Source organism: Pseudomonas sp. PDM25 (assembly GCF_019219045.1).
Lineage (GTDB): Bacteria > Pseudomonadota > Gammaproteobacteria > Pseudomonadales > Pseudomonadaceae > Aquipseudomonas.
In genome coordinates this window covers 1-55,437 of the sequence record NZ_JAHUWL010000023.1, presented here as the reverse complement: position 1 = coordinate 55,437, position 55,437 = coordinate 1, and the positions used below count along the sequence as shown (strand labels likewise).

57 protein-coding genes and 2 pseudogenes (1 of these 59 only partly in view) are annotated in these 55,437 nt (G+C 58.4%); 25 read left to right on the top strand and 34 right to left on the bottom strand.

Annotated features, from left to right (window positions below; genetic code table 11):
* The 4 genes in view from KW848_RS29345 to KW848_RS29330 are tightly spaced (at most 33 nt apart) and all read left to right on the top strand, a layout consistent with a single transcriptional unit that may run on beyond the window.
* Positions 1-140, top strand: the end of a protein-coding gene (locus KW848_RS29345; protein WP_218538894.1) for an ATP-NAD kinase family protein. 919 nt of this gene lie to the left of the window's left edge; 140 of the gene's 1,059 nt are visible here — the last part of the coding sequence; the start codon falls outside the window, past its left edge; it ends in the stop codon at positions 138-140.
* A 33-nt stretch (positions 141-173) separates the two neighbouring features.
* Complete coding sequence (locus KW848_RS29340; RefSeq protein ID WP_218538893.1) at positions 174-1,151, top strand: thiamine pyrophosphate-dependent dehydrogenase E1 component subunit alpha; 978 nt, start codon at positions 174-176, stop codon at positions 1,149-1,151.
* Positions 1,152-1,183: 32 nt separating this feature from the next.
* Positions 1,184-2,203 carry an alpha-ketoacid dehydrogenase subunit beta gene (locus KW848_RS29335; RefSeq protein WP_054597393.1) on the top strand — a complete coding sequence of 340 codons (1,020 nt, stop codon included), beginning with the start codon at positions 1,184-1,186 and terminating at the stop codon, positions 2,201-2,203.
* Positions 2,200-3,312: an acetoin dehydrogenase dihydrolipoyllysine-residue acetyltransferase subunit gene (locus tag KW848_RS29330; RefSeq protein WP_218538892.1), complete on the top strand. Its 1,113-nt coding sequence runs from the start codon at positions 2,200-2,202 to the stop codon at positions 3,310-3,312. Before KW848_RS29335 ends, KW848_RS29330 begins: the two co-directional genes overlap by 4 nt.
* Positions 3,313-3,448: 136 nt before the next feature.
* On the opposite strand, the gene KW848_RS29325 is transcribed toward KW848_RS29330, so the two are convergent.
* A complete protein-coding gene (locus KW848_RS29325) occupies positions 3,449-3,658 on the bottom strand; it encodes a hypothetical protein (RefSeq protein WP_218538891.1) in 210 nt (69 codons plus the stop codon).
* A gap of 166 nt (positions 3,659-3,824) precedes the next feature.
* Between KW848_RS29325 and KW848_RS29320 the strand changes: the two are divergent.
* Positions 3,825-4,046, top strand: a pseudogene (locus KW848_RS29320) (TetR/AcrR family transcriptional regulator); the annotation flags it as partial.
* Here KW848_RS29320 and KW848_RS29315 read toward each other — a convergent pair.
* The 8 genes from KW848_RS29315 to KW848_RS29280 all read right to left on the bottom strand — a co-directional run bounded on the left by KW848_RS29315 (position 4,043) and on the right by KW848_RS29280 (position 10,267).
* On the bottom strand, positions 4,043-4,327 hold the full coding sequence (locus tag KW848_RS29315; protein WP_218538890.1) for a hypothetical protein: 285 nt from the start codon (positions 4,325-4,327) through the stop codon (positions 4,043-4,045). The pseudogene KW848_RS29320 and the gene KW848_RS29315 overlap by 4 nt on opposite strands.
* A gap of 312 nt (positions 4,328-4,639) precedes the next feature.
* Positions 4,640-4,870, bottom strand: coding sequence for a hypothetical protein (locus KW848_RS29310; RefSeq protein ID WP_007946177.1), 231 nt, complete (start codon positions 4,868-4,870; stop codon positions 4,640-4,642).
* A 127-nt stretch (positions 4,871-4,997) separates the two neighbouring features.
* The gene (locus KW848_RS32010) at positions 4,998-5,219 is read right to left on the bottom strand and encodes a hypothetical protein (RefSeq protein ID WP_111450131.1); all 222 of its coding nucleotides are present in this window, start codon (positions 5,217-5,219) and stop codon (positions 4,998-5,000) included.
* Positions 5,220-5,291: 72 nt separating this feature from the next.
* Positions 5,292-6,332 carry a DNA topoisomerase IB gene (locus KW848_RS29300; protein ID WP_218538889.1) on the bottom strand — a complete coding sequence of 347 codons (1,041 nt, stop codon included), beginning with the start codon at positions 6,330-6,332 and terminating at the stop codon, positions 5,292-5,294.
* 75 nt (positions 6,333-6,407) lie between these two features.
* The gene (gene modC / locus KW848_RS29295; protein WP_218538888.1) at positions 6,408-7,487 is read right to left on the bottom strand and encodes a molybdenum ABC transporter ATP-binding protein; all 1,080 of its coding nucleotides are present in this window, start codon (positions 7,485-7,487) and stop codon (positions 6,408-6,410) included.
* Positions 7,488-7,490: 3 nt separating this feature from the next.
* Positions 7,491-8,171, bottom strand: a complete 681-nt coding sequence (modB, locus tag KW848_RS29290; RefSeq protein WP_008153716.1) for a molybdate ABC transporter permease subunit — start codon at positions 8,169-8,171, stop codon at positions 7,491-7,493.
* A complete protein-coding gene (modA, locus tag KW848_RS29285) occupies positions 8,172-8,939 on the bottom strand; it encodes a molybdate ABC transporter substrate-binding protein (protein ID WP_223527027.1) in 768 nt (255 codons plus the stop codon).
* Between the two features lie 263 nt (positions 8,940-9,202).
* On the bottom strand, positions 9,203-10,267 hold the full coding sequence (locus KW848_RS29280; protein WP_218538887.1) for a nitronate monooxygenase family protein: 1,065 nt from the start codon (positions 10,265-10,267) through the stop codon (positions 9,203-9,205).
* Between the two features lie 189 nt (positions 10,268-10,456).
* Here KW848_RS29280 and KW848_RS29275 point away from each other — a divergent pair, with 189 nt between their 5' ends.
* Both KW848_RS29275 and KW848_RS29270 read left to right on the top strand, forming a co-directional pair.
* Complete coding sequence (locus KW848_RS29275; protein ID WP_218538886.1) at positions 10,457-11,440, top strand: MDR family oxidoreductase; 984 nt, start codon at positions 10,457-10,459, stop codon at positions 11,438-11,440.
* A 52-nt stretch (positions 11,441-11,492) separates the two neighbouring features.
* Positions 11,493-11,981, top strand: coding sequence for a GyrI-like domain-containing protein (locus tag KW848_RS29270; protein ID WP_218538885.1), 489 nt, complete (start codon positions 11,493-11,495; stop codon positions 11,979-11,981).
* Here the strand turns inward: KW848_RS29270 and ada are convergent.
* From ada to KW848_RS29240, 6 genes are all read right to left on the bottom strand, one after another.
* Entirely contained in the window at positions 11,945-13,018 is a 1,074-nt protein-coding gene (ada, locus tag KW848_RS29265; RefSeq protein WP_218538929.1) for a bifunctional DNA-binding transcriptional regulator/O6-methylguanine-DNA methyltransferase Ada, read from the bottom strand. The genes KW848_RS29270 and ada overlap by 37 nt on opposite strands.
* An 87-nt stretch (positions 13,019-13,105) precedes the next feature.
* The gene (gene alkB / locus KW848_RS29260) at positions 13,106-13,771 is read right to left on the bottom strand and encodes a DNA oxidative demethylase AlkB (protein ID WP_218538884.1); all 666 of its coding nucleotides are present in this window, start codon (positions 13,769-13,771) and stop codon (positions 13,106-13,108) included.
* Between the two features lie 4 nt (positions 13,772-13,775).
* Positions 13,776-14,480, bottom strand: a complete 705-nt coding sequence (locus KW848_RS29255) for a 2OG-Fe(II) oxygenase (RefSeq protein ID WP_218538883.1) — start codon at positions 14,478-14,480, stop codon at positions 13,776-13,778.
* Positions 14,477-14,983 carry a methylated-DNA--[protein]-cysteine S-methyltransferase gene (locus KW848_RS29250; protein WP_218538882.1) on the bottom strand — a complete coding sequence of 169 codons (507 nt, stop codon included), beginning with the start codon at positions 14,981-14,983 and terminating at the stop codon, positions 14,477-14,479. The genes KW848_RS29255 and KW848_RS29250 overlap by 4 nt, the downstream gene beginning before the upstream one ends.
* A gap of 126 nt (positions 14,984-15,109) precedes the next feature.
* Positions 15,110-15,286: a hypothetical protein gene (locus KW848_RS29245; RefSeq protein ID WP_218538881.1), complete on the bottom strand. Its 177-nt coding sequence runs from the start codon at positions 15,284-15,286 to the stop codon at positions 15,110-15,112.
* Positions 15,287-15,315: 29 nt separating this feature from the next.
* On the bottom strand, positions 15,316-15,618 hold the full coding sequence (locus KW848_RS29240; protein WP_024164534.1) for a DUF1883 domain-containing protein: 303 nt from the start codon (positions 15,616-15,618) through the stop codon (positions 15,316-15,318).
* 212 nt (positions 15,619-15,830) lie between these two features.
* Here KW848_RS29240 and KW848_RS29235 point away from each other — a divergent pair, with 212 nt between their 5' ends.
* Together KW848_RS29235 and KW848_RS29230 are read left to right on the top strand one after the other, a co-directional pair.
* On the top strand, positions 15,831-16,187 hold the full coding sequence (locus KW848_RS29235; protein WP_111450118.1) for a hypothetical protein: 357 nt from the start codon (positions 15,831-15,833) through the stop codon (positions 16,185-16,187).
* Positions 16,188-16,258: 71 nt separating this feature from the next.
* Positions 16,259-16,489 (top strand): hypothetical protein, encoded by a 231-nt coding sequence (locus KW848_RS29230; protein ID WP_111450117.1) that lies wholly within the window; start codon positions 16,259-16,261, stop codon positions 16,487-16,489.
* An 11-nt stretch (positions 16,490-16,500) separates the two neighbouring features.
* On the opposite strand, the gene KW848_RS29225 is transcribed toward KW848_RS29230, so the two are convergent.
* Positions 16,501-16,782: a hypothetical protein gene (locus KW848_RS29225; RefSeq protein WP_056740098.1), complete on the bottom strand. Its 282-nt coding sequence runs from the start codon at positions 16,780-16,782 to the stop codon at positions 16,501-16,503.
* Between the two features lie 139 nt (positions 16,783-16,921).
* Positions 16,922-17,110, bottom strand: coding sequence for a hypothetical protein (locus tag KW848_RS29220; protein ID WP_111450116.1), 189 nt, complete (start codon positions 17,108-17,110; stop codon positions 16,922-16,924).
* Between the two features lie 259 nt (positions 17,111-17,369).
* Here KW848_RS29220 and galU point away from each other — a divergent pair, with 259 nt between their 5' ends.
* Positions 17,370-18,209 (top strand): UTP--glucose-1-phosphate uridylyltransferase GalU, encoded by an 840-nt coding sequence (gene galU, locus KW848_RS29215; protein ID WP_008155104.1) that lies wholly within the window; start codon positions 17,370-17,372, stop codon positions 18,207-18,209.
* A gap of 130 nt (positions 18,210-18,339) precedes the next feature.
* On the top strand, positions 18,340-19,698 hold the full coding sequence (gene gorA, locus KW848_RS29210; protein ID WP_111450115.1) for a glutathione-disulfide reductase: 1,359 nt from the start codon (positions 18,340-18,342) through the stop codon (positions 19,696-19,698).
* Here gorA and KW848_RS29205 read toward each other — a convergent pair.
* On the bottom strand, positions 19,695-20,714 hold the full coding sequence (locus tag KW848_RS29205) for a DNA-binding protein (RefSeq protein WP_218538880.1): 1,020 nt from the start codon (positions 20,712-20,714) through the stop codon (positions 19,695-19,697). The genes gorA and KW848_RS29205 overlap by 4 nt on opposite strands.
* A gap of 178 nt (positions 20,715-20,892) precedes the next feature.
* Between KW848_RS29205 and KW848_RS29200 the strand changes: the two genes are divergently transcribed.
* The 3 genes from KW848_RS29200 (at position 20,893) to ahpF (ending at position 24,232) form a co-directional block, all read left to right on the top strand.
* A complete protein-coding gene (locus KW848_RS29200; RefSeq protein WP_111450113.1) occupies positions 20,893-21,837 on the top strand; it encodes a site-specific integrase in 945 nt (314 codons plus the stop codon).
* A 145-nt stretch (positions 21,838-21,982) separates the two neighbouring features.
* Entirely contained in the window at positions 21,983-22,546 is a 564-nt protein-coding gene (ahpC, locus tag KW848_RS29195) for an alkyl hydroperoxide reductase subunit C (protein WP_008155117.1), read from the top strand.
* Positions 22,547-22,669: 123 nt separating this feature from the next.
* Positions 22,670-24,232: an alkyl hydroperoxide reductase subunit F gene (ahpF, locus tag KW848_RS29190; protein WP_218538879.1), complete on the top strand. Its 1,563-nt coding sequence runs from the start codon at positions 22,670-22,672 to the stop codon at positions 24,230-24,232.
* An 82-nt stretch (positions 24,233-24,314) separates the two neighbouring features.
* Here the strand turns inward: ahpF and gloA are convergent, their stop codons facing one another.
* Positions 24,315-24,836, bottom strand: coding sequence for a lactoylglutathione lyase (gene gloA, locus KW848_RS29185; protein ID WP_033055156.1), 522 nt, complete (start codon positions 24,834-24,836; stop codon positions 24,315-24,317).
* A gap of 166 nt (positions 24,837-25,002) precedes the next feature.
* On the opposite strand from gloA, the gene KW848_RS29180 reads away from it, so the two are divergent.
* Positions 25,003-25,506 carry a DUF4946 domain-containing protein gene (locus KW848_RS29180; RefSeq protein ID WP_375154743.1) on the top strand — a complete coding sequence of 168 codons (504 nt, stop codon included), beginning with the start codon at positions 25,003-25,005 and terminating at the stop codon, positions 25,504-25,506.
* Between the two features lie 174 nt (positions 25,507-25,680).
* On the opposite strand, the gene KW848_RS29175 is transcribed toward KW848_RS29180, so the two are convergent.
* Positions 25,681-26,043 (bottom strand): histone-like nucleoid-structuring protein, MvaT/MvaU family, encoded by a 363-nt coding sequence (locus KW848_RS29175; RefSeq protein WP_008155126.1) that lies wholly within the window; start codon positions 26,041-26,043, stop codon positions 25,681-25,683.
* 404 nt (positions 26,044-26,447) lie between these two features.
* A complete protein-coding gene (locus KW848_RS29170) occupies positions 26,448-27,320 on the bottom strand; it encodes a LysR family transcriptional regulator (RefSeq protein ID WP_218538878.1) in 873 nt (290 codons plus the stop codon).
* An 80-nt stretch (positions 27,321-27,400) separates the two neighbouring features.
* Here KW848_RS29170 and KW848_RS29165 point away from each other — a divergent pair, with 80 nt between their 5' ends.
* Positions 27,401-28,345, top strand: coding sequence for a DMT family transporter (locus tag KW848_RS29165; protein ID WP_218538877.1), 945 nt, complete (start codon positions 27,401-27,403; stop codon positions 28,343-28,345).
* 252 nt (positions 28,346-28,597) lie between these two features.
* Complete coding sequence (gene hppD / locus KW848_RS29160) at positions 28,598-29,674, top strand: 4-hydroxyphenylpyruvate dioxygenase (RefSeq protein ID WP_111450107.1); 1,077 nt, start codon at positions 28,598-28,600, stop codon at positions 29,672-29,674.
* 64 nt (positions 29,675-29,738) lie between these two features.
* On the opposite strand, the gene rarD is transcribed toward hppD, so the two are convergent.
* The 3 genes from rarD to KW848_RS29145 all read right to left on the bottom strand — a co-directional run bounded on the left by rarD (position 29,739) and on the right by KW848_RS29145 (position 33,464).
* Positions 29,739-30,626, bottom strand: a complete 888-nt coding sequence (gene rarD, locus KW848_RS29155; protein WP_218538876.1) for an EamA family transporter RarD — start codon at positions 30,624-30,626, stop codon at positions 29,739-29,741.
* A gap of 299 nt (positions 30,627-30,925) precedes the next feature.
* Positions 30,926-31,939 carry an aldo/keto reductase gene (locus KW848_RS29150; RefSeq protein WP_218538875.1) on the bottom strand — a complete coding sequence of 338 codons (1,014 nt, stop codon included), beginning with the start codon at positions 31,937-31,939 and terminating at the stop codon, positions 30,926-30,928.
* A 214-nt stretch (positions 31,940-32,153) separates the two neighbouring features.
* Positions 32,154-33,464, bottom strand: a complete 1,311-nt coding sequence (locus tag KW848_RS29145) for an MFS transporter (RefSeq protein WP_218538874.1) — start codon at positions 33,462-33,464, stop codon at positions 32,154-32,156.
* A 169-nt stretch (positions 33,465-33,633) separates the two neighbouring features.
* Between KW848_RS29145 and KW848_RS29140 the strand changes: the two genes are divergently transcribed.
* From KW848_RS29140 to KW848_RS32570, 4 genes and pseudogenes are all read left to right on the top strand, one after another.
* Positions 33,634-34,761, top strand: coding sequence for a sugar diacid recognition domain-containing protein (locus tag KW848_RS29140; RefSeq protein WP_218538873.1), 1,128 nt, complete (start codon positions 33,634-33,636; stop codon positions 34,759-34,761).
* A gap of 212 nt (positions 34,762-34,973) precedes the next feature.
* Complete coding sequence (locus KW848_RS29135; protein WP_218538872.1) at positions 34,974-36,116, top strand: glycerate kinase; 1,143 nt, start codon at positions 34,974-34,976, stop codon at positions 36,114-36,116.
* 369 nt (positions 36,117-36,485) lie between these two features.
* Positions 36,486-37,286, top strand: a pseudogene (locus KW848_RS32575) (MCP four helix bundle domain-containing protein); the annotation flags it as partial.
* Positions 37,281-38,144, top strand: coding sequence for a methyl-accepting chemotaxis protein (locus KW848_RS32570; protein ID WP_375154742.1), 864 nt, complete (start codon positions 37,281-37,283; stop codon positions 38,142-38,144). The pseudogene KW848_RS32575 and the gene KW848_RS32570, both read left to right, overlap by 6 nt.
* Before the next feature lie 116 nt (positions 38,145-38,260).
* Here KW848_RS32570 and KW848_RS29125 read toward each other — a convergent pair whose 3' ends face one another.
* Complete coding sequence (locus tag KW848_RS29125) at positions 38,261-38,992, bottom strand: hypothetical protein (protein ID WP_218538870.1); 732 nt, start codon at positions 38,990-38,992, stop codon at positions 38,261-38,263.
* 244 nt (positions 38,993-39,236) lie between these two features.
* On the opposite strand from KW848_RS29125, the gene KW848_RS29120 reads away from it, so the two are divergent.
* A complete protein-coding gene (locus KW848_RS29120) occupies positions 39,237-40,424 on the top strand; it encodes a pyridoxal phosphate-dependent aminotransferase (RefSeq protein ID WP_218538869.1) in 1,188 nt (395 codons plus the stop codon).
* Between the two features lie 120 nt (positions 40,425-40,544).
* Here KW848_RS29120 and KW848_RS29115 read toward each other — a convergent pair whose 3' ends face one another.
* From KW848_RS29115 to KW848_RS29095, 5 genes are all read right to left on the bottom strand, one after another.
* Entirely contained in the window at positions 40,545-41,522 is a 978-nt protein-coding gene (locus tag KW848_RS29115; RefSeq protein ID WP_218538868.1) for an NAD(P)-dependent oxidoreductase, read from the bottom strand.
* Positions 41,523-41,543: 21 nt separating this feature from the next.
* Positions 41,544-42,842, bottom strand: a complete 1,299-nt coding sequence (locus tag KW848_RS29110) for an MFS transporter (RefSeq protein ID WP_218538867.1) — start codon at positions 42,840-42,842, stop codon at positions 41,544-41,546.
* 45 nt (positions 42,843-42,887) lie between these two features.
* Entirely contained in the window at positions 42,888-43,952 is a 1,065-nt protein-coding gene (locus KW848_RS29105; protein WP_218538866.1) for a sugar kinase, read from the bottom strand.
* On the bottom strand, positions 43,945-44,727 hold the full coding sequence (locus KW848_RS29100; protein ID WP_218538865.1) for a sugar phosphate isomerase/epimerase: 783 nt from the start codon (positions 44,725-44,727) through the stop codon (positions 43,945-43,947). Before KW848_RS29100 ends, KW848_RS29105 begins: the two co-directional genes overlap by 8 nt.
* Before the next feature lie 156 nt (positions 44,728-44,883).
* Positions 44,884-45,909, bottom strand: a complete 1,026-nt coding sequence (locus KW848_RS29095) for a LacI family DNA-binding transcriptional regulator (protein ID WP_305729618.1) — start codon at positions 45,907-45,909, stop codon at positions 44,884-44,886.
* Between the two features lie 236 nt (positions 45,910-46,145).
* On the opposite strand from KW848_RS29095, the gene KW848_RS29090 reads away from it, so the two are divergent.
* From KW848_RS29090 to KW848_RS29080, 3 genes are all read left to right on the top strand, one after another.
* Complete coding sequence (locus KW848_RS29090) at positions 46,146-47,021, top strand: hypothetical protein (RefSeq protein ID WP_218538864.1); 876 nt, start codon at positions 46,146-46,148, stop codon at positions 47,019-47,021.
* 346 nt (positions 47,022-47,367) lie between these two features.
* A complete protein-coding gene (locus KW848_RS29085) occupies positions 47,368-49,509 on the top strand; it encodes a hypothetical protein (protein WP_218538863.1) in 2,142 nt (713 codons plus the stop codon).
* 315 nt (positions 49,510-49,824) lie between these two features.
* Positions 49,825-52,329, top strand: coding sequence for an autotransporter outer membrane beta-barrel domain-containing protein (locus KW848_RS29080; RefSeq protein ID WP_256365319.1), 2,505 nt, complete (start codon positions 49,825-49,827; stop codon positions 52,327-52,329).
* A gap of 67 nt (positions 52,330-52,396) precedes the next feature.
* Here KW848_RS29080 and KW848_RS29075 read toward each other — a convergent pair whose 3' ends face one another.
* From KW848_RS29075 to KW848_RS29060, 4 genes are all read right to left on the bottom strand, one after another.
* Positions 52,397-52,855, bottom strand: coding sequence for a hypothetical protein (locus tag KW848_RS29075; protein ID WP_218538861.1), 459 nt, complete (start codon positions 52,853-52,855; stop codon positions 52,397-52,399).
* Between the two features lie 197 nt (positions 52,856-53,052).
* Positions 53,053-53,667 (bottom strand): LysE family translocator, encoded by a 615-nt coding sequence (locus tag KW848_RS29070; protein WP_218538860.1) that lies wholly within the window; start codon positions 53,665-53,667, stop codon positions 53,053-53,055.
* 51 nt (positions 53,668-53,718) lie between these two features.
* Positions 53,719-54,558 (bottom strand): AraC family transcriptional regulator, encoded by an 840-nt coding sequence (locus tag KW848_RS29065; RefSeq protein ID WP_218538859.1) that lies wholly within the window; start codon positions 54,556-54,558, stop codon positions 53,719-53,721.
* A 76-nt stretch (positions 54,559-54,634) separates the two neighbouring features.
* Positions 54,635-55,276 (bottom strand): DUF1345 domain-containing protein, encoded by a 642-nt coding sequence (locus tag KW848_RS29060; RefSeq protein ID WP_218538858.1) that lies wholly within the window; start codon positions 55,274-55,276, stop codon positions 54,635-54,637.
* Positions 55,277-55,437 lie beyond the last annotated feature (161 nt).

The following is a 55,437-nucleotide window of genomic DNA, read 5'->3' as shown; positions in this document are numbered from 1 at the left end:
ATGACCGGCCCACGGTCACCCTCGATGCCGGTGGTCCGCTGAGCATCGACGTCAACGCGACCCTGGCCTATGCCGCGCAACAACGACTTCTGGCCATCGGCCGTGAACACCCGCAACACCCTTTGAACCTTGCACCTTGAAACTTGAGCCTCAAGACACCCTGGAGAATAAAAATGTCGACACAGCTGACCGCTGATCAATTGCTGCATGCCTATCAGGTGATGCGCACCATCCGCGTCTTTGAAGAGCGCCTGCACGTGGAATTCGCCACCGGCGAGATTCCCGGTTTCGTCCATCTGTATGCCGGTGAAGAAGCTTCAGCCGCCGGCGTCATGGCCCACTTGGGTGATGACGATTGCATTGCCTCCAACCACCGTGGTCACGGCCACTGCATCGCCAAAGGTGTCGATGTGTACGGGATGATGGCCGAGATTTACGGCAAGAAAACCGGGGTCTGCCAAGGTAAGGGTGGCTCCATGCACATCGCCGATTTCGAGAAGGGCATGCTCGGTGCCAACGGCATTGTGGGGGCCGGTGCGCCGCTGATCGTAGGCGCGGCCCTGGCCGCCAAACTCAAGGGGACTGACAGCGTTGCGGTGGTGTTTTTCGGTGACGGCGGCTCCAACGAAGGGGCGGTGTTCGAAGCGATGAACATGGCCTCAGTGTGGAATCTGCCGTGCCTGTTCATTGCCGAGAACAATGGTTACGCCGAAGCCACGGCCTCCAACTGGTCGGTGGCCTGCGATCACATCGCCGACCGCGCTGCCGGTTTCGGCATGCCCGGGGTCACGGTGGACGGCTTCGACTTCTTTGCCGTTCACGAAGCCGCCGGTGCCGCCGTGGAGCGAGCCCGGGCCGGGGAGGGCCCGTCCCTGATCGAGGTCAAGCTGACTCGTTATTACGGTCACTTTGAGGGCGACGCCCAGACCTATCGGGCGCCGGACGAGGTCAAGCATTTCCGCGAGCACAACGACTGCTTGATGCAGTTTCGCGAGCGCACTCTCCGCGCCGGGCGGCTGCAGGCCAGCCAGTTGGACCAGATCGACAGCGAGGTCGACCTGCTGATCGAGAACGCCGTGCGCAAGGCCAAGTCCGACCCCAAACCGAGCGCGGCCGATCTGCTCTCTGACGTCTACGTTTCCTATCCCTGAACGCCCCTATAACAAGAATCGAGACCTTCATCATGGCGAGAAAAATCAGTTATCAGCAGGCAATCAACGAAGCACTGGCCCAGGAAATGCGCCGCGACCCCAGCGTGTTCATCATGGGTGAGGACGTCGCCGGCGGTGCCGGTGCCCCCGGTGAAAACGACGCCTGGGGCGGGGTTCTGGGTGTGACCAAGGGCCTCTATCATCAATTCCCTGGGCGAGTGCTGGACACGCCATTGTCGGAGTTGGGCTATGTCGGTGCCGCAGTGGGCGCCGCGACCTGTGGCGTACGCCCGGTGTGTGAGTTGATGTTCGTCGACTTCGCCGGTTGCTGCCTGGACCAGATCCTCAATCAGGCGGCCAAGTTTCGCTACATGTTCGGTGGCAAGGCCTCCACGCCACTGGTGATCCGCACGATGGTCGGCGCCGGGTTGCGGGCCGCCGCCCAGCACTCGCAGATGCTGACCTCCTTGTGGACCCACATTCCAGGGCTGAAAGTGGTTTGCCCGTCGTCGCCTTATGACGCCAAAGGTCTGCTGATCCAGGCCATCCGCGACAATGACCCGGTGATCTTCTGTGAACACAAAATGCTCTACAGCATGCAGGGTGAAGTACCGGAAGAGCTCTATACCATCCCTTTCGGCGAAGCCAACTTCCTGCGTGATGGCAAGGACGTGACGCTGGTCTCCTATGGCCGCACCGTCAACACTGCGATGGACGCCGCCCGCAATCTGGCCGCGCGCGGCATCGACTGCGAGGTGATCGACCTGCGCACCACCAGCCCATTGGACGAAGACAGCATTCTCGAAAGCGTGGAAAAGACCGGGCGCCTGGTGGTGATCGACGAAGCCAACCCGCGCTGTTCCATGGCCACTGACATCTCGGCCCTGGTGGCGCAAAAAGCTTTCGCCTCGCTCAAGGCGCCGATCGAGATGGTGACTGCGCCGCACACGCCGGTGCCGTTCTCTGATGCCCTGGAGGACCTCTACATTCCCGACGCGGCGAAGATCGAAAGCGCCGTGCTCAAGCTGATTGAGTGGAGCAAGCGTTCATGAGCCAGATCCATACCCTGACTATGCCCAAGTGGGGCCTGTCCATGACCGAGGGCCGGGTCGATGTCTGGCTCAAGGAGGAGGGCCAGGCTATCGCCAAGGGCGACGAAGTGCTGGATGTCGAAACCGACAAAATTTCCAGCAGTGTCGAGGCACCGTTTTCCGGGGTACTTCGTCGGCAGATCGCCCGCCAGGATGAAACCCTGGCGGTGGGTGCGTTGCTCGGCATCGTGGTCGACGGCGAAGCCAGCGAGGCGGAAATCGATGCGGTGGTCGAGCAGTTTCAGGCCGCGTTCGTGCCCGGTGACGGTGCCGAGGAAGACAGCGGGCCGAAACCGCAAAAGGTCGAGCTGGACGGACGGTTGATCCGTTACTTCGAGCGCGGCGAAGGTGGGGTGCCGTTGGTACTGGTACATGGCTTTGGCGGTGACCTGAACAACTGGATGTTCAATCACGAAGCATTAGCCGCCGGCCACCGGGTGATTGCGCTGGACCTGCCGGGCCATGGCGAGTCGACCAAACAACTGGCGCGCGGAGACCTGGATGAGCTGAGCGGCGTAGTGCTGGCATTACTCGATTACCTGGACATTCCCGCAGCGCATCTGGTGGGGCACTCCATGGGCGGCGCGGTGTCGCTGAACACTGCGCGTCTGGCTCCGCAGCGGGTACGTTCCCTGACCTTGATCGGCAGCGCCGGTCTGGGCGAGGACATCAACGGCGATTACCTGCAAGGCTTTGTCGAGGCTACCAACCGCAATGCCCTCAAGCCACAGTTGGTGCAACTGTTCTCCAACCCCGAGCTGGTCAACCGGCAGATGCTCGAAGACATGCTGAAGTACAAGCGCCTGGAAGGCGTGGACGCGGCATTGAGGATGCTGGTTTCGGGCCTGTTTACCGAGGGCCGGCAGCAGCTGGATCTGCGCCATGTGGTGCAAGAAGGCCAGCAGCCGGTGTTGCTGATCTGGGGCAGTGACGACGCGATTATTCCGGTGAACCATAGCGTCGGGCTGAAGGCCCAGGTCGAGGTTCTGCCAGGTCAGGCGCACATGGTGCAGATGGAAGCGGCCGAGCAGGTCAATCGATTGATTCTGGACTTTGTGCAACAGCACTGACGCCCCCCTCCTGGTGGTCTCTCGCGGAGCGTCAGGTCGATTCTTGCGTAAGAAATACTATTAAATCAAGGGTTTGCAAGCTAAGGCTGATGCAAACCCTTGTTTGTTACTGGCTTGCTGTTTTAGCCAGTGGCAGTTATTGACCCGGGCCGCCAGCCCTTGGATTAGCGCTGCGTCGATCTTCGCCAGAAGGGTTGCCGGTATCGACAAGCCTTCTCTCGACCAAGACATTTTGAAGGGCCTTGCGGGCTGCCGGATCGAGCTGATGCTCTCTTTCTTTGAGTTCAAGCAAGATTGGGCTGGACCAAGTGCGATAGGTTTTCTCAGCAATACGAATAGGTGTCATCGGTCTCCTCCTTGATCAAGGCGCGCCAACGCAGCTGGCGCCATTTCGATTCGATAGAACCCTAGTCGAGAAATCTGCTTGCCGCCAAGCTGCTTCGATTTCATCCCTCATTTTCCCAGGCGCCCGTAGCAGCCGTGCGCCGAACACAGTCGGAAAAGTCCCGCGCCGGCCGACCTGGTCCGGGATGCAGGCGGACAAACAGCTCATGGCGTTGGAACTGCAGGAGAGTCGTATTGCGGGCGGGTTGTTGGCCGACGCGATGCTGCGGGTATTCCCCGACAGCGATGCGTTGCGGGTCGAGGCCTTCAAACGCATGTCGTTGCTGGAAATCATGGCGCCAGCGGCCGGATCGAGTGAACTCGATTCCGCCGCCGATGCTGTCAGCTAAACGAAAGGCTGACCGGTGAAACCACGAGGCAATCGTTGCCGTCCTTCCATGGCGGTGAGCCGTTCGACCCAGGCCGCGCGCCAGTCATTGGCGGTATGCGTAACTTTGGCTTTGCGTGCGGCGCGGCGTGCAGCGTTGCGCTGTTCTTTGCGCGCATCCTTGAACGCGTCGGTGTTGCGACAGCTTCTGCATTTCACCCGGGTCAGTTCGCTGGTTGAAACGAGTTTGCTGCCTTTGTGACCGCAGGCCAGATGCCCGCCGACTTTGAAGTGAGTAACCATCAGACGCCTCCTTCGTGACGTGTGATTGTTTGACCTCCAGCGTGCGGTGAACGTTCGTTATCTGTGCAATGCGGACAAAAAAAAGGCCCGCATGCGGGCGGGCCAGGGGGATTCTTCAAAGGAGTCCGGTCACTGTAGGGCGTGAGTTGTGAACACAGCGTGAAACAGGCTGCGCAGACATAAAAAAGCCCAGCGCCAGGCCGGGTTGGGGATGCAGCAGGAAGCGCTCACGCAAGGACGCACCCGGTGACGATAAGGTCGCCGTTCATGCGTCCTGAATCAGGCCGTGTCCTTGAGGATATCCAGATCGAATCATCTGAACCGCGGCAGGGGCGGGTCGACAGGTTTGAGCGACGACAGCGTATTGCGAATCAGTGGCGTGTCCTTCTCGATGTCGTTCAGACGATCACGGATTCTGAGGGCCGTCGGGTGCCCGCCTTGATGATCGACCCAGTCGGCAATTTCCTTGCATGCCGCTGCCAGGCGAGCCTGACGGGAGTCGAGCAGGGTGAGCAACGTGGTGATGGACTCTTTTTCGGACATGGCAAACACCTCCGTTCAAGAAACCTTTAACTGGCAGCAAAAAGCCCGCGGGGAGCGAGCTGTCTGCCGATGGGGTCGCTAATCCTTCAGCTGTTTTTCAGTATAGACCCGTGAAAGGCACGTAGCATCAGCCTTGTCGGGCCGTCACTTGCGACCTGGCATTCAGCTGCCGGCATTCGCGCCGGGCGTCTTCTTCACGATCGAAACCGTCCCCGATGAAGCCGCGGGTTCGAGTATCGGCGATGCGATACCAGACAGCGGCGTCAGGTGGTGGATGATCGGTTTCTCCGGCTCGGCGACCATGGATAATGATCTTGTTGCATCGCTTCACAACGAAAATGTCTTCCATGGCGTCACCGCAGCTAATTCAGGTTCACAACAACTATAGAAGCCATTTGCGATCGTGCAAAAAATAGACAGGTCAGTTCGTCGCTTCAACGGTGGCGATCATCTTCTCCAAAAACACCGCCAGCCCGACTTCCTCCGCCCTGAGCCCTTTGCGCGCTCGAGGTTTGGGCAGCTCAGCCAACGTACCCAAAAGAAAACCATCGAGCACCGCCGGGTGGATGTAGCACTTGCGGCAGACGGCCGGGGTGTTGCCCAGTTGTTTGGCGACGTTCTTGACCATCTCCACCACATGCCGCTTGGCATCCGACTCGGGCTCCCATTGCAGTTCCCGTAACACCGCCAACGCCAACGCGCTGCCGGCCCAGGTTCGGTAGTCCTTTGCGGTGAAGTCGGCACCGGTGAGCGTTTGCAGGTAGGCGTTGACGTCGGAGGAGCTGACGGTATGTCGCTCACCGTTTTCATCCAGGTACTGAAACAGGTTTTGCCCGGGAATTTCCAGGCAACGTTTGATGATCCGCGCCAGGCGTCGGTCTTTCACTGTGATCTGGTGCTCGACGCCGCTTTTGCCACGGAACTGGAACTGGATCGCGGTGCCGTTGACCTCGACGTGACGGTTGCGCAGGGTGGTCAGACCGTAGGAGCGGTTGTCCCGAGCGTACTGGGTGTTGCCGACCCGAATCAGCGTCGCATCAAGCAAGGTGATGACCGTGGCCATGACCTTGTCGCGACTGAAACCGGGAGCCGCCAACAGCGTTTCAAGCTGTTGGCGCAGTTTCGGCAAGGCCAGGCCGAAGTCCCGCAAACGTGAGTACTTATCGGCATCACGCACCTCTCGCCAGCGCGGGTGATAACGGTATTGCTTTCGACCTCGGGCATCACGACCGGTGGCTTGCAGATGGCCGCACGGGTCGGCGCAAATCCACACATCGGTGTAGGCCGGCGGTACGGCGAGGGCATTGATGCGTTTGATCTCGTCTTGATCGGTGATGCGCTGACCCGCAGGGTCGTAGTAGCAGAACTTGCCGCGCAGTTTCTTGCGGGTGATGCCGGGCTGGGTGTCATCGACGTAATGCAGGTCGGATGGCAGCACATCGGGCAGCGCGGTATCGGGCATGGCGGTAGTCCTTGGCGGTGGATCAGGGGCCGTTACAGCCATTGACCGCACGCTGTTGCAGTGGTGCCAGCGGATTTACGCCAGCACCGCCACCGCCTTGATCTGCGCCCAGAGTTGCTGGCTGGGGTGCACGCCCAATTGGTCCCGGGAGTAGCGGGTGATCCGCGCCAGCAGCGGCGTGCCGCCAGCGTCCAGACGGATCAGCACGTGGGCGGCGTTGTCGGCGCCCAACTCACTGATCACGGTGACCGGCAGGCGATTGAGGATGCTGCTTTGCTCGACGCTTTGCAGGCTCAGGCTGACATCCCGCGCCTGAACCTTGCAGCGCAGCGCCTGACCCGGGGTCATCGGTGAGTGAGCCACGCGAATGTTCAGGGTCGTGTTCGGCAGTTGCAGGGTCAGCAACTGATAGTCGGGGTCATAGGCACTGACATGCCCCTCGATCACCACGCCGGCGTCGTCGCCCAGCGCCAGGGGCAGGTCGAGACGGGCCAGCGTTTCGCCAATAGCGCCGCTGGCCAGCGCCTTGCCATTGCTGAGCAGAACGAGGTGATCAGCCAACCGCGCAACTTCATCCTGTGAATGGCTGACGTACAGCACCGGGATGTCCAGCTCATCATGCAGTCGTTGCAGGTAAGGCAGGATTTCGTTTTTGCGCTGACTATCCAATGCCGCCAGCGGCTCGTCCATCAGCAACAGTTTCGGGCTGGTGAGCAAGGCGCGGGCGATGCCGACCCGCTGCCGTTCTCCGCCGGAAAGGTGCTGCGGATGGCGATCCAGCAAATGGCCGATCCCGAGCAGTTCGGTCGCTTGAGCCATGTCGACCCGTCGCTGTGGGCGAGGAATGCGCTTGAGGCCGAACTCCAGATTGGCCAGCACCGACAGATGGGGAAACAGACTGGCTTCCTGGAAGACGTAACCCAGCGCACGTTTGTGTGGCGGCACGAAAATCTTCTTGTCGCTGTCCTGCCAGATTTCATCGTTGACTTGAATGAAACCCTGCTCGGCCTTCTCCAGGCCAGCAATGCAGCGCAGGCAGGTGGTCTTGCCCGAACCGGAATGGCCGTAAAGTGCCGTGACGCCGCGGCCGGGCAATTGCAGATCCACCTCCAGGGCGAACCCTGAATACTTCAGTTTCAGACGCGTATGAATCATCGATCAGCTCCAGCCCGCTTTGGTTTTACGGCTGGAGTAAAGCGCCAGCAACACCATAAAGGAGAACACCAGCATCGCCCCGGCCAGCCAATGGGCTTGGGCGTATTCCATGGCTTCGACGTGATCGTAGATCTGCACCGAGACCACGCGGGTTTTATCGGGAATGTTGCCGCCGATCATCAGCACCACGCCGAATTCACCCACGGTGTGGGCGAAACCGAGAATAGCCGCAGTGATGAACCCGGGGCGGGCCAGCGGCAGGATCACGCTGAAAAACGTGTCCCAGGGATTGGCGCGCAAGGTCGCGGCCACCTCCAATGGGCGAGTGCCGATGGCGGAAAAAGCATTTTGCAGTGGCTGGACCACGAACGGCATCGAGTAGAGCACCGAGCCGATCACCAGCCCTGCAAAACTGAACGTGAGGGTGCCGAGCCCCAGGGATTGGGTGAAGTGGCCGACAAACCCGTTAGGGCCAAGCGCCAGCAACAGATAAAAGCCAATCACCGTTGGCGGCAGTACCAGGGGCAGGGCGACGATCGCCCCGACCGGGCCGCGCAACCATGAGCGGGTGCGCGACAGCCATAACGCAATCGGAGTGCCGATGACCAGCAGGATGACTGTCGTCAGCGACGCCAGTTTCAGGGTCAGCCAGATGGCGGAAAAGTCAGCACTCGATAGCGTCATTTAGAGTTGGTAACCGTAGGATTTGATGACAGCGGCGGCTTTCGGACCTTTGAGGTAGTCAACCAGCGCCTTGGCAGCCGGGTTGTCCTTGCCCTTGTTGAGGATCACCGCGTCTTGTTTGATCGGGTCGTGCATGTCGGCTGGAACGATCCAGGCTGAGCCGCCGGTGACTTTGCCGTCTTTGTAGATCTGCGACAAGGCCACAAAACCAAGTTCGGCGTTGCCGGTGGACACGAACTGGTAGGCCTGGGTGATGTTCTGGCCTTCAACGATCTTGGTTTTGACCTTGTCGGTCAGGCCCAGCCTGGCCAGCACCTGAGTGGCGGCCAGACCATAAGGCGCGGCTTTCGGGTTGGCGATGGACAGGTGCTGATACTGGTTGTCGCTCAACACTTTGCCCTTGGCATCGACGTAACCTTCCTTGGCCGACCACAGCGCCAGGGTGCCGATGGCGTAGGTGAAACGCGAGCCTTTGACGGTGTCGCCTTCGGTTTCGAGTTTTTGCGGGGTGGTGTCATCCGCCGAGAGGAGCACTTCGAACGGTGCGCCGTTCTTGATCTGGGTGTAGAACTGGCCGGTTGCCCCATAAGCTGCGACCAGTTTATGCCCGGTGTCTTTTTCGAAATCGGCGGCGATCGCTTGAATCGGCGCAGTGAAGTTGGCGGCGACGGCAACCTGGACTTCATCCGCCTGGGCGGACCCGAAAGCGAACCCTGCGATCAGGGTTGCCAGGCAGGTGGGGGCAAAACATGAGGCACGAATGGTCATGAAACGGCTCCGTTGTAGGCAAGTGCAGCGAGAGGGGGTAAACGCTATATAGCGGAATATATAGCGAAATGCCTGCAAACGGAACTTTGTAAGAGCGAGAGACGTTCAGTTGTGACGAGGGGCTTACTTGTGGCGAGGGGGCTTGTCGGAACGCCGCATCGCCCCGTTGGGTCGCGCAGCGGCCCCAAAAGCTTTGCGACTGCTTCGCAGCCGAACGGGGCGATGCGGCTTTCCGACAAGCCCCCTCGCCACAGTTTTTGCGCCTAGCGTCGAGTCAATTTAGCCAATCCTTCCTCAGCCAGGCGCCGGGTCAGTTCAGCCGTGGTCATTTCAACGCCCAGGGTGAATGCCTGACCTGCCCAGAGATTGCTGAAGTCCGCTTCTCCCTTGGCCCGCAACGGCATCAGCGCACCACCCGCCAGCGGGAAGGCCGGTGCTTTGGCGCTCATCGGTCCGAGTTCGCGCATTACCCGATTGAGAATGCCGCGCGCCGGGCGTCCGGTGAAAATGTTAGTGACGGCGGTTTCACTTTCCTTGGCCGTGCGCAACGCCTTGTGATGAGACGCACTGACCTTGGCCTCTGGCGTGAACAAGTACGCCGTGCCCACTTGCACCGCCGAAGCCCCCAACAGGAAAGCCGCTGCGACGCCTCGTGCATCGGCAATCCCGCCGGCAGCAATCACCGGCACTTTCACCGCATCGACGATCTGCGGCACCAGCGCAAAGATCCCCACTTGGCTGCTCAGATCATCACTGAGAAACATGCCCCGATGGCCACCGGCCTCATACCCCATGGCAATGATTGCGTCACAACCGTGCTGCTCGAGCCAAATGGCCTCTTCGACCGTGGTGGCCGAGGAGAGCACTTTCGCCCCAGTGGCTTTCACGCGATCCAGCAGGGGCTTTTCCGGCAGGCCGAAGTGGAAACTCACGACTTCGGGGCGAAACTCTTCGATCACTTCGCAGGCCGCGTTATCGAACGGTGCTCGATTGGACACCGGCGTCGGCGCGTCGAAGTCCACGCCAAGTTCCCGGTAGTAGGGCTCCAGCAGATTCTTCCAGTCTCGAGCGCGCTGCTCATCGGCGGCGGGCGGCTGATGGCAGAAGTAGTTGACGTTGATCGGGCGCTGAGTGTGTTGACGAATCGTTTTCAGCTCCTCGCGTAACTGATCGATGCTCAACATGGCGGCGGGCATCGAGCCCAGGCCGCCGGTATTGCAGGCTGCGATAACCATGGCCGAAGTGGTCGCGCCGGCCATGGGGGCCTGGATGATCGGCAGCTCAATGCCGAGCAGGTCAAGAATGCGGGTATCTGGCCATTTGCTCATTTGAAGGGTTCTCCGACGTCATAACAGGGCAGGGACGGTAGGACCGATTTTGTAACAGCTATGCCTGACATAAGGCCAGTCGAGTTTTTGTTCCGTGTGTCACTCTTGGCTTAAAGTCGAGTACGGTGAAATGTTGCTATATGTTATTTCAACGGCACGATAACTGAGTGATTCCATCTGGAGGCAGCAATGTTCCAAGGCATTTTGATCGACAAAGACGACAGCGGTTACCGGGCCACACTGCAAGAGATCAATGACGATCAACTGCCCGAGGGCGATGTGACTGTGCGGGTGGCATACAGCACGCTGAACTTCAAGGACGGCCTGGCGATCACCGGCAGCAGCCCGGTGGTGCGAAAATTCCCGATGGTGCCGGGGATCGATCTGGCAGGCACTGTCGAATCCAGTGAGCATCCAGACTACAAGGTCGGTGATCAGGTCGTACTCAATGGCTGGGGTGTTGGTGAAGGACATTGGGGCGGACTGGCGCAGAAGGCTCGCTTGAATGGCGACTGGTTGATTCCGCTACCCAAAGAGTTCACTGCGGCGCAAGCGATGGCCATCGGCACGGCGGGTTACACGGCGATGCTGAGCATCCTGGCGCTGGAACATAATGGCGTGACGCCGGAGCAAGGCGAAGTGTTGGTCACCGGCGCCAATGGCGGTGTAGGCAGTTTCGCCATCGCACTGCTGAGCAAGCTCGGCTATCGGGTGGTTGCATCCACCGGCCGAACCTCCGAGCACGATTACCTCAAGCAACTGGGCGCCAGCGAAATCATCGACCGCGCCACGCTGTCCGAACCGGGCAAGCCCTTGGCCAAGGAGCGTTGGGCGGCGGTCATCGACTCGGTCGGCAGTCACACCCTGGCCAACGCCTGTGCCAGCACCAAGGCCAACGGCACTGTCGCCGCGTGTGGCCTGGCGCAAGGCATGGACTTCCCGGCTTCAGTCGCACCGTTCATTTTGCGTGGCGTGACCCTGGCCGGGATCAACAGCGTGACTCAACCCAAAGCCAAGCGGATACTGGCGTGGAATCGTCTGGCCAGGGATCTCGACTTCGCCTTGCTGCCGTTGATCAGTCACGAAATCGGTTTGAGTGAAACGATCGAGGCCGCACCGCGTTTGCTCGCTGGTCAGTTGCGTGGTCGGGTGGTGGTCGACGTCAATCGTTGACTGTTGCACCATAATTCAAACAAACAAATGACAGAGACAAGGACTATTGACCATGGATGTAAAGCAGCGTGAAGTACGGCCCTTTAGCGTCTCGGGCCTGCAAGTGCGCACTTGCAATGCCGCAGAGCAGCAACCAGGCACTGCGCGCATCGGTCCGATGTGGGAACAATTCTTCGTTGAGGGGATTTTCGACAAGATCCCCCACAAACAGCCGGATTCCTTCATGTACGGCGTCTACTCCAACTACGAGTCCGACGCTTCGGGCTGCTTCGATGTGACGGCGGGTGTGGCGGTCACTGCGCCCTCGGAGGGCTTTGCGCAGATTCAGGTGGAAGGAGGCGATTACCTGGTGTTCAGCGCCAAAGGAGCGATGCCGGACTGCGTCATTCAGGCGTGGGGCCTGATCTGGGCTTACTTTAAGGACAACCCGCAGGTTTGCCGCTCGTTCGCAACGGACTTCGAGGTCTATACCAGCGCGGATTCAGTGTCGGTCTATATCGGCATTCAGGACTCAGACGGGTTTTCGCGCTCAAGCAACTGACGCTTGCGCTCCACACCCCAGCGATAGCCCGACAGGTTGCCGTCGCTTCGCACCACGCGGTGGCACGGAATCGCCACCGCCAGGTTGTTCGCGCCGCAGGCTTGAGCCACGGCGCGCATCGCTTTTGGCGCGCCGATTCGCTGAGCGATATCGGCGTAGCTGGCGGTGCAGCCGACGGGAATCTCCCGCAGGGCTTGCCAGACCCGTTCCTGAAAAGCCGTGCCGCGAACGTCCAGCGGCAAGTCCAGGCCAAGGGCCGGCGCTTCGATAAAACCAATTACCTTGGCGATCAGTTGCTCGAACGCTTGGTCGGCGCCAATCAGATTGGCACGCCGAAACTTGTCCTGCAGATCGCAGACCAGTTGGTGCGGGTCATCGCCCAGCAGGATCGCGCAAACACCACGCTCACTCTGCGCTACCAGAATCGCGCCCAGGGAACACTGGCCGACGGCAAAACGAATGTCGTTGTTCTGACCGGCCGCACGGTAATCACCGGGTTTCATGCCCAATAGCTGATCGGCGGATTCATAGAAACGACTGTTGGAGTTGAAGCCGGCGTCATACAGCGCGTCGGTCACAGAGTCTCCGTCCGCGAGGCGCTCACGGACCCGGCGTGAACGGTGGGCCGCAGCGTAACCCTTGGGCGTCAGACCGGTCACCGCTTTGAACACCCGATGGAAGTGAAAGCTGCTGAGGCCCGCAGCAACAGCCAGTTCGCTCAGGACAGGCGGATTCTCCGCGGTTTCGATCTGGCGACAAGCGGCCGCCACGGTCGCAGCATGTTGCGCGGCGATATCGCTTTGATCCTTCGCGGCGCGTTTGCTGGGGCGATAACCCGCCGCCTGGGCCTGCTCGGCGGTGTCGAAGAACTCGACGTTCTGCGGTTTCGGCAAACGCGCCAGGCTGCTGGGGCGGCAGTAAATGCCGGTGGTTTTCACCGCGTATACAAACTGTCCGTCTGCCCGGGGATCACGCGCGACAACGGCGGCCCAGCGAGGATCGTTCTCGGTGGCAATCTTTGTCGAATGGCTTGTCATGGCTTCATGTCCGTTGATCCGTTTCATGCAGATTAACCAGCCGACGGGGTCGCTGCACCCCGGGTCTTGCGGTCGAATTCGAAGGCTTTATCCGGCGGTACGAAAGGTGAAGTTGATCCGTTGTTCGCCCAGTCGCGGGTGTTGGCCGTCCTTGATCGGCAAGACCCCGTGATAACGCAAGCGATCCACGCCACCCCAGACCACGATGTCGCCATGGAGCAGCGGTACTCGTTGGCTTTTATCGCTGCGTTCGAAGCCGCCGAACAGGAACATTGCCGGCAATCCCAGAGACACTGAAACAATGGGCGCTGCGTAGGAAACTTCGTCTTTGTCCTGGTGCAACGACATCTTGGCCCCGGGAACATAGCGGTTGATCAGGCAGGAATCAGGCGTGAAATCCGCAAACCCCGCTTCCCGGGCCGCCGCTTGTGCCAGTTCGAGAAACACCTCGGGCATTTTCGGCCAGGGTTTTCCAGTCAGCGGATCATCGCGGGTATAGCGATAGCCGCTGCGGTCGGTGGTCCAGCCCAGCACGCCGCAACTGCTCAAGGCGACCGACATGGTAAAACCTCCGGGCGTGATCATCTGCCGAAACGGTGCCGCCGCCAGAACCGTGTCCAGTGCGGGCAGCAACTGATCCAGCCAGGGCAGGGCAAAGCCTCTGAGGACGCAGGATTGTTCGCCGATATGATCGAGCCTGGGTTGCTGCTCGGGTTCCGCGTCGGCAAACAAGTCGAAGGTGAGCGGGTTCATGGGGTCATAGCGCGTCGTGAAAGATGATTCCAAGGGTATGCCGTTTTCCACTGTGCAGGCGACTCACGCCGTGGCGCAGGGTGACTCGGTAATAGCCACGAACGCCTTTGACCGGTCGTTGGTTGACGGCAAAGATCAGCCCGTCGCCTTTCTTCAGGCCAATGACCTGAGGGCGCGACTGCATCCGCGGGCGCTGTTCCGTCAGCACGAACTCGCCACCGGTGAAGTCGTCGTCCGGCTCTGACAGCAGAATCGCCACTTGCAGCGGGAAGACGTGTTCGCCGTACAGGTCCTGATGCAAGCAGTTGTAGTCCTGCGGTCCATATTGCAGCAACAACGGCGTCGGGCGTGTCTGACCGGCGGCATGACAGCGGTCGAGGAACGCTTCATGCGCTTCAGGGAAACGGGTCGGCAGGTCCATGTGCGCGCACCAGCGATTGGCAATGGGCACCAATCGAGGATAGAGCGCGCTGCGCAAACGGGCGACGATATCCGGCAACGGGTATTTGAAGTATTTGTACTCGCCACGGCCAAAGCCGTGACGAGCCATGATCACTTGCGAGCGAAACGGCTCGGGACTGGCGTACAGAGCGCTGATTTCATCGCATGTCTCGTGGCTTAAAAGCGACCGGATGATCGCGCAGCCATCCTGATCGAGTTGCTGTGCCAGCGCTTCCCAGTCCAGTTCATCGAGAGAACGCTCGCTCATCGCTGCGCCTCACGATCCAGCAGTTGCCGTTTGCGCTCCAGCCCCCAACGGTAGCCGCCAAGGCTGCCATCCTGACGCAGCACTCGATGGCACGGCACGATCACCGCCAGCGGGTTGGCTCCGCAGGCATTGGCCACCGCCCGAAAAGCCGTGGGTTGACCCAGTTGTCGCGCGATATCCAGATAGCTGGCGGTTTCACCCACGGGTATTTGCCGCAGGGCATCCCAGACTCGCCGTTGAAACACGCTGCCTGTCAGATCCAGCGGCAAATCCAGAGTGGTGCGCGGGTCTTCGAGGTGGCGCAGGGTTTTCTCCAGCGCAGGCATCAAGCCTTCATCGCGCTGCGGTGCTTGTTGGCCGGGGAAGCGTTGCGAAAGATCGCGTTCCAGCATTGCCAGATCATCACCGATCAGCAGTGCACACAAGCCCTCGGCGCTGAACGCCAGCAGCAAGACGCCAAGGCTGGAAGTGCCGCTGATGAAGCGAATCGAGGAAGTAGACATGTTCTGACTCCTTAACCAAAGGTTGAGGTAGCCAGTCTAGGGAGCGGGGACTTCGTTAACACTCCGGCGCTTGCGGTTGAATTCCAGAGACAGGAGCAGACGTCCATGTTGTCGCTCCGGATCCCGTTACAGCGCTTTGCTGACGTTGATGTCGCTGATGACGTCTTCGCTCGAACCGTGAAGAGCATCCAATGCGGCCTTGGCTTCTTCTTCGGTGCCTTTTTCAAGTTGGGCAAATTCGAAGCGACGCTCACCATTGAGTTTGTACTTGATGACGTACTTGGTCGTTTGAGCCACGGTCATACCTGCTTGTCTTGGTGTTTGGGTGTCACTCAGCTCAGTTTCGTGCTGGAGCGGCGGATGATCTTGATGGTGTGAGTCAGGGTCGGTTTGCGAGTCACGCTGATCGGCCGGCGGTTGACCGTGTCGATGGTGATGTTCCAGAAACCGGTGCTCGGTGCAGTAATCCGGGCTGGGAAGGTGTCGAATGCACCACCGTGATAAGTATGGCGGCCGCCATTTTTGAAACTGCGGAAATTGGCGTCGTTCATCAAGCGGATATTGCATGTTTGGGAGCATTGAATGACGACGATGTCGTCTTCGTTGAGGTGCTCGCGCTGGTGGATAAATTTCATGAGGCGCCTCCAGAAGGGCTTTTTCTACAAAATCAAAACGATAGCATGTGCGATTGGCGCAGTTTATCAGCCCGAACGGGTTATTATCCGGTCGTCGAGGTCTGCTTTGACAATTAAAAACAGTTATTCGGAATTCTATGAGCGATAAATGCAGCATGCCTCGGAGAAAAACAGCATTTGTACTGTCGGAGTGTCTTTATCGGAGGTGTTGTATGAAGTGGGGTGTGCTGTTCCTGCCTATGGCAATAGCGATGAGTGGTTGTGCGAGTGTCTCGGAGATCAATGAGTCGCTACCGACCATGAACGTAATTTCAGGCAAGAAGCCTCATGAGTACGCGCAATGCCTGACCGAAAAACTGGCCGGTAGCCGGGGAGCCCTGCAAGTCGAGCCGCACAAGGATGGTATGCGAGTCATCGTGCCGCAGAAGTTCTCGTCGGGGCCGGCCGCGGTATTTGATATCGAAGACCGCTCCACTGGCAGCAGCATCAAATTGCATGAGCGTATATCAAATGTGCCGTTGCGCCCCATGGATGTACGCAATGCCGCTACGGCGTGCATTTCCGGCTGATAGACTGTCGCCCGTCAGCACGATGCCGCCAAAGCAGCGCTTTGGCGGCATTGTCATTTCTGGAGTCGAGCATGAAGCGAGAGCAGGTACAGCAGCGCCATGCAGAGGGTCACATCTCTGCCACCCACGTGATTCAGAATCCGGCGAATCCGGGCGAATGGATCGTGTTTTTCAAGAAAAGCGCCGGGCGCAGTTATTTTCTGGTGGATGAAAACGATGAAGTCGAATCCTTCAGTAGCCTCGATGAATTGATCGAGACGGTGCGCGGTCTGGGGATCAAGTTCGCCGAAATTCACATGTAGGGCAGGGCGCCTTACTTGCAGACCACCACGACGCTGCGGTTCTTGTAATTGCCGACGTCGACGCCCAGCGTCTTGTCGCTTTCCTTGGTCGAGGGTGTTCCGTCGGTACCGACGATCCGATAGCCGGTGCCGGCGCAAGAGGCATCGGCTTTTTCGTAGCAGGTCGCCCAGGAATTGGCTTCCCCGGAGCAGTCGATGGCCAGGCCTTGCTCGCCGTTGTTCAGGTAGGTCGTTTCGGAAGTGGCGCAGCCGCTCAGGGCCAGTGCCGCAATCAGTGGCAAGAATTTATTCATGTCGTTGTCGTCATCAGGATGAAGGGGCTGAGCCTGTGACAGCGCTGGCATCAAAAGGTTATAGCGAATGGCCACTTAGTTTCAGGCAATCGCAAAAAAGCCCCGCGTAAGGCAGGGCTTGGGCCGAGTTCGGTACTTCTCAGGACTTGTCCTTGCCGCGACGCTTCGGGGCTGGGTGTTCGAGCTCCAGAACGGATGCCACTTCAATCGCCAACGCTTCGGTAGGGAAAGGCCCGGCGATATTTTCGCCGCCTGCACTGTCTACCCACCACTGGCCGTCTTTCGCCTGATTGATCAGGAACCCGTTGACACTTTTTGCTTCCGACATCTATCTGCCTCGTTGGCTGGTTCAATCGCGCAATGATAGCGCCAAATGCACTCAACGGGTGCTGAAGGTGTAGGATTGGCGGCCGTGCAGACCTGATGGTCTGTGCTATCTATAAAGGCTGCGGAGTTATCTCGGGAACTATCCGCGAGAATATTTCTCTATGATGGCATCGGTTAGCCAGCGCGGGGGCATTGTAAGGTGCACGCCGCCTGATTAGACTGCGCCGAAACTCGTACACACAGCCCTATCAAGGACTTATATGATCAAGAAATGCTTGTTCCCAGCAGCCGGTTACGGTACTCGCTTCCTGCCAGCGACTAAAGCCATGCCCAAAGAAATGCTGCCGGTGGTAAACAAGCCACTGATCCAGTACGGCGTCGAAGAAGCACTGGACGCTGGGTTGACCGAAATCTCCATCGTCACCGGTCGCGGTAAACGCGCTCTGGAAGACCACTTCGACATCAGCTACGAGCTGGAAAACCAGATCAAAGGCACCGACAAGGAAAAATACCTGGTCGGCATCCGCAAACTGTTGGACGAGTGTTCGTTCTCCTACACCCGTCAGACCGAAATGAAAGGCCTGGGCCACGCGATCCTGACTGGTCGCCCGCTGATCGGTGACGAACCGTTCGCGGTAGTGCTGGCGGACGACTTGTGCGTCAACCTCGAAGGCGACGGCGTCCTGACCCAGATGGTCAAGCTGTACGAGCAGTATCGCTGCACCATCGTTGCGATCCAGGAAGTGGATCCGCAGGAAACCAACAAGTACGGCGTGATCGCCGGCGAGCTGATCGCTGATGATTTGTACCGCGTTCGCAACATGGTCGAAAAACCAGCCCCGGAAGACGCACCGTCGAACCTTGCGATCATCGGTCGTTACATCCTGACGCCGGATATTTTCGAGCTGATCAAACAAACCGAGCCAGGCAAAGGCGGCGAGATTCAAATCACCGACGCCCTGATGAAGCAGGCGAAAAACGGTTGCGTGATTGCCTACAAGTTCAAGGGCAAGCGTTTTGACTGCGGTGGCGCTGAAGGCTACATCGAGGCCACCAACTTCTGCTTCGAGAACTTCTACAAGACTGGCAAGGCTTACTGATAGCCTCTGACCCACTTGTATCGAAAAGCCACCTTCGGGTGGCTTTTTCATTTTCCGTCCCCATATCGTTTGCAGCGCTTGCCCAACGGATGTCTGCGGGTATGCTTGTGGACTGCCGAGGAGATTGAAAATGGCCTACGATTTTGACCTTTATGTGATTGGCGCCGGTTCCGGCGGTGTGCGGGCTGCGCGTTTTGCTGCCGGTTTTGGCGCGAAAGTGGCTGTGGCCGAGAGCCGCTATCTTGGCGGCACCTGTGTGAACGTCGGCTGTGTGCCGAAGAAACTGCTGGTCTACGGCGCACACTTCGCCGAAGACTTCGAGCAGTCTTCGGGTTTTGGCTGGACGCCGGGCGAAGCGAAGTTCGATTGGGCGACGCTGATCGCCAACAAGGATCGCGAGATCAATCGACTGAACGGCATCTATCGCAACCTGCTGGTTAACAGCGGCGTGACCTTGCATGAAGGCCACGCCAAAATCGTTGATCCGCACCAGGTCGAGATCAATGGCGAGCGCTACACCGCCAAAAACATCCTGATTGCTACCGGTGGCTGGCCACAGATTCCGGAGATTCCGGGGCATGAGCATGCAATCAGTTCCAACCAGGCGTTCTTCCTCAAAGAGCTGCCCAAACGTGTTCTGGTCGTAGGCGGTGGTTACATCGCCGTCGAATTCGCCGGGATCTTCCACGGTCTGGGCGCCGACACCACGTTGCTGTATCGCGGTGAGCTGTTCCTGCGCGGCTTCGACGGTGCGGTGCGCAAACACTTGCAGGAAGAGCTGACCAAGCGTGGCATGGACCTGCAGTTCAACGCCGACATCGAGCGTATCGACAAGCAGTCCGATGGCAGCCTGAAGGTGACCCTCAAGGACGGCCGTGAGCTGGAAGCGGATTGTGTGTTCTACGCCACCGGTCGACGTCCGATGCTCGACAATCTTGGGCTGGAAAATACAGGGGTCAAACTCGACAAGAAAGGTTTCGTCGAAGTCGACGAGCAGTATCAGACGGCTGAACCGTCGATCCTGGCGCTTGGCGATGTCATCGGTCGGGTTCAGCTGACGCCGGTCGCTCTGGCCGAAGGCATGGCCGTGGCGCGACGTTTGTTCAAGCCTGAGCAATATCGCCCGGTGGATTACAAGATGATCCCGACCGCGGTGTTCAGCTTGCCGAACATCGGCACGGTCGGTTTCACCGAGGAAGAGGCGCGGGAGGCCGGTCACGATGTGGTGATCTTCGAAAGCCGCTTCCGTCCAATGAAACTGACCCTGACCGAATGTCAGGAGCGAACCCTGATGAAACTGGTGGTGGACGCCAAGACCGACAAGGTTCTGGGCTGTCACATGGTCGGTCCGGAGGCTGGGGAAATTGTTCAGGGCTTGGCGATCGCCTTGAAGGCAGGTGCCACCAAGCGCGACTTCGATGAAACCATCGGCGTGCACCCCACTGCCGCCGAAGAATTCGTCACCATGCGCACGCCGGTCGCGGGTTAATCGTCCTTTTTGGGCTCTGATGCGTCTGGCGCTGTCGCAATGACGGCCGCCAGGCGCACGCTCTCATCGAGATTCGCCTGAGTCTTGAGTAACTCAATTTCCAGCGCTTTGTTTATCTGCGACTGCTCATCGACGCTCTGTTTCAGTGACTGGCTTTCCAGCAGGGCAGCGCGCAAGCGTTCCTGGAGGAGGGTGCGTTCGTTGTCGATACGGTTGACCTGTTCCAGTAACTGATCCTGTCGAGCGTTGGTTTGCTTGAGTTGATCCTGCAGCAGGCTCAATTCTCTCAGGGTGCCACGGTTCTCCGTCAGCAAACGCTCGTTGTCGCGGTGCAATTGCGTGATCTCATCCTGACGCACCAATGCGCTTTGCTGGGCCTGGCGCAACTCCATTTGAATCTGCTGCACCTGGCTTTCGTGGCGACGTTGCTCCTGCTCGCGTTGTTCTTTGACAGCGTTGCGATAATGTTCCAGGGCATCGCGAGCGTGCAGGTGCTTTTCTTCCAGTGAGCGGATCTGCTCATCCTTGTCTTGCAAGCGTAATTCGAAATCCGCCAGCGCCTGGTTCAGTCCGGCGTTGCGGGTTTGCTCGGTCTGCAGCATGGCGCCGGTTTCTTGCAGGGCCTCGGACTCTTGAGTTAGTGCCAGGCTTTGAATTTCGTACTGCTGCTGCAATTGCGTGTTGGCTTGTTGGGCTTCATGCAGTTGCGTATCCAGCGCTTTCTTTTGTTTATCGAACTGCTCGCGGGCCTGATCGATAGGCTCCTGAGCCTGTTCCTTGAGTCTTTGTGCCAGCCGCGCGACCAGTCCCGCCAGCTCGTCATCAATCGGTTCTGGCAGTACTTCGGTGCGCTCGGTGCCGTTATCCAGTTCCTTCAAATAGCGATGAATTGTGGTTTTCGAGCCCGTGTTGCCCATCTCGATCCGTACCGCATCGATGCTTGGGTTTTCACCGCGCGCCAGAATTGCCAGGCGCGCCGCTTGCACCACCGCTTTGTTTACACCGCCACGAGCCATGAGTTCTCCTACGATTTCGTACTGTGGTACATGCCACCTAAGTACACAATGTACCACGCAACATAAAAACGTAAAATACGACAAGTATTCAGGCGGGATATACTGGTATTACCCCGCGTGATAAGCCCTGTAGCGCGTTTTCACCCGCCAAAGCGGTACGTTTTAGAGAGTTGAGCCCATGACTGAGCTGGATCGTTACCTGCAAGCCGCCACCCGCGACAACACCCGTCGCAGCTACCGGGCGGCTATCGAGCATTTCGAAGTCAGTTGGGGCGGTTTCCTGCCGGCGACCAGTGACAGCGTGGCGCGTTACCTCGTCGCTCATGCGGGTGTGCTGTCGATCAATACCTTGAAATTGCGTTTGTCAGCGCTGGCGCAATGGCACAACAGTCAGGGTTTTCCTGATCCCACCAAGGCGCCGGTGGTGCGCAAGGTCTTCAAGGGCATTCGCGCGCTACACCCGGCTCAAGAAAAACAGGCCGAGCCGTTACAGCTTCAACATCTGGAGCAAGTCGTTGCCTGGCTGGAGCAAGAAGCGCACACCGCAAAATCCGAACACGATCAACCGGCTCTGTTGCGGGCCAGGCGCGACAGGGCACTGATCCTGTTGGGCTTCTGGCGCGGTTTTCGTAGCGATGAGTTGTGCCGGTTACAGATCGAGCACGTGCAAGCGGCTGCCGGCTCAGGCATCACGCTGTATTTGCCGCGAACCAAGAGCGACCGCGAAAACCTCGGCAAGACTTACCAGACGCCAGCGTTGCAGCGCCTGTGCCCGGTGCAGGCGTACATCGACTGGATCAGCGAAGCCGCGTTGGTTCGCGGGCCGGTATTCCGGGGCATCGACCGCTGGGGCCACCTGAGCGAGGAGGGGCTGCACGCCAACAGCGTGATCCCGTTACTGCGCCAGGCGCTGGAGCGCGCCGGCATCCCGGCCGAGCACTACACCAGTCACTCCTTGCGCCGCGGCTTTGCTACCTGGGCGCATCAGAGCGGGTGGGATTTGAAGTCGTTGATGAGTTACGTGGGCTGGAAGGATATGAAGTCCGCCATGCGCTATGTTGAAGCCAGCCCGTTTCTCGGGATGACACCGCTCGCGGAAAAAACCATTGGCGCTGCCAAGTAAGGTTTCTTCTATTAATACGTTCGGCTAATAGCGAAAACCAATGAGCAGCATGAGCTTTGCCAATGAGCCATCCGGCAATCGAGTCGGTAGGATCCACTCCATCAACTTCTCAACCAAACTTTTAAACCCTGACGGAGAGTCATCGATGCCTATCATCAACAGCCAAGTTAAACCGTTCAAAGCTACCGCCTACAAAAATGGCGACTTCGTACAAGTGTCGGACGCTGACCTGAAAGGCAAGTGGTCTGTCGTGTTCTTCTACCCAGCCGACTTCACCTTCGTTTGCCCGACCGAACTGGAAGACCTGGCTGACAACTACGACGCGTTCCAGAAGCTGGGCGTCGAGATCTACAGCGTTTCCACCGATACCCACTTTGCCCACGCTGCCTGGCACAACACTTCGCCAGCCATCGGCAAAATCCAGTACACCATGATCGGCGACCCGACTCACGCCATCTCCCGCAACTTCGACGTGCTGATCGAAGAAGCAGGTCTGGCTGACCGTGGCACCTTCGTGATCAACCCTGAAGGCCAGATCAAAATCGTTGAACTGAACGATGGCGGCGTTGGCCGTGACGCTTCCGAGTTGCTGCGCAAAATCAAGGCTGCTCAGTACGTCGCTGCTCACCCAGGCCAGGTTTGCCCAGCCAAGTGGAAAGAAGGCGAGGCCACTCTGGCTCCGTCCCTGGACCTGGTCGGCAAGATCTAAGTCTGTGGATCGCATCATCAGGGCGGGTTTCCGCACCTAAGTAAGCTGCAACCGCCCAATAAAAACGCCCGGGCGAGATTCGCTCGGGCGTTTTTTTTCGAATTCAAAAAGGAAATCGCCCGTATGTTGGACGCCAATCTTAAAGCCCAGTTGAAGTCATACCTGGAACGGGTCACCCAGCCGATCGAGATCGTTGCATCCCTCGACGACGGTGCGAAATCCCAGGAAATGCTCGCATTACTCAAAGACGTTGCCAGTCTTTCTACTCAAATTACCTTGCTCGACAACGGTGACGATGCCCGTAAACCATCGTTCTCGATCAACCGCACGGGTGCCGATATCAGCCTGCGTTTCGCCGGCATCCCGATGGGCCACGAATTCACATCCCTGGTGCTGGCCTTGCTGCAAGTCGGCGGTCACCCTTCGAAAGCCAGCGTTGAAGTGATCGAACAGATCCGCTCGCTCAAAGGCGAGTTCAGCTTCGAGACTTACTTCTCGCTGTCCTGCCAGAACTGCCCGGACGTGGTCCAGGCACTGAACCTGATGGCCGTGCTTAACCCGAACATCCGCCACGTCGCCATTGACGGCGCGCTGTTCCAGGCCGAAGTCGATGACCGTCAGATCATGGCCGTGCCAAGCGTTTACCTGAACGGCGTGAACTTTGGCCAGGGCCGAATGGGCCTCGAAGAAATTCTCGCCAAGATCGACACCAGCGGCATCGAGCGTCAGGCCGAGAAGATCAGCGCCAAAGAAGCTTTCGACGTGCTGGTCGTCGGCGGTGGCCCGGCCGGTGCTTCGGCCGCGATCTACGCTGCCCGTAAAGGCATTCGTACCGGTGTGGCGGCTGAACGTTTTGGTGGGCAGGTGCTCGACACCATGGCCATCGAGAACTTCATCTCCGTGCAGGAAACCGAAGGGCCGAAACTGGCGGTGGCGCTGGAAGAACACGTCAAGCAATACGACGTCGACATCATGAACCTGCAGCGCGCCGACAAGTTGGTGCCGGGTAAAAATGGCGAGCTGCACGAAGTCCGCTTCGCCAGCGGCGCGACCCTGAAAGCCAAGACCGTGATCCTGGCGACCGGTGCGCGGTGGCGTGAAATGAACGTCCCGGGTGAGCAGCAATACCGCAACAAAGGCGTTGCGTACTGCCCGCACTGCGACGGTCCGCTGTTCAAAGGCAAGCGCGTGGCGGTGATTGGCGGCGGTAACTCCGGCGTCGAAGCGGCCATCGACCTGGCGGGTATCGTGTCCCACGTAACACTGCTGGAGTTTGACGTGCAGCTGCGCGCCGATGCGGTCTTGCAGCGCAAGTTGCACAGCTTGCCGAACGTCACCGTGATTACCAGTGCGCAAACCACTGAAGTGTTGGGCGACGGCCAGAAGGTCAACGGCTTGCGTTACAAGGATCGTCAGTCGGACGAGTTGCGTAGTGTCGAGCTGGAAGGGATCTTCGTACAGATCGGTTTGCTGCCCAATACCGACTGGCTCAAAGGCACCATCGAGTTGTCGCCTCGCGGTGAGATCATCGTCGATGCCCGCGGTGAAACGTCGATGCCGGGTGTGTTCGCTGCCGGTGACGTGACCACCGTGCCGTACAAACAGATCGTGATTGCGGTGGGCGAGGGCGCCAAGGCCTCCCTCAGCGCATTCGATCACTTGATCCGGACCTCGGCTCCGGCATAAAACCCGACGCTGAAAACACAAAAACCCCATGAGCGATCATGGGGTTTTTTATGTCTTGCACATTCCCAATGTGGGAGCGGGCTTACATCGGTGCAGGCTGGATGATTTCGACCCAGTACGCATCCGGGTCTTTGATGAATGCCAGGCTCTTCATACGGCCGTCATTCAAGCGCTTCTGGAAATCGCAGCCCAGCGCTTCGAAGCGCTCGCACGCCGCGACGATATCCGGCACTGAGATGCAGATGTGACCGAAGCCACGCGGGTCGGTGTTGCCGTTGTGGTAAGCGAAATCCGCGTCGTTCTCGGTGCCGTGGTTGTGGGTCAGCTCGAGAATGCCGGGGATCGACTTCATCCACTCGGTGCGAGCAGCAGCGTCGGCCGGGATCTGGTTTTTATCAACCAGCGCCAGGAAGTACAGGCTGAACTCGGCTTCCGGGAAATCGCGCTTTTCAACCAGCGAGAAACCCAAAATGCGCGTGTAGAAATCCAGGGACTTGGTGATGTCCTTGACCCGCAGCATGGTGTGGTTGAAGACGAACTTCTGGGTGGCGGTGTCAGGTTGGGCAGTCACGCCTGGGAAGGTGTTCAATTCGTGCAGGCTCATGGGCCCTCCGGAAAATAAGTGGGGCTAACGAATGGCGACAATGATACGCAAGGGCTCTGACATCACCAAACCCAAACAGTCGGCTATTGCCTGACCGACGGGCGAGGCTCAGACTTTACGGTTCAATCCGTGAGTGTTCATTGCAATGATGCGTTTTTGTAAATCGATGTTCGTCCTGATCTGTGTGCTTGCAGGTGTTAACAGCGCTCACGCAGACGAGCCAATCATGACTTGGCCCAACGGCTGGGAGGTCGAAGCTGTCCCGCAAGATGACGCCAACGCCCAGGTATCCCGCCAGCGCGCGGTGAAAAACGATCAGGGCGGCACGCCGGTGATGGTGATGGAGTTGACCATGACTCAGGTGGAAAGCGGTCATCAGGTAAATCTGCAAGGCGTATTGCTGGAGATGCGCAAGTCGGTGCAGAAGGACTTCTTTCAAGGCGGTTATCAAAGTGTCTGCAACAAGATTCACCCGACGACCTTGAGCCGCTTATCAGCGCTGGAAACTACCTGCACGATCACGCAGAACGGAAGGCATGTGCTCTCTCAAACATTGGTTGCCGCCGTGGATGGCGATAAGGCCTATGTTCTTTCCTACGCGGGGCAGGCAGAGGTTTATAAGGCAAGTCAGGATGAAATAGAGACAGCCCGTAACAGCTTGAAACTTTAGTTAAAGATTTCAATGGCTGCCGGTTTCAGCGCATTCTGAAATTTTTAGATACCCAAACGGATTAAGCACAAAGTTGTTCAACAAGTAGCGAGTTGATCGCCGCCAATCGTTGCATTTAGAAGGCATCCATGAAAAAGCCCTGCATTGGCAGGGCTTTTTGGTCACCGCGAGTGCTTAGCCGCGCAGCCAGGAATCAACGGTAGCGGCACCGTATTGTTCCTTCCAGGCTTTCAGGCCGCGGTGGTTGCCACCCTTGGTTTCAATCAGTTCACCGGTGTGTGGATTCTGATAAACCTTGACCACGCGAGCGCGGCGGGTTTTAGGTGTTGCCTGTTGCAGACCGGATTTGGCCGGGTTCGGATCGAGAATGGCGATGATGTCGCGCAAGCTCTTGCCGTAGGTTTTCATCAGCCCCTGGAGCTTTTCTTCGAATTCGATTTCTTTCTTGAGCCCGGCATCATTCTTCAGGGTTTCCAGCTGCTTGAGCTGCTCTTGAAGGGCCTTTTCAGCTGCACGAAATTCAGCGAGTCTGGACAATATCTTTACTCCAATAGTGTGTTTGGCTGATACCAACCGCAAACAAAGCTATAAGCCAAGAGCCTTGAAGCGACCCGGTGATAATGGCTCACCTGCCAATCTAGTGCAGGCATGAAAAATTGTAGTAGTTAATTGGCCAAGAGTAAATCCTGTCTTTTTCTTCATGTAACAACAGTAGTCTTTTGATTCAAATTGGTGCGCGATTTCCTTGTCACGTCGCTGAGCGCCGCTAGTTAATGGTGACTTAATGCGTTAATGAAGTCCGCGCCGGGCATTGGCCGGCCGAACAGAAAACCTTGCAAGAAGTTCACGCCGTGAGCGGTCAGATAATCGGCAGGACCGAACGCCTTCCAAAAAGAGTTCAGGTAGAGGCCATGATAGTTGGCCCCCGGCGCGTACGCCGCTCAACGGTCGTTCAGTCGCTCTGCCAGTTTGATAAAGGCCAGCGTCGCGGGTGATGACTGGCGCAGATCGAGCACTGCCAGACCCACCTGGCGTGTGACCGTTGGCGACAGCGGTTTTTTCACGTAGCGACTGTCGCGATCATCGGGCAATGAGCTTTCGGCGACGACCGTCAGCGCGTCGCCTCGGCCAACGGTGTCCAGCGTGCTCAGTAGTTGCGAGCAGCGATAACGGATGTTCGGTGTCAGCCGCGCAGCGCTGAACAGTCGCGACACCAGTTCCGACGAACCGGCCTCGGTCAAGACAAAGGGGTCGTTGCACAAATCGCTCAAGCTAAGGCTGTCGCGGCGGGCCAGCGGATGATCGACGGGCAGCAGCGCGACCATTTGGTCCTCGATCAGCGCAAAGGTGTCGAACCGTTCCTCGGGCAATACCACAAAGCCGATATCGATGCGCCGCTCCTCCAGCCACTGGATCACCTGCCGGTCCGGGCCTTCATCTATATGGACCTCGATGCCCGGGTGAGCCGCGCGGTAGTGCTGCAGGATCAGCGGCAGCAGTTTGATCGATGAGGTCGGGCCGAACGAGCCGATGCGCAACGTGCCGCGTTTCATCCCGCGAGCATCGGCCGCTTCCTGGCGCAGGGTGTTGGCCAGGCCCAGCATCGCCCGGGCGCGCAGCAAAAGCTGTTGGCCGATGTCGCTGAGTTCGACCCGGGACTGATGCCGGCGCAGCAGCTCGACGCCCAATTCCTGTTCCAGCGACTTGAGGGCGTGAGAGACCGCGGATTGGGAAATCCCCAAGCGATTGGCTGCCGCGGTAAAACCGTGAAGCTCGGCGACCAGAGAAAATATCTCCAGTTGGGTCAGTGTCATGAGTGTTTACTCATTTTACGATGAGAAGGTATTAGCCGAATGATACGTCATCTCTCCCGATTTTCTCGTTCTGGAAACCTATGACGACCTGTGAACAAAGCCTGTCCAGCCCTTCGGATGTCCCGGTTTATCTGAAACTGGCCGCCGTCACCATGATCTGGGGCGGCACCTTTGTCGCCGGGCGGTTTCTGGCCGACAGCCTCAGCCCTTTGTTTGCCGCCAGCCTGCGATTCTTGCTGGCCAGCGTTGCGTTGCTGGTGTTTCTGCTACTGGCCCGCGTGCCCCTTGCAAGGCCCAGCCCCAGGCAATGGCTGCAATTGGCGCTGCTGGGGTTCTTTGGGATCTTTTTCTACAACCTGTGCTTCTTTTATGGGCTGCACTACATCAATGCCTCACGGGCGTCATTGATCGTGGCGTTGAACCCGGCCGTGATCGGGCTGGCGTCGTGGCTGTTGTTCAAGGAACGCTTGAGTCGAGCAAAGGTTTTCGGAATCGCGATCTGTATTGCCGGGGCGAGCCTGGTGATCGTCAGCCGCAACCCGCAATTGTTGGCCGGCAACGCCGACGCGTGGATCGGCGATCTGTTGATCTTCGGCTGTGTGCTTGGCTGGGGCGTTTATTCGCTGTTTTCCAAAGATTTGAATCACACCCTGGGGCCGGTGCAAACGGTGACGTACTCGATTCTGTTGGGCACGCTGATGCTGTGGGTGACCAGTGCTGTTCGTGGTGAGTTGAGTGTGGCTGCTCTCGCCAGCCTCGGACCCACGCAATGGTTGAGCCTGATGTACCTGGGCGTATTGGGTTCGGCGCTGGCCTATATTGGCTATTACGACGGCATTCGCAAAATCGGCGCGACGCGCTCAGGTGTGTTCATCGCCCTGAACCCGCTGACGGCGGTGATCCTCGGTGCGCTGCTGTTGGGCGAGCAGTTGACTCTGGCGATGTGCCTGGGAGGAGGGCTGATCCTCGCAGGGATTTTCCTGTGCAACAAACCCCTTGCGCGAGCAGGGAAAAAGGGGATTTGATACAGAAGGCGGACAAACCTATTTACGCTGTGTAGAATCGGGTTACGCATATAAGAATAATCGTCTTCTGGCAGCAGAAGCCTCGCCCGCAAGAGCCTTGGGTCGACAATGAAGAGTTTTGGGTTTCAATTGATCTACGGTGACTTCCTCGCCCGCAGCGTGCGGGGCATCTCCTGCGCGCCACCCGCCGGTCTCAGCATTGCTAGCAACTAACGATCCGTTAATTGACAAGAAAATGATGAGGCGCCAACCATGGCAGATTTATACGAAAACCCAATGGGCCTGATGGGCTTTGAATTCATCGAATTCGCATCGCCGACCCCGAACACGCTGGAGCCGATCTTCAAGATCATGGGCTTCACCAAGGTCGCGACCCACCGGTCCAAAGACGTACACCTGTATCGCCAGGGCCAGATCAACCTGATCCTCAACAACGAACCCCACAGCGTCGCTTCGTACTTCGCGGCCGAGCACGGTCCGTCGGTGTGCGGCATGGCGTTCCGCGTCAAGAATGCCCAGCAGGCGTTTGCCCGGGCCCTGGAACTGGGCGCCCAGCCGATTCATATCGAAACCGGCCCGATGGAACTGAACCTGCCCGCGATCAAGGGCATCGGCGGCGCGCCGCTATACCTGATCGACCGTTTCGGCGAAGGCAGTTCGATCTACGACATCGACTTCGTGTTCATCGAAGGTGTCGACCGCAACCCGGTCGGGGCTGGCCTGAAGATCATCGACCACCTGACCCACAACGTGTACCGCGGTCGCATGGCCTACTGGGCCAACTTCTACGAGAAGCTGTTCAACTTCCGCGAAATCCGTTACTTCGACATCAAGGGCGAATACACCGGCCTGACCTCCAAGGCCATGACCGCGCCGGACGGCATGATCCGCATCCCGTTGAACGAAGAATCGTCCAAGGGTGCCGGGCAGATCGAAGAGTTCCTGATGCAGTTCAACGGCGAGGGCATCCAGCACGTTGCCTTCCTGTCCGATGACCTGATCAAGACCTGGGATCACCTGAAAAGCATCGGCATGCGTTTCATGACCGCGCCGCCGGAAACCTATTACGAAATGCTCGAAGGTCGTTTGCCGAACCACGGTGAGCCGGTTGATCAACTGCAATCGCGCGGCATTCTGCTGGACGGTTCGTCCGAGTCAGGCGACAAGCGTCTGCTGCTGCAGATCTTCTCGGAAACCTTGATGGGCCCGGTGTTCTTCGAATTCATCCAGCGTAAAGGCGACGATGGTTTCGGCGAAGGCAACTTCAAGGCGCTGTTCGAATCCATCGAGCGCGACCAGGTTCGTCGTGGCGTGCTCTCCACCGACTAAGCCATTTCAGATGTAAAAAAAGCCCGGTCAGCAGCAATGCTGACCGGGCTTTTTCGTGCCGGTCCTACATCGATTTTCGTCGATGCCGGACCAGGTGTTTGAACCCTTCGAACACCAGAACAACCACCGCCAACCAGATCGGAATGTAGGTCAGCCACTCACCGGGCTTGATGCTTTCCCCCAGCAGCAATGCGACGCCGAGCAACAGCACCGGCTCGACGTAACTCAACAACCCGAACAGGCTGAACGGCAACAACCGGCTGGCGATGATGTAAACCACCAGCGCCGAAGCACTGATGACGCCGAGCAACGGGATCAGCAGCGACAGCCACGGGTGTTGATCGAATACAGCGAAACCCTGTTCACCGCCTTGTACGAACCAGAACGCCAACGGAATCATCAAGGCCATGTCCATCCACAAACCGCCGAGGTTGTCGGTCGCCAGTCGTTTGCGCAGGATGAAGTAGAGCGGATAACCGATGACGACCAGCAAGGTCGCCCAGGAAAAACCGCCGACCTGATACAGCTCGTTGAGCACGCCGAGGGACGCAAAAAACACGGCAACCTTTTGCAGGTAAGACAGTCGCTCGCCATAGGCGAACCGCCCGGTCAGCACCATGGCCAGTGGCAACAGGAAGTAGCCCAGGGACACGTCGAGGCTATAGCCATTGAGCGGTGCCCACATGAACAACCAAAGTTGCAGGCCAAGCAGCGTCGCGGAAAGGATCAGGCCGGCAAGCAGTTTTGGTTGGCCAACCAGCCGTCGAAACAGGGCGACGACGCGTTTCCATTCACCGGAGACCACCATGAACACGGTCATGCAGGGCAGGGTCAGCAGCATTCGCCAACCGAAAATTTCCACGCCGCTCAAAGGCGTGAGCAACGACGTGTAGTAATACATGACGGCAAACAGCACCGAGGCTGAAACCGATAGAGCGATACCTTTAGACAAACTGTCCTCGCGAAGTTGAACGTGAAACGGGTGCGGAGGATACGTGGTTTTTGTGCTGAATATTGGCCGAGTGATCAATATTCACAACATGGCTTTCTTGTGGGCTAAAGCTTATCTAACTAATGAGCTAAGAACCTGTGGGAGCGAGCCTGCTCGCGAAGAGGCTGGCACATCCAGCATCTTATTTGGATGACCCACCGCTTTCGCGAGCAGGCTCGCTCCCACCTTGATCTGCGCCGAACACAAAATCTGCATCCGCCACGAATCCCCTGTGGGAGCGAGCCTGCTCGCGATCAATCTCAAGCCAGACGCGGTTTGCGCCCCGACACAAAGTGGCTCACATCATTAAACCCCGGTGTCGACGCATGCCCAGGCACCACCAGCGAATCAATGAACGCTTCATCCTCAGGCGTAATCTTCACCGCTTGAGCCTTGGTGTAGGCATCCCATTGTTCTTCGGTCCGCGGCCCTACGATGGCCGAGGTGACGGCGCTGTTGTTCAGCACCCAGGCGATGGCGAATTCGACGATGCCCACGCCGCGACCCTGGGTGTACTGCTGGATCTGCTGAGCAATGCGCAGGGATTCAACGCGCCATTCGGTTTCCAGAATGCGTTTGTCTGCGCGGCCGGCGCGGCTGTTGGCATCCGGCTTCACGTCCGGCGCGTATTTACCGCTGAGCACACCACGCGCCAGCGGACTGTACGGCACCACGCCCAGGCCATAGTTTTGCGCGGCGGTGATCTGCTCGGTTTCCGCCTGACGGTTGACGATGTTGTACAGCGGCTGACTGATCACCGGCCGGTCGACGCCTAGTTGATCAGCGATGCGAATCACTTCAGCGATGCGCCAGCCACGGTAGTTCGACAAACCCCAATAGCGAATCTTGCCCTGGCGGATCAAATCGCCGATGGCTGACACCGTGACCTCCAGCGGCGTGTTGTGGTCTTCGCGGTGCAGGTAATAGATGTCGAGATAGTCAGTGCCCAGACGCGTCAGGCTGGCGTCGATGCCATTGAACAGGTGCTTGCGGCTCAGACCGCTGCGGTTTGGAACGCCGTCCACCGGGCCGAAACCGACCTTGGTCGCCAGCACCCATTCGTGGCGGTTGCCGGCAATCGCTTCGCCGACGATCTCTTCGGAGCGGCCGTTGGTGTAAACGTCTGCGGTGTCGATGAAATTGATGCCCTGGTCCCAGGCCTTGTCGATGATCCGCAGGGAATCTTCGGTGCTGGTCTGTTCGCCGAACATCATGGTGCCCAGGGTCAGGGTGGAAACCTGTAAACCCGAATGACCCAGCGTGCGATAGCTCATGACGAAATCCTTTTACCGGTGGGAGAAAGGCTCAATCAAATACCAGAATGACTGCCCAGAGCAAACGCAAATCTCAAACACCCGGTGCCGATCGTTCCCACGCTCTGCGTGGGAATGCCTCAAGGGACGCTCCGCGTTCCAGCTCTGGAAAGGGACGCAGAGCGTCCCGGGCTGCATTCCCACGCAGAGCGCGGGAACGATCAGTTGCCGGTGATCAGACGCGAAGCGTACGGGTCATGCGCAGCGCCAACAAACTCCCGCAAACAATCACGCCCGCCAGCAGGTAAAGCGCGGCATCGGTCGACCCGGTGCTGTCCTTGACCCAACCCACTAGATACGGACTCAGGAACCCGGCCATCTGCCCCATGGAGTTGATCAGCGCCAAACCACCTGCCGCAGCGCCCGCGCTCAGCAGCGCAGTCGGCACCGGCCAGAACATCGGCAGGCCGGTGAGGGCGCCCATGGTGGCGATGGTCAGGCCGAGGATGGCAATGGCCGGCGTAGTCGCAAAGTTCACAGCGATCAGCAAACCCACCGCGCCCATCAGCATCGGCACCACCAAGTGCCAGCGGCGTTCTTTGCGCAGGTCCGCCGAGCGGCCGACCATCAACATGAACAGTGCCGCCAGCAGGTACGGAATCGCACTGAGCCAGCCGATCACCAGGTTATCGCTGAAGCCCAGGTTCTTGATGATCGACGGTAGCCAGAAGTTGATCGCGTAGACGCCGCTCTGGATGCAGAAATAGATCAGGCCGAAGGCCCAGATCGCCGGGTTCTTGAACACGGCCAGCAGCGAGTCGGTGGTGGTTTTCGGTTTGTTGGCCAGATCGATAGCGTGGTCGGCTTCCAGCACCGAGCGCTCGAACGGCGTGAGCCATTTGGCGTTGGCGTAACTGTCGCTGAGCAGGAAGTAGGCGAGAGCGCCGAGGATCACCGTCGGAATGCCTTGCAGCAGGAACATCCACTGCCAGCCCGCCAAACCTGCCTGGCCTGCGCCAAAGTGATTGAGAATCCAGCCGGAAAACGGGCTGCCGAGCAGGCCGGACACCGGGATTGCCGACATGAACAGCGCCATGATGCGGCCACGGCGGAAGGTCGGAAACCACTGCGAGAGATAAAGCACCACGCCCGGGAAGAACCCGGCTTCAGCCGCACCGGTAAACAGGCGCAAGGTGTAGAACTCGGTCGGGGTGGTGACGAACAGCAGGCAGGTCGAGAGCGAGCCCCAGACGATCATCATCAGCGCGATCCAGCGGCGCGGGCCGAATTTGGTCAGGGCCAGGTTGCTGGGGACGCCGCACAACACGTAGCCGATAAAGAAGATCCCGGCCCCGAGGCCGTACACGGTTTCGCTGAACTTCAGCGCGTCGAGCATCTGCAGCTTGGCAAATCCAACGTTCACCCGGTCGAGGTAGTTGAACAGGTAGCAGATGAAGATGAAGGGGATCAAACGCAGGGTAATGCGCTTGTAGACGGCATTTTTTTCGTCAACGATGGCCTGGGTAGTGGCGGCGCTCTGTGACATGGCGGGCTCTCTCTTTATTATGATTTTTTGCGATGCAAGGGTAACGTTGACCGCCCGGTGAGTCTCGGCCACCGTCTGGGTCATTGTCTTTGTGCCTGAGCACAGGGTTTGCAACCAAGGCCTGTGCGGGTGAACAATCCGCTCCATCACGCTTTCAAGGATCCGCGCTATGTTCGAACTCGATCACGACCTGGCCCAGGACATCGTCGACCGGGCGATGGCCATCCTGCCGTACAACGTCAACGTCATGGACAGCCAGGGCCTGATTCTTGGCAGCGGCGAGCCGGAGCGGGTCAACACCCGGCATGAAGGTGCGCAACTGGTGCTGGCCAACGGGCGAGTCGTGGAGATCGACGCCCAAACGGCGATTCATTTGAAAGGCGTGCAACCGGGTATCAACCTGCCGTTGTTGCTCGATCAGCGCTTGATTGGCGTGCTGGGCATCACCGGTGAACCCGAGCAATTGCGCACCTACGCCGAACTGGTGCGGATGACCGCCGAGATGCTGGTCGCCCAGCGCAATCAGCAGGCCGAACAGCAATGGCGGCGCCAGCGATGCGACGATCTGCTGGCGCTGCTGCTCAGCGAGGCCGGGGATTCGCCGCGGTTGATCGACGAAGCGCAGCAGCTGGGGCTCAAGCCGCAGATGACGCGGGTGCCGTACCTGTTCGAGTTAGGGATGGAACACGGTCCGGGGCAAACTGTCGAGGCGCTCAGCGCCTGGCTGACCTCGCGCTACCCGGACAGTTGGTGCATGAGTTCGGCCAAGTCATCGTTGCTCTGGTGCCGACCGGCGGCGCAGGCGATCGAGAATGATCGGCTGCTGGAAAAACTCGACGGCCTCGGCTGGAACATTCTGCGCATCGCCGTGGGCGGGCAGGCGGATGGATTGTCCGGGCTGCGTCGTTGCTATCGACGCGTGGGCGATTTGCTGGCCTATGGGCGAGAGGTGTTGCCGCATTCCCGTTTGCTGACGCTCAACCGTTATCGGTTGCCGGTGATGCTCTGGCGGCACCGCAACGACGACGCGTTGGACGAGTTGCTCAAACCGCTGCGCAAAGTCATCGCCAAGGATGGCAACGGCCAACTGCTGGCGACCCTGCGCAGCTGGTGCGATCACGATGGTCAGAGCCAGGCTTGCGCCGATGCGCTGGGCATCCATCGCAACAGTTTGCGTTACCGGATGGAGCGGATTGCCGAGCTCAGCGGTGTTGATCCGCTAAAGCTGGACGGGATGCTTGCGCTCTATCTCGGCGTCCAGCTCCTACCCCAGACTGACGCGCCCACAACTCTGTAGGCGCATGGCTTGCCGGCGATGGCGATGGCGAGTCCGAGGACGTCATCGCGAGCTTGCTCGCGATAGCGGACGATCAGCCAACTCGGAGCTAGATTTGAAAACACGGACTTTGTGGAAATGAACAATAAACGCCACACCGGCTTGTGCAGCGGACCGGCGTTATTGTTCTTGCCTGCTGGCAGCATGGAACGCATTGGAACTGGAGAATTCGCATGAAAATCGTCATCGCCCCCGATTCGTTCAAGGACAGCCTGAGTGCCCAGGGTGTGGCTGACGCCATTGCTCTGGGGTTGGCGCAGGTGTGGCCCGATGCGCTCCTGGTCAAATGCCCGATGGCGGACGGCGGGGAGGGGACCGTCGAGTCCATTCTGGCGGCGTGCGAGGGCGAACTGCGCCGCACCCAAGTCCGTGGGCCGCTCGGCGCAACGGTTGAGGCCGCCTGGGGCTGGCTGCCCCAGAGCCACACCGCGATCATCGAAATGGCCGAGGCCAGTGGCTTGCAACTGGTTCCGCCGGGCAAGCGTGATGCCTGCATCAGCAGTACATTCGGCACCGGCGAGTTGATCCGCGCGGCGCTCGATGCCGGGGCGCAACGGGTCATTCTGGCGATTGGCGGCAGCGCCACCAACGACGGCGGGGCGGGTGCGATGCAAGCCTTGGGCGTCAAACTGCTGGACGCCCAGGGGCAAATACTGTCACCGGGCGGCTTGGCCCTCGCGCAACTGGCGCGAATCGACATGAGTGAAATCGATCCGCGTCTGGCCGAGGTGCAATTCGACATCGCCGCCGACGTCAACAATCCACTGTGCGGCCCTCACGGTGCCTCAGCGATTTTCGGCCCGCAAAAAGGCGCGTCGCCCGAGCAAGTCCAGCAACTGGATCGCGCGCTCGGGCACTTTGCCGAACGGTGCGCTCAGGTCCTGAACAAAGATGTACGTGACGAACCGGGTAGCGGTGCGGCAGGCGGTCTCGGGTTTGCCGCCAAAGCGTTTCTGGGGGCGCAGTTCAAGACCGGGGTCGAAGTGGTCGCCGAACTGGTCGGCCTGGAGGGTGCGGTCGAAGGCGCCGACCTGGTGATCACCGGTGAAGGTCGTTTCGACGCTCAGACCCTGCGTGGCAAGACGCCGTTTGGTGTGGCGCGTATTGCTCGGCAGCACGGCGTGCCGGTGATCGTCCTCGCCGGAACACTGGGTGAGGGGTATCAGGCGCTGTACGAACATGGCATCGATGCCGCGTTTGCCTTGGCCAGTGGACCGATGACACTGGAACAGGCGTGTGCCGAGGCACCGCGGTTGTTGCGGGAACGGGCGAGTGATGTTGCGCGGGTTTGGAGAGTGGCCGCTCGCAAAACCTGACGCCCCCACGATTCTGTAGCAGTTGCGTTGTGGCGAGGGGATTTAGCGAAACGTCGCACCGCCCCGTTCGGCGGCGAAGCCGTCGTAATCCATTGGACGGTATGGCTGGAAAAACAGGGGCCGCTTCGCTGCCCAACGGGGCGGTGCGACGTTTCGATAAATCCCCTCGCCACAAGGCAGCTGCTACGTATCGCTCGGGTGTTTCACCGCTGAAACACTCGCAACCTCCTGAAATTTATTTCTCAACGCCCCGCAAAAATCCTCATCTCCGGCCGATACAGCCAATAGGCCCACACAAACCTATTCCAACAGTGGCGCCAAACTGAACGCGCGTGCGCCGCCGCCCGCCATTTCAGCGATCACGCAAGGATGCTCGTAGCCCCATCACCCGAGAATCATCCTATGTCACTGCGTAATCTGAATATCGCGCCTCGAGCTTTCCTGGGTTTTGCCTTCATTGCCTTGCTCGTCATCGTGCTGGGTGTGTTTGCCGTGAACCGCATGACGAGCATCCACCAAGCCTCCATCGACATGGAAACCACGCAGCTGCCCAGCGTCGGGTTTCTCGGCAACCTGACGGAAAACGTACTGCGTCTGCGCATTCTCTCGTTCCGGGTGTTGGTCAATCGTGATCCAGCCGCGTTGCAGGAAGCCCAGACGCGTATCGGCGTGCTGGTCGACAAGGTTCGCAGCGCACAATCGAGTTATGCCGCGTTGTCGGCCTCACCGGAAGAAGCTGCGCTGTACAAGACGTTCACGGCCACGCTGGACAGCTACATGCAAGCCCAGAATCAGATGCTGGAGCTGTCGCGACAGAACAAGCTTGATGAAATGCGCACGCTGATCAACACCCGGATCAAGGAAGGTACGGACCAGATGGGCGAGCAGTTGAACAAACTGGTGGCGCTGAATAGTTCCGATGCGAAAACCGCATCGACCACAGCGGGCGAGCAGTACCGCAGCGCCATTACCGGCATCATCGCCGTGGCGGTCATCGCGGCGCTGATGACCGTGCTGCTGGCCTGGTTGCTGACCCGCAGCATCGTCACACCGCTGAACCGTGCGTTGCTGGCGGCGCAAACCATTGCCGGCGGCAACCTGACTAACGTCATCGAGGTCGACGGCACTGACGAACCGGCCCGCTTGCTCGGTGCCTTGTCCGCGATGCAGGCCAGCCTGCGCAAAACCATCGAACAAATCGCCGGTTCTGCCACCCAGCTGGGTGCCGCCGCTGAAGAACTCAGCACGGTCACCCAGGAAGCGTCCCGCGGTCTGCAACAGCAGACCAACGAGATCGAACAGGCCGCCACCGCGGTCAACGAAATGACCGCCGCCGTGGAAGAAGTGGCACGCAACGCAGTGTCGACATCCGAAGCCTCGAACCAGTCGACCCAGGCCGCCCGCGAAGGTCGTGACCGTGTGGTGGAAACTGTCGGCGCGATCCAGACCATGACCCACGATGTGCAAAACACTTCGGTGATGATCGAAGGCCTGGCCGCTCAGGGGCGCGACATCGGCAAGGTGCTGGACGTGATCCGCGCCATCGCCGAGCAAACCAACCTGCTCGCACTGAACGCCGCCATCGAAGCCGCCCGTGCCGGTGAAGCCGGGCGCGGTTTTGCGGTGGTGGCCGACGAGGTCCGGGCGCTGGCCCACCGCACCGCGCAATCGACCCAGGAAATTGAAAAAATGGTCGCCGGCATCCAGAACGGCACCGGCCAAGCGGTCTCCTCAATGCAACAAAGCAATCAACGCACCCAAAGCACCCTGGAAATGGCCCGCGCCGCGGGTGTGGCGCTGGAGCAGATCACTCAGTCGATCCAATTGATCAACGAGCGCAACCTGGTAATCGCCAGCGCGTCCGAAGAACAGGCCCAGGTGTCCCGCGAGGTCGATCGCAACCTGGTGAACATTCGCGACCTGGCCACCCAGTCCGCCACCGGTGCCAACCAGACCAGCGCCGCGACGCACGAACTGTCGCGCCTGGCCGTGGATTTAAATGCCATGGTGGCGCGTTTCGTGATTTGAAGGCCTAAAGCTGGAGCGACTCAACGCTCCAGCTTTAGTGGAACAGTAGCGGTATAAGCTGGAAGAAATGAAAGAGTGCTGTTAGTTCTACAAGGCTCTCTACAACCGTTTTGTTTTTACATTCCACTCACTCTGATTGGCTGATACCGAGAATTGCGTCCTTCGTTACCGGCGCGGTCGTTCAGCGAATAGAACGCGAAGTGGTCTCCATCGCCTTTCGCACGAATAATGTCCCCTTTGAGTTTGAAAACCGTGTCGGAAGCTGAGTCATGGACGGATATCTGCAGACCATTATTTTCGGTCGCAGCGCCAAAATAGAACGTGATGACGTCGCACGGCCGTTGACCTAAATAACGTGCGATGGTGACTTCCACCTCGTCGTTGTGTGCTGCCAGGTATTCGGGAGTGATGGTGCGATCAATCAAATCCTGTGGAAACAAAGGCAATGGGCCAGGATTACCTAAGTTTGGTGGAGTCCTGTCGACGGTGAAGGTGTTGAGGTGCGACACGTACTCATTTCCTCCTATATCTAACTTATAGTGGACTTCGTATTCGCCCTCCTGCGAAAAAAGCTGGGGTGCAATTTCTGCGGTATAGGGGAACAGGCCGGGGTTGATTGGTGGTTCGAAATAGTATTCTGTGACTGGCAGGGTTTGCCCATTCCAGCCTAACCAGAGTGTCAGAAATGCGGGAGATTCCAGCTCTTGCCAGGTGGGAATGGCCACTTTAAGCGGGTCGAAAAGCAATGCCCTTGGCAGCAGATTATTTTCACTACCTGGAAAATTGGGCAATGCTCCAATAATTTCGGGGCGCGCCAGTTCAAGGACTCCATCATTCAAATTCGACATGTCGATGCTCCATCGTTAGGTGGTTTTCGGCAGGAAACTGCATCGGGAAAACGAAATTCCTGACGTCATTGAGCCGCCCGATAACACCCTCGTCTACTGTCAGATCTGTCAGGTAGACGGCCCACGAGAATGCAGCCACATTAGTGGGTTTTACACCGCGAGCTGCGGGTGATGCCAAATAGCTGGCGCGTTTCGTGATTTGAGATAGGGTTGTGGCTTGGAACCTGCGCGACTGGAGAATTACATGCGCTATTCAGCCTTGACCAAACGAATCGCCGGTGACGGCGCTGCGGCCTGGCAGATTCATGACCGAGCACTGGAATTAATTGAGCAGGGTGTTGATGTGCTGTTGCTATCGATCGGCGATCCCGACTTCGATACGCCGCAGCCCATCGTTCAGGCGTGCATCGATAGCTTGTTGGCCGGTGACACCCACTACCCGTCAGTACGTGGCAGTCGGGGGTTACGCGACAGCATTGCCAACCGCCATCGACGTCGCAGTGGTCAAGCGGTGGAGGCCGATCATGTGATCGTGCTGCCGGGTGCGCAGTGTGCGGTGTATTCGGTCGCGCAGTGCCTGCTCGACCCGGGCGATGAAGTGATCGTCGCCGAGCCGATGTACGTGACCTATGAAGGCGTGTTCGGTGCCTGCGCGGCCAAAGTAGTGCCGGTGGCGGTACGTCCCGAGAACGGCTTTCGGGTCGATCCGGCGGATGTCGCGGCGCTGATCACCCCCAAGACCCGTGCCATTTTGCTCAACAGTCCGAACAATCCTTCCGGCGCCAGTTTGCCGCTGATGGTCTGGCAGGAACTGGCATCGCTGTGTGTTCGTCACGACCTGTGGCTGATCAGCGACGAGGTCTACAGCGATCTGTTGTACGAAGGCGTGCACATCAGCCCGGCGAGCCTGCCGGGCATGGCTGAGCGCACGGCGACCATTAATAGCCTGTCCAAATCCCACGCCATGAGCGGTTGGCGCGTGGGCTGGGTGATCGGGCCGAAACCTTTGGCCGAACACTTGGTGCACCTGTCGTTGTGCATGCTGTTTGGCATTCCGGATTTCATTCAGAACGCTGCGCAATTGGCGCTGGATGAGGACCTGCCGGAAGTGGCGCAGATGCGCGAGGAGTATCGCCAGCGTCGCGACCTGGTGTGCGCGCGTCTGAGGGATTGCCCGGGCATCCGGCCGATCCGGCCTGATGGCGGGATGTTCGTGATGATCGATGTACGCCAGACCGGGTTGTGTGCCCAGGGTTTTGCCGAGCGGCTGCTGGAAGGTTATGGCGTGTCGGTGCTGGCGGGTGAAGCGTTCGGGCCGAGTGCGGCGGGGCATATTCGACTGGGGTTGGTGGTGGATCAGCTGAAGCTGGCGGATGCGTGTCGGCGGATTGCGTTGTGTGCGGCGGACTTGCTGGAAGCGCGTCGGGCCTGAAAGTCTGTATTGCCATTGCCGGCCTCTTCGCGAGCGAGCTCCCACAGGGATCTCTGGCGTTCACAAAACCCTGTGGGAGCGGGCTTGCCCGCGAAGGCTGCCTGACAGGCGCCGAATTTCTTAAGCCTTCCACGCCCCGACATTCACCAGATTCTTCGGCCGCTTACCCGCCAGCGCCGCCAGCAGATTATCCACCGCGCACGTGGCCATCGCCTCCCGCGTTTCATGCGTCGCCGAGCCAATGTGCGGCGTCGCCACCACGTTGTTCAGCTGCAACAGCGGAGAGTCAGTGTCCAGCGGTTCACGCTCGAACACATCCAGCCCCGCAGCGCGAATCTGCCCCTCACCCAAGGCCCGGATCAGTGCTGCCTCGTCCACCACCTTGCCCCGTGAAATGTTGATGAAGATGGTTTCTGGGCGCATCAGAGCGAATTGCTCTGCGCCGATCAGCCCTTCGGTTTCAGCGGTCAGCGGCAAAGTCAGACAAACGAAATCCGCCTGCTGCAACAGCTCCGGCAAGCTGCGGTATTGCGCATTGAACCGCTGCTCCACCGCCGGTTTCGGCGAGTGGCTGTGGTAAATCACCGGCATGCCAAACCCGAAATGCCCACGCTGGGCCAGCGCCTCACCGATCCGTCCCATGCCAATGATGCCCAGGGTTTTACCGTGTACATCGGTACCGAACTGCGCGGGACCGATATTGCGCTTCCACTGACCGGCGCGAACCATGTTCGCCAGTTCCACCACGCGCCGGGCGGTCGCCAGGATCAGCGCGAAACCGGTATCGGCCGTGGTTTCGGTGAGCACGTCCGGGGTGTTGCTGAGCAGGATCCGTCGTTCGGTCAAGTAGTCGATGTCGTAGTTGTCGACCCCCACGGAGACGCTGGCGATGGCTTCCAGATCAGGTGCCAGATCCAATAATCCGGCATCCAGTTTCAGGCTCGCACCGAGCAACCCATGGGCGCGGGGCAGGGCCTCGCGCAGCGCTGCCAAGCCGTCGGCATTGAGGTTGTCGATCAGCGTCACCTCGGTCTGCTCGTGCAGGCGAGCCATCAGCAGCGGCGAGAGTTTCTTGTACAGCACAACCTGCTTTTTCATCGTCATCATCTCAACTTCAATTCAGGAATGAGCGGCCGTAGACCGTTGCACAGCGGCCTTGACCACGACCCGGTCACTGGCGCCGGGCTTGAGGAAAATTGTCAGAACCACCGAGAGCATCAACGCGCCGCTCATCAACAGATAAGAAGCACCCGGCGAGCCGGTGGAGCTGTTCAGGTAACCGACCAGATACGAACCACCAAACGAACCGAGCGCGCCCATGCTGTTGATCAGCGCCATGGCACCCCCGGCCACGTTGGCTGGAAGGATTTCCGGAATGATTGCGAAGAACGGACCGTAAGGCGCGTACATGCAGGCGCCAGCGATCACCAGCAGGGTGTAGGACCACCAGAAGTGTTCAGCGCCCAAGGCGTAGGAGCCATAGAAAGCAATCGAGGCGATCAGCAGCGGCGGCCAGACGAAGCGTTTGCGCTTCTGCATTTTGTCCGAGCCCCAGGACACCAGCAGCATGCCAATCACCGCCGCCAGATACGGCAGCGCCGAGAGCCAGCCGGCTTCGATCATGTCCATTTGCGCGCCAGCCTTGAGGATCGACGGCAGCCACAACACGAAGCCATAGACGCCGATGCTCCAGCAGAAAAACTGCAAGGCCAGGATGATCACCTTGGGCGAACGGAAGGCTTCGGCGTAGTTCTTCACCGCTTTGATGCCCACCTGTTCGGCGGCCAGGGCGCTTTGCAGATCGTGCTTTTCCTGGTCGCTCAGCCACTTGGCCTGGGCGGGACGGTCATCGGCCAGACGCCACCAGATAAACGCCCAGAGCACCGCCGGCAAACCTTCGATGATGAACATCCAGCGCCAGCTGTAATGCTGCACCAAATACCCCGAGACCACCGACATCCAGAGCATGGTCACCGGGTTGCCGAGGATCAGGAAAGTGTTGGCGCGCGAGCGTTCGGCACGGGTGAACCAGTGGCACAGATAGATCAGCATCGCCGGCATCACTGCCGCTTCGACCACCCCGAGCATGAAGCGAATCACGATCAACCAATAGGCGTTGGAGACGATCCCGGTCAACGTGGCCAGGCCACCCCAGAAAATCAGGCTGACGAAAATCAGCTTCTTGACGCTGTGCTTCTGGGCGTAGATCGCGCCCGGCACCTGGAAGAAGAAGTAGCCAAGGAAGAACAGTGCGCCGAGCATCGACGACAGGCCCGGTGTGATCATCAGGTCGGCGGCCATCCCGGAGGCGGCGGCGAACCCGTAGTTGGCGCGGTCCAGGTACGCCAGGCTGTAGGTGATGAATACGATCGGCATGATGTACCACCAGCGGCGGGCGGCGAGTGTTGCGGTTTTCATAGTGGTGCTCCTGAGCTTGTTGTTTTTGTCGCAGCAGGTAACGGGTTAAATCTTCAGGGATTGTGCGGGCCTCTTCGCGAGCAAGCCCGCTCCCACATTTGAATCTGTGTCATACACAGAATGGGAGGGCGAATCCGATTGAATGTGGGAGCGGGCTTGCTCGCGAATGGCGGCCTCAAATTCGGCGGACATCTCAAGTCGATTGGGCAACCCCTCCATATCCCCACGGCTCTGCACCGCGCGGCTGCCAATCCAGTTGGCACGCTTCACGGCGTCGGCAAAGCTGTGGTTTTCCAGCAGGGCACTGATCATGCCAACGGCAAAACCATCGCCGGCACCGACGGTGTCGACCACCGTTTTCACCGGCACGCCCGCCACGAAACCCTGGTCCAGATGGGTGCGGTAATACGCACCGTGCGGGCCCAGTTTGATCGCCACGGCTTCGGCGCCTTGGTCGAGGTAGAACGCTGCGATGTCGGCCGTGTCTTCGAAACCGGTCAGCAAACGGCCTTCACTCAACCCCGGCAGCACCCAATGGGCGAGGGCGGCGAGACGGTTGATCTCGCTAATCATCTGTTGTTCGCTGGCCCACAGGCTTGGGCGCAGGTTCGGGTCGAAAGACACGCTGCGCCCGGCATTGCGCATGCGGGTCATCAATTCGAAAGACATTTCCCGAGCCGTTTCGGACAGCGCCGGGGGAATGCCAGTGGCATGCAAGTGCCGGGCGTTCAGTAACTCAGGCGCGATCGACTGCCGCGACAGGTGACTCGCCGCCGACCCACGGCGGAAGTACTCGACCACCGGATCGCTGCCGTCGTCGGTGCGCGACTTGAGCTGAAAACCGGTGGGGTGCGCGGTGTCGAGGGCGACGTTACTGCAATCCAGACCTTCCTTTTCCAGGGTGTCGATCACGAACCGTCCCAGAGAATCAGCGCCCACCCGGCTCAACCAGGCCACGTTGAAGCCCAACCGCGACAAGCCAATCGCGACATTGCTGTCGGCCCCGGCAATGCGTTTGTGGAAGTGGCCGACGTCGGCCAAATCACCGTTCTGCTCGGCGACGAACATGGCCATGGTTTCGCCGAACGACAGGATATCGATCTCAGACATGAGCGCTCTCCAACCGGGTTTGACCGAGGCGGGCGAGGGTGGCGACGTGCTCGGTGGTCAGCTGCACCAGGTCGTCGCCTTGCAGCGGATATTCCGCCGCCCGCATCACGCCTTGGGCCATGTGCCGCAGCAGTTGCTCCCACAGATACAGGTCACTGACGGCCGGCGGTATGGCGACCAGTTTGCCGTCCGCCCGGCGCGTCACGGCTTTGCAGTGCACATAACCGACGTGGCGACCGAGCAACCGCGCGGCGCTGGCGGCGGACTGGTCTTGCCAATGCCAATTGCCGATGTCGAAGGTCATTTTGACCGGCAGCTTATGTTGCTCGATTTCAGTGAAAAAGCGCTGGAACGGTTCGATGCGGCCACCGTGCAGGGTTTGATCGTTTTCCACCAGCAACTGCACCGCACTTTTGCCCAGTACGCGGGACAAGGTCTGGAGGTCGCTGTTGTCGGTGAAATATCCCAGGGACACTTTCAGCCATTTGGCACCGAATGCCTGGGCGCGCTGGAGCGCAGAGATCAGTTCGGGATTGGGTTTTGACTGGCCGGCCAGCCACAACTCCATCGGCGAGGAATACACGCTTTCGAGGCCTTGGGCCTGCGTGGCATCGGCCAGTTGCGCGGGGTCTTCGACGGTCAGCAGTTCTTCGCGCCATTCGATGCGCGTGGCGCCCGCGGCGGCCAATACGTCGATGAAGCTGCCTTGGCCGCGTTGGCGAACAAGGTCGGCGCCGTAGCTCGACAGGCTGATGGAAACGGGTGGTTTATTCATTGTTGTATACCTCTGAAACCGGTTTCATTTTTGTTCAAAAAAATAGTGATGATGTTTTGTGGTGAATTTACCGGCCTCATCGCGAGCAAGCCCGCTCCCACCTTGGACCGCGGTGCACTTGTGGGAGCGGGCTTGCTCGCGAAGGGGCCATAACATTCACCGCAAATCTCCAAGGGTCGACCCCCGCACAATCAACCGCGCCGAAAAATCCAGGGTCCGCACCGGCCCGTCATCACCACGCAAACGCTTGAGCAAACACTCAAACGCACTGGCGCCAATTTCAGCCGTCGGCTGGGCGAGGGCGGTGATCCCGCTACCCACCAGCGGATACCAATCCAGATCATCGAGGGCGATCAGGCCGACATCCTCGAAAAGATTGCACTTCAGTTCACGCAACGAATGGGTGGTGGCCAGCGCGGCGATACCGTTGGCGCAGAACAGCGCTTTCGGACCGGGGCCGGGTGTTTCGAGGAAGGTTTTCAAACGTGTGCTCAGATCGCTGCCGGTCTCGGCGATGGTCCCTTGAAGCGTCGGACGCTGCTCGATCTGCGCCTTGAAACTGCTGACCCGCTCGATCCGCGAACTGGTGCCGTCATAGGGTTCTGTGACCAGCAGCACATCGCGATAGCCGCGTTCTTGCAAATGAGCGAGGGCCATTTCAACGGCGGCCGGATTGTCCAGGCCGACCAGATCACTCTCCAGCTGCTCGACCTTGCGATCCACCAGCACCAGCGGCATTTCCCGGTGCAGTTCACGTAACTCGTCGCGGTGATGGCCGAGGGTGTTCACGATCAAGCCTTCGATGTTGTACGAGCGCAACAACGCCAGGTGCTGACGCTCTTGCTCGTCATCGCGATCGGTGTTGCACACCACCAGGCTGTAGCCGTGCTGACGGCAGGCGGTTTCCACCCCGTGCATCACGGCAATCGAATAAGGGTTACGGATATCGGCCACCAGCATGCCGATCAGGCGAGTGCGTCCGCGCTTCAAGCCGCGGGCCATCTGGTTCGGGCGATAGCCGAGTTCGGCAATCGCCTGCTCGATGCGCAGGGCTATGGCATCGGAGAGCAGGGCGCGGTCATCGCCGATGAAGCGCGAGACGCTGGCCTTGGAGACGCCGGCGTGTTCGGCGACGTCGAGCATGGTCACGCGGCTGCGTTGGGCGGCGGAGAAATCGTTCAAAAGGTTGACCTTTCTATTGGAGTTATTAGGCTCGAGCATACTGCGCTGAAACCGGTTTCAGGAAACTCCATTAAGGGTCGTACGTCAAGCAAGTCGTGCCGCGATCGATGGAGCGAAGCGTTGTTATTCCGACGAGCGGTCGCGCTACCTGTCAAATGTGACAGTAGGCGGCAATGAGATAAGCGGGTCTAATTTGTTCCATGCGCACCCAATTACTCTGAACCGGGGAACAACAAATGGCTTCTACAACAAATACCGGAATTGGTTTGTTCGCCCGAGCGTTCACTGTGGAGGGCGTAGATCCAAACGACCCGACGGCGCAGTTGCCGCCTGATGCATCGACCAAAGGCGTGTACCTGAACATTCCCATGTGGGAGGGGCCATCCGTCTGTATTGGTAAAAGCGACTTGTTGGAAATCTGGGTGCTGGAGCCGGGTGCGGGGCTTGAAACGCTTTTCTATAGCAACGCTTTTCCCGTCCCGGTAACAATCCCCGCGCGGTTCCATCTGCCGGCACAGTACCTACAACGTGAAGGTGAGATCAGCCTACGGTACCGGGTCATATTGGGAGATAACGGCAACGAGGACACAGCGTTGCCACAACGGTTCACGTTGAAGCGCCAGGTGCCGACCAATTTGGCTAAACCGGTGTTCCCCAGCGCAACACTCTGGGGGTACTTCAATTGCTGTTCAGTGCCGCGAATGTGGGACGAAGTAAAAGTGCGCGTTCCAGCGCAACCCGGCCGGTTTTCCGAAGATGATGAGTGCATCCTGGATTGGGAGGGTTTCTACACACTGAACGGCGTTAGAGCAATCCCCGGTACCGCGGGCCGGTTTGTAAAGAAGCTGACTAAACAGGATGCCGACTCCCCCATCGGTTTCGATTTTGTTTTGGGGGCGGACAAATTTGAACGATACATCGCACCAATGGGCAAGATAGAGGTAAAGACAGATGGCAAGGCAGGCACGACAGGTTCGGCGAAGGTAAGTTACGCACTTTATCGCGGTGGAACTGCGTTGGGCAAATCCGATGTAGGTTGCCCTAAGTTTGACCGGGTTGTTTCAGGTGAAATTTTTCATTGTGATCGTGAACATGACACTTGTAAAAAGTAGGCATTTAAAAGAGCAAGAAGATGTAGGTCTCGGTTCGAAAAATTGTCAAAATACTCGCTTTGTCGCAATAACGCTCCACTGGGAAAGTCCGCCGAGGGCGTGCTAGAGATCGATCATTTCATTCCAGGGAAGAAAGAATTTTGTGGTCCGTGAAGTTGCTGGAGAAGCAGTAAGAGTTGTAAGTGTTTAGCGTTTAACAGTGTTTGAAACAGAAAAGCGTCAATGCCGGATTTCAAGTACGGGGCAATCACCTGATACTCGGAGCATGCAGTTAGCAGTCGCGCGGTTCTCCATCGGGCAATTACGTGTGCGGGTCAATGATTAACTCATGATGGAGAGTACGAAAATGAATATGCAGGTTAAAGCAGGTGTCGGTGTTCTGGCTTTGCCACCCACCATTGTCGGCCAACTACCGGATAAGCGCCTGACTTATAAGCAACTCAGGGAAGATCGAATCATCAAGGTGCAGTTAGCCGATATTGACGATAAAAGTCCCGACGGCGGCGCCAAAGTCGAGCTTCATTTGTTTCCGAAAGGTGAAACCCCTGTCGAGTTCGATCCCACTTATGTGGTCGCGACCAAATTCAAAATCGACCAGGTTGGGGGGGATTGGGCATTCCCGATCGAGTTCGATGTACCCGTCACGACCACGACACTGACCGAGAAGTTCGATGGTGCCGGTGAGTACACGCCTTACGAACTGGCATTCATCATTTACGATGCCCATGACAACCCCGATACCTCCGGCCCGTTTACCGAAGCCCTGGTCGACTTGACCGCGCCTTACCAGCGGCAACCAGGCGGGCCCAATGGTACGGGGATAAGGCCGGCGTTGCTGACCCTTGGTGCTACGGTGCCTGCCGTCATCGACGATGCCTGGTTGAGCGACCCGGCCAACGCCGGCGGACTGAACCTGATCATTCCCACTGCTTATCAAAAATTTGAAGCGGGCGTCGACAAGGTCAACTTCTATATCTCTAAGCAAACAAGCTTTTCATTGATGGAGGGTGAAGAAGCAGCCGTTAAAGACTTTCCGCTGCCCATTGGCGGCGCTATCAACATCCCGCTTGCGTTTCTGACTGCCCTGGATGAAGGCGCGCACTATTACTCCTACAACCTCACGGATTTACCAGGGAATATCAGCAACAACCCTGGCATTATCAACATATTCAGAAGGGTCAAGGCACCGGCACCTGTTCTCGAAGCGCCAACAATCCCGGTTACTGGAGCTACTGGCCGTACGCCGATCACCTTTTCGACGGTGCATCCCGCGCCGACTAAAGCCATCATGGAAATCAAATTTCCACTTAACTCGTTTCCCGGTGACCGGATCATCCCGTACATCACCTCCGACCAGGCAGGTGCGCCTATTAACTTGCCGGAGCAAGTGATTCCACCCGCAGGCACCCCAGGTCCACTGAGATTCGAGCTGGAATTCGACATCTTTGAACAGGTTTTTGGAGATCCCAACGGGGCCGATGAGGTGGAGTTCGAATTCTGGTACGAACTGGAGCGCTCTTCCATTACGCCCAATCCCGTTTCGCCTTCCGCATTTGGTGTCGTCGACTTTGCTTACGCCGGGCCAGAACAACCGAACCTGCCGGAGCTGGAGAACCCTAATATTCCACCCGTGGTGATTCAGGGCGCAGGTACACCGGCGCCGGCCCCTAACACGCTAGGCCCAGCGCAGGCAGGCGTTGCGGCGGCCATGAACTGGCCTGTGTGGACTGACCCCAATCGCCCTGTAACAGGCCGGGAAATTGTCAAGTTCTATTATCAGGGCAAACAGGTTGGCGAGCCGATACCCGTGCGGGTGGGGGATACAACAGTCCCGACCGCATTGCCTTGGGACACGATTCAGGCTGAACGGAACGGCACTGTCGCAGGCGGTAATCCCAGAGAGGCTTACGTGACTGTCGAGTACCCTGGCAGTGCCAACGTAATGAAACAGGTGGTTACGACAAAAGTCGACGTGACAGCGATCGTAATCAATCTGCCGGCCCCTCAAATTATTGTTTCAGCCTTCCGAACAGCAACTGCATTGGTACCGGAGCGCGTCGTTACCAGTATCAACTGCCCGAGTCTCAACCACCCGGCCGTAGCGAATGGACCCATGCCGCCTTATCAACCGCGCCAACTACGGATAAGAATTCGGCGCGACACCAATATCCCGACGAATGCCACGGTGGATCTGGTATTTGAAGGCCGGACAACCAGCGCGGTGGGTGCTCCTGCCATCCCTGGTACGCGCATCACCGCTTCAGCGCCTATGCCAGCGACAGGCGACCTTGAGTTCAGACTGACAGACTACACCGCGATCAGGACGATCCAGTTGCCCAGTACGACAGCGGGTCAACGTCCTCCTACCCGTTACGCACGTATCGCTTATACGGTCAACGGGATCGTGTCCGAGATCACGGTGCCTGTGGCGTTGCTGAACTCGAGCCTGGTGTATTGCGAGCAAGAGCGTCCTGAGACAACCCCTTAATCGATACTTCCAGTAAATCTTCCTACTGATGGAGGCGGCATTAGTTGTCGTCTTCATCAGTGGAAGCGAAGTTTTTACGTTCAGTTATGGAACCTCTCACAACGACAACGGATAAATCGTACATACATAAGGATTTGTCCTACATATAGCTGGAAAGGTAAACCGTAGTCTGGCGGCCGTTTTAGTCCGGCTCGCGCACAGTTTGAGCCGGAGACTCGTTCCTGACGGAATGCAATCGAGTAGGACTCAACTATGTCGTTAAAGACGCAACCTCCATTTCCCAAAGTATCGATCGGCATCTGGACATTTTCGATTATGTCCCTCGTGTTGAATTCATCACTGATCCAGGCTGCCACTGTCCCGGCAGGCACCACTCAGTCCATCGATTCCAATACCCCCCTTGAGAACTGGCAACTTGAAGCCAACGCCGTACTCACCGGCTCTGGTGCCGCAACGCTCGGTATCACCAGTTCAGCGGGCGGGGTGATCGACCTGACCAACTCCAGCGTCACCTCCGCAGGGGAAGGTGGTTTTGCCCAAGGTATTTTCCTGACAAATGCCAACGCCATTCTGAGCAATTCGACGGTCACCAGTGTCTCAGGGATCGGCATATCGGCTGTGCGAGGCGTCTCTAGTATCGGCGGTTCCACAGTAACCCTGCGTAATCAGGCTGTTGTTCGAGGTTTGCAAGGCGGGATCGCGGGCAACCGATTCAGTGACATCAACGTTCAGAACTCGACCGTCGAAGGCACCGGCGCCAACAGTTTCGGGATTCGTCTGTTTGAGGGTTCATTGTCCGCCAGCGGTAGCACGATTACCGGTGGTCTCAACGGCTTGACCGTGGGTACTGACACACAGGCATCAGCGATCATTCCAACGACGATCGTGCTGGACAGCACTCGGGTGGAAGGCCAGAGCGGCTCGGCCATTGTGGTCGGCATCAATGCGCCGAACTTCCCCACCGTGGCCAACATCCAAGTACGCAATGGCTCGAGCCTGATCGCCGGAAACGGTACGCTGCTTGAAGTCCGCCCTGGCGCCTCGGCCGGTTTTCTCGTAGATAACAGTCACTTGACTGGCAATGTCGTGGTTGCTTCAGGCAGTTCGGCCAACGTCACTTTGCAGAACAATGCGTCGTTGACCGGTGATTTACAGAACGTTACCTCTGCAACCCTTACCAATCGCGCGAGTATGACCGGCAACGTGCTGGGCGCCTCAAGTGTGCTGATCGACAACGCGTCTACGTTCACCGGTAATTTGCAAGATGTAGCTAATGCAACGATCAACAACCGGAGTGTGGTGACCGGTAACGTGCTGGGCGCCTCAAGTGTGGTGATCGATAACGGGTCTGCGTTTACCGGTAATTTGCAAGATGTGGCCAATGCAACGATCAACAACCAAAGCGTATTGACCGGGAACGTCGCTGCCGCCGCTGACAGTGCTGCCAGCCTGACAGTGGACAATGGTGCCAGCCTGACCGGTCAGGTGAGCAATGTAGCCAATTTCTCCATTAACAACAGTGCCCTGTGGCAAATGACCGACAGCCAGTCGGTGAACAACCTCACGCTCAACAATGGCGGCAGAGTACGCCTGGGGGGGGATCAGGACTACTTTCAGCTGAACGTGGCCAATCTGGCGGGCAGCGGCAAGTTTGAGATGGGTACTGATTTCAACAAGGGTATCAGCGACCTGTTGAACGTGACCGGCAGCGCTGCCGGCAGTCATCAGTTACTGGTGAGTAGCACAGGTCTTGATCCGGTCAATGACTCGTCGATCAAGGTGGTGCAAAGCGTTGCGGGAAGCGCTCAGTACGGCCTCGTCAACGAACGGGTCGATGTCGGGGCGTTTACTTACCGCTTAGTCAAGGAGGGTGATGACTGGTACCTGCAACCCGATAAAGAAGTCGTCAGCACACCGACCCGTGCGGTCATGGCGATTTCCGCCGTAGCGCCTACGGTAATCTATGGCGAGACCGTTTTATTGAACAACCGGATGGGGGATCTTCGCATCAACGGTGGGCAAACAGGAGGATGGGTCCGCTCTTTCGGTAGTCGATACAGCATCAGCAACAATGCCTACGGGAATGGTTACAGCCAGGACCAGTACGGGTTTTCCATGGGGGTCGACACCCCGGTACAGATTGCAGGCGAGCGAGTATTGCTGGGTGTTTTTGCCGGCTACAGTAAGTCGAACCTTGACTTGAGTCGCGGCAGCTCCGGCGAAATCGATAGTACGTCCATCGGCCTCTACGGTACCTGGCTCGGCGATAGCGGCTATTACGTGGATACCGTGGCCAAACTCAATCATTTCCGCAACGATGCCAAGGTGACGATGAGTGACGGCAAGCAAACCGAGGGTAATTACAACAACCTGGGCGCGAGTGCATCGGTCGAGTTTGGTAAACACATCGACATCAAGGACGGGTATTACGCAGAAGTGTTTACCCAGTGGCAAGCAGCCTCCGTGCAAGGCAAGGACTTCAGTCTCGATAATGGTTTGAAGGCTGACGCCGATACGACGCGCTCCATGCTTGGCAAGGCAGGCGTAACCCTGGGACGGGGTATGACATTGTCCAACGGTAGCGTACTGCAACCGCACATTCGGGCAGCCTTCGTTCATGAGTTCGTGAAAAACAATGAAGTTCGGGTCAACGATAACAAGTTCAACAATGACCTGTCGGGTAGCCGGTTTGAAGTCGGGGCAGGAGCCTCGTGGACATTGAATGATCGCTGGCAACTCCATGCTGAACTGGATAGCAGTAAAGGCGGCAATGTCACTAAGGATTTTGGCGTGAACATGGGGGCTCATTACGCGTTCTGAGTGTTAAATAAAAAGGGAAGCTTCGGCTTCCCTTTTTTATTGCCGTTTTTATTGATGCCAAATTGGACTATCCCGCTTTCAGTACCTGAAAGTTGCCCTTGAGAAGAACGGTCTTTCCGTCAGTGTCTGGCAGTTCTAGGTCGATTTTGAAGGAGCCCTTGACACTTTCTCCCACGGCTGGCTCTAACACGATGTTGCCCGAAATACCTTCATAAATAGTATCGTCTGCGTCTTTGAAGCTGAAGCTAACATCGTCGCGACTTTTCAATGGGTAGTCACCCACTTCGAAAGTTGCGGGAATGCAAATATGCAGTTCTCGAGCTGGCATGCTTTTCGCTTTTGTTTTTGAAACAGGCCGGTCAATAGCCGTAATCAACACGGCTTCCGTTTTTTTGGGGCCCGCTTTGACCCTGTCGATCAGTCGGGAAGTGGCAATAAATTCCGGGAATTCTTTGTCAGTTGCAAAAGCCGATGCATTGACGTAATTGCCGGCGGCAAAGCTGGTGCGTTTGATCACAGCGTTCATGGATTCGGTCTCCGTTACGTTAAGTAAGGTATCCAAAGGCCATGCTCGGCCCTAATCCTGGATGAGCTATAAAAGCCTGTTATTGAACAGGTTGTAAACTGTCATTGTTGACAGTTTACAAGGGTTGCAATTCGTGAAATTAATGACGAAACCGTCGTGCAAGATGTCTGCTGACAGGCACTTATAGTGCTCGCGGGCTATACCGTGACAGGCAACCAGACAGCGCATAGCAAAAGTACGCTCATGCCTCTATAGAAATACGTTTGCGCCGCGGGTGATCGAAGCAATTTGCCAGACCTCGCACCCAATATCGCCCAGGCCCCCATACACGGCAGCGACACCAAAAAGAACACCAGTGACAATTGCATCACCTGTAGGGTTTTTTCTGCACCGTTCCCGGAAAAAACACCCACCACGGCCAATGCCATCATCCAGGTCTTGGGGTTTATCCACTGGAGTCCGGCTGCTCCCCATAATCCGAGTTGAGGGTTGCCGGAAGGAGACTGTGGATCGATCAGGTCTGGCGGCAAGCGGAAAATCTGCCACGCCAGGTAACTGAGCCAGACAGTGCCTACCCATCGCATGGATGTTTCTGTATCGGGGTGGGCTTTCAAGGCTTGCCCCAAACCGCTGCCCGCCAGCATGACAACGAGCGCCGCACTGGCGCAGGCTCCGAAAATGATCGGCAACGCAGCCTTGAATCCATAACGGGCGCTGTTGCTCAGCACCAAAATGTTTGTCGGCCCCGGCGTAATGGAGGCGACGAAAGCGAACAGCAAAAATGGCAGCAACGTGGGAAAGGTGGACAACATGGCAGCGGACTCCGTGAATGATCTCAGGAGCCGATCCTCACAAAGCCTGACTTACACGTCTGGAAGATTTGAGCAGCGCTTGCGATACAACGCTGGCGTCAAACCATAAGCGCGGACAAACCAGCGGCCCAGGTGGCTCTGATCGGCAAACCCCAGTTCCATCGCCACCGTCGCCGGTTGCTCGCCACGGGCCAGCATTCGTCGGGCTGTCGCCAAACGCAATTGCACGAGGTAGGCGTGGGGTGCCATGCCATAAGCGGCCTTGAAGGCGCGGGTCAGGCGGAAGCGATCAACTCCGGTGACGGCGGCCAGTTGATCGAGGCCGATGTCGTATTGCGCGTTGGCGTGCAGGTACTCCCGTGCCTTCTGCGCCACCAGCGGCAGGCGCGGATCCTCGCCATAGCGGGCGCGCCAGTGCAGGTGACTGGTCAGGCGTTCGAGTAAACCGTCGAGGGCGGTCTGTCGGACTATTTTCAGCTCACCGTGATGCAGGGTTTGAAACGCCAGGCTGGTGGCATGGGCGAGTCGGGAGTCGCTGGCCAGGGTATTGGCGAAACTCAGTTCACTGTTGTCGGGGGCATTGTCGAAGACTGCGCTGAGTTCACGTTTCAGCCACTGCGGATCGAGGTACAGCATGCGGTAGGTGAAACCGTCTTCGGTCGGTGCTTCGCCGTCGTGGATGTCGCCCGGTTCGAGCAGAAACACCTTGCCCGGCGTGCTTTGGTGCTTCGCCCGGCGGCAATTGAACTGCTGAACCCCTTGTTCGGTGACGCCCACCAGATAGCTGTCATGCCAGTGCGGGTCGTAGGCATGGCCTTCGAAATGCGCGCGCAGGGTCTCGATGCCGGTGTCGGCGTCCTGGGCCAGGTCGATCCAGTTGTGAGAAGTCATGCTGCACCTGCGAGACGGATTACCGACTTATTTAACGCCCGCGCCGAGGGTGATGACTAGAACGTTTGTGCACTGATCAGTTGAACAGTCCCGCTGCGATGTTGATCGAGAAGCCCAGAATGGCCGTGTTGAACAGGAAACCGATCAGCGTCTGCGCCAGGACAATCTTGCGCAAATCCCGAGTCGCCACGCCGACATCGGACGTCTGGACTGCCGCGCTGATGGTGAAAGAGAAATACAGGAAATCCCAGTAGTTGGGCGTTGTCAGGCCTTCAGCAAAACGTAGCGCAGGGTCTTTGCCCGCCCAGGTGTAGAACAGACGGGCGTAGTGCACGCTGAAAATCACCCCGATCAGCAGCCATGAACCGATCACGGTCAATGCCGTAAAGCCGTAGTGCAACAGTTTGCGGGTGGTTTCCAGCTCCCTGCTGCCGGCCAGTTCAAAGGCGATGGTCGCCAGGCTCGCTATCGCGGCGATGCTTACAATAAACAGCACCAGCCCGGCATTTTCGTCTTCGACCTCGGCAATGCGTTTCACATCCGGCGCTTTGGCGCGCGCGGTGAGCCAGAGCATCAGGATCAGGTAAGCCCAGACGCCGGCGTTCCAGCCGAAGAGGATTTTGCTGATGATCGAGTCGGCCGGCGCCAGAATGCCCACGGCAATGCCAAGCGTGGCGGCGGAGGAGAGGCGAGGGTGGGTGCGGGCGAGGAAGGGCATGTGAACTCGATGGGCCTGGGTATGTAAACACCTTAGCCCAGCGCATCCCGTTGTGACCATAACCCAGAGATCGATGCAAACCCTTGTGGGAGCGAGCCGGCTCCGGGCGGCGTTCCGACGAAAGTGGCCATCACATTCAACATATCCGTTGACTGTTACGC

Excerpts from the sequence above, each read along its gene's own strand:
- KW848_RS29090 (WP_218538864.1), top strand. The coding sequence starts at position 46,146 with ATGGCTTCTACAACAAATACCGGAATTGGTTTGTTCGCCCGAGCGTTC.
- KW848_RS29250 (WP_218538882.1), bottom strand. The coding sequence starts at position 14,983 with ATGTCTACTTCCTCGATTCGCTTCATCAGCGGCACTTCCAGCCTTGGC.
- KW848_RS29080 (WP_256365319.1), top strand. The coding sequence starts at position 49,825 with ATGTCCCTCGTGTTGAATTCATCACTGATCCAGGCTGCCACTGTCCCG.
- KW848_RS29270 (WP_218538885.1), top strand. The coding sequence starts at position 11,493 with ATGGATGTAAAGCAGCGTGAAGTACGGCCCTTTAGCGTCTCGGGCCTG.
- ahpF (WP_218538879.1), top strand. The coding sequence starts at position 22,670 with ATGTTGGACGCCAATCTTAAAGCCCAGTTGAAGTCATACCTGGAACGG.
- galU (WP_008155104.1), top strand. The coding sequence starts at position 17,370 with ATGATCAAGAAATGCTTGTTCCCAGCAGCCGGTTACGGTACTCGCTTC.
- KW848_RS29300 (WP_218538889.1), bottom strand. The coding sequence starts at position 6,332 with ATGCCCGATACCGCGCTGCCCGATGTGCTGCCATCCGACCTGCATTAC.
- KW848_RS29245 (WP_218538881.1), bottom strand. The coding sequence starts at position 15,286 with ATGACCGTGGCTCAAACGACCAAGTACGTCATCAAGTACAAACTCAAT.
- modA (WP_223527027.1), bottom strand. The coding sequence starts at position 8,939 with ATGACCATTCGTGCCTCATGTTTTGCCCCCACCTGCCTGGCAACCCTG.
- KW848_RS29255 (WP_218538883.1), bottom strand. The coding sequence starts at position 14,480 with ATGAGCGAGCGTTCTCTCGATGAACTGGACTGGGAAGCGCTGGCACAG.
- KW848_RS29275 (WP_218538886.1), top strand. The coding sequence starts at position 10,457 with ATGTTCCAAGGCATTTTGATCGACAAAGACGACAGCGGTTACCGGGCC.
- KW848_RS29235 (WP_111450118.1), top strand. The coding sequence starts at position 15,831 with ATGAAGTGGGGTGTGCTGTTCCTGCCTATGGCAATAGCGATGAGTGGT.
- KW848_RS29140 (WP_218538873.1), top strand. The coding sequence starts at position 33,634 with ATGTTCGAACTCGATCACGACCTGGCCCAGGACATCGTCGACCGGGCG.
- KW848_RS29310 (WP_007946177.1), bottom strand. The coding sequence starts at position 4,870 with ATGTCCGAAAAAGAGTCCATCACCACGTTGCTCACCCTGCTCGACTCC.
- KW848_RS29105 (WP_218538866.1), bottom strand. The coding sequence starts at position 43,952 with ATGTCTGAGATCGATATCCTGTCGTTCGGCGAAACCATGGCCATGTTC.
- KW848_RS29070 (WP_218538860.1), bottom strand. The coding sequence starts at position 53,667 with ATGTTGTCCACCTTTCCCACGTTGCTGCCATTTTTGCTGTTCGCTTTC.
- gloA (WP_033055156.1), bottom strand. The coding sequence starts at position 24,836 with ATGAGCCTGCACGAATTGAACACCTTCCCAGGCGTGACTGCCCAACCT.
- KW848_RS29065 (WP_218538859.1), bottom strand. The coding sequence starts at position 54,558 with ATGACTTCTCACAACTGGATCGACCTGGCCCAGGACGCCGACACCGGC.
- KW848_RS29330 (WP_218538892.1), top strand. The coding sequence starts at position 2,200 with ATGAGCCAGATCCATACCCTGACTATGCCCAAGTGGGGCCTGTCCATG.
- KW848_RS29150 (WP_218538875.1), bottom strand. The coding sequence starts at position 31,939 with ATGAGCTATCGCACGCTGGGTCATTCGGGTTTACAGGTTTCCACCCTG.
- hppD (WP_111450107.1), top strand. The coding sequence starts at position 28,598 with ATGGCAGATTTATACGAAAACCCAATGGGCCTGATGGGCTTTGAATTC.
- KW848_RS29200 (WP_111450113.1), top strand. The coding sequence starts at position 20,893 with ATGACTGAGCTGGATCGTTACCTGCAAGCCGCCACCCGCGACAACACC.
- KW848_RS29125 (WP_218538870.1), bottom strand. The coding sequence starts at position 38,992 with ATGTCGAATTTGAATGATGGAGTCCTTGAACTGGCGCGCCCCGAAATT.
- KW848_RS29225 (WP_056740098.1), bottom strand. The coding sequence starts at position 16,782 with ATGAATAAATTCTTGCCACTGATTGCGGCACTGGCCCTGAGCGGCTGC.
- KW848_RS29340 (WP_218538893.1), top strand. The coding sequence starts at position 174 with ATGTCGACACAGCTGACCGCTGATCAATTGCTGCATGCCTATCAGGTG.
- KW848_RS29060 (WP_218538858.1), bottom strand. The coding sequence starts at position 55,276 with ATGCCCTTCCTCGCCCGCACCCACCCTCGCCTCTCCTCCGCCGCCACG.
- modB (WP_008153716.1), bottom strand. The coding sequence starts at position 8,171 with ATGACGCTATCGAGTGCTGACTTTTCCGCCATCTGGCTGACCCTGAAA.
- KW848_RS32570 (WP_375154742.1), top strand. The coding sequence starts at position 37,281 with ATGCAGGCCAGCCTGCGCAAAACCATCGAACAAATCGCCGGTTCTGCC.
- gorA (WP_111450115.1), top strand. The coding sequence starts at position 18,340 with ATGGCCTACGATTTTGACCTTTATGTGATTGGCGCCGGTTCCGGCGGT.
- KW848_RS29135 (WP_218538872.1), top strand. The coding sequence starts at position 34,974 with ATGAAAATCGTCATCGCCCCCGATTCGTTCAAGGACAGCCTGAGTGCC.
- alkB (WP_218538884.1), bottom strand. The coding sequence starts at position 13,771 with ATGAACCCGCTCACCTTCGACTTGTTTGCCGACGCGGAACCCGAGCAG.
- KW848_RS29100 (WP_218538865.1), bottom strand. The coding sequence starts at position 44,727 with ATGAATAAACCACCCGTTTCCATCAGCCTGTCGAGCTACGGCGCCGAC.
- ada (WP_218538929.1), bottom strand. The coding sequence starts at position 13,018 with ATGACAAGCCATTCGACAAAGATTGCCACCGAGAACGATCCTCGCTGG.
- KW848_RS29170 (WP_218538878.1), bottom strand. The coding sequence starts at position 27,320 with ATGACACTGACCCAACTGGAGATATTTTCTCTGGTCGCCGAGCTTCAC.
- KW848_RS29165 (WP_218538877.1), top strand. The coding sequence starts at position 27,401 with ATGACGACCTGTGAACAAAGCCTGTCCAGCCCTTCGGATGTCCCGGTT.
- KW848_RS29335 (WP_054597393.1), top strand. The coding sequence starts at position 1,184 with ATGGCGAGAAAAATCAGTTATCAGCAGGCAATCAACGAAGCACTGGCC.
- KW848_RS29085 (WP_218538863.1), top strand. The coding sequence starts at position 47,368 with ATGAATATGCAGGTTAAAGCAGGTGTCGGTGTTCTGGCTTTGCCACCC.
- KW848_RS29220 (WP_111450116.1), bottom strand. The coding sequence starts at position 17,110 with ATGTCGGAAGCAAAAAGTGTCAACGGGTTCCTGATCAATCAGGCGAAA.
- KW848_RS29230 (WP_111450117.1), top strand. The coding sequence starts at position 16,259 with ATGAAGCGAGAGCAGGTACAGCAGCGCCATGCAGAGGGTCACATCTCT.
- KW848_RS29110 (WP_218538867.1), bottom strand. The coding sequence starts at position 42,842 with ATGAAAACCGCAACACTCGCCGCCCGCCGCTGGTGGTACATCATGCCG.
- KW848_RS29145 (WP_218538874.1), bottom strand. The coding sequence starts at position 33,464 with ATGTCACAGAGCGCCGCCACTACCCAGGCCATCGTTGACGAAAAAAAT.
- KW848_RS29315 (WP_218538890.1), bottom strand. The coding sequence starts at position 4,327 with ATGGTTACTCACTTCAAAGTCGGCGGGCATCTGGCCTGCGGTCACAAA.
- KW848_RS29325 (WP_218538891.1), bottom strand. The coding sequence starts at position 3,658 with ATGACACCTATTCGTATTGCTGAGAAAACCTATCGCACTTGGTCCAGC.
- ahpC (WP_008155117.1), top strand. The coding sequence starts at position 21,983 with ATGCCTATCATCAACAGCCAAGTTAAACCGTTCAAAGCTACCGCCTAC.
- KW848_RS29280 (WP_218538887.1), bottom strand. The coding sequence starts at position 10,267 with ATGAGCAAATGGCCAGATACCCGCATTCTTGACCTGCTCGGCATTGAG.
- KW848_RS29180 (WP_375154743.1), top strand. The coding sequence starts at position 25,003 with ATGTTCGTCCTGATCTGTGTGCTTGCAGGTGTTAACAGCGCTCACGCA.
- KW848_RS29205 (WP_218538880.1), bottom strand. The coding sequence starts at position 20,714 with ATGGCTCGTGGCGGTGTAAACAAAGCGGTGGTGCAAGCGGCGCGCCTG.
- KW848_RS29115 (WP_218538868.1), bottom strand. The coding sequence starts at position 41,522 with ATGAAAAAGCAGGTTGTGCTGTACAAGAAACTCTCGCCGCTGCTGATG.
- KW848_RS29075 (WP_218538861.1), bottom strand. The coding sequence starts at position 52,855 with ATGAACGCTGTGATCAAACGCACCAGCTTTGCCGCCGGCAATTACGTC.
- KW848_RS29120 (WP_218538869.1), top strand. The coding sequence starts at position 39,237 with ATGCGCTATTCAGCCTTGACCAAACGAATCGCCGGTGACGGCGCTGCG.
- KW848_RS29240 (WP_024164534.1), bottom strand. The coding sequence starts at position 15,618 with ATGAAATTTATCCACCAGCGCGAGCACCTCAACGAAGACGACATCGTC.
- KW848_RS32010 (WP_111450131.1), bottom strand. The coding sequence starts at position 5,219 with ATGGAAGACATTTTCGTTGTGAAGCGATGCAACAAGATCATTATCCAT.
- modC (WP_218538888.1), bottom strand. The coding sequence starts at position 7,487 with ATGATTCATACGCGTCTGAAACTGAAGTATTCAGGGTTCGCCCTGGAG.